The sequence below is a fragment of the Oryzomonas japonica genome (assembly GCF_008802365.1).
Lineage (GTDB): Bacteria > Desulfobacterota > Desulfuromonadia > Geobacterales > Pseudopelobacteraceae > Oryzomonas > Oryzomonas japonica.
The window spans coordinates 516881-573631 of the sequence record NZ_VZQZ01000001.1 but is presented as its reverse complement, the minus strand read 5'-3'; the positions used below and the strand labels follow the sequence as shown (position 1 = coordinate 573631).

Annotated in this window: 54 protein-coding genes, 2 tRNA genes and 1 riboswitch (2 of these 57 only partly in view); of the genes, 16 read left to right on the top strand and 40 right to left on the bottom strand. The window is 59.8% G+C overall.

Features of this window, described 5'->3' with window-relative positions:
* The 3 genes from F6V25_RS02585 to F6V25_RS02575 all read right to left on the bottom strand — a co-directional run.
* Positions 1 to 337, bottom strand: partial view of a hypothetical protein gene (locus F6V25_RS02585; RefSeq protein WP_149306903.1) — the 5' portion only. It extends 5 nt beyond the left edge of the window; only the first 337 of its 342 coding nucleotides appear in the window; its start codon is at positions 335 to 337; its stop codon lies off the left edge, out of view.
* A gap of 79 nt (positions 338 to 416) precedes the next feature.
* The gene (locus F6V25_RS02580; protein ID WP_149306904.1) at positions 417 to 1004 is read right to left on the bottom strand and encodes a GTP-binding protein; all 588 of its coding nucleotides are present in this window, start codon (positions 1002 to 1004) and stop codon (positions 417 to 419) included.
* A 20-nt stretch (positions 1005 to 1024) separates the two neighbouring features.
* Entirely contained in the window at positions 1025 to 1516 is a 492-nt protein-coding gene (locus tag F6V25_RS02575; protein ID WP_151126918.1) for a roadblock/LC7 domain-containing protein, read from the bottom strand.
* 243 nt (positions 1517 to 1759) lie between these two features.
* Here F6V25_RS02575 and F6V25_RS02570 point away from each other — a divergent pair, with 243 nt between their 5' ends.
* The 3 genes from F6V25_RS02570 to F6V25_RS02560 all read left to right on the top strand — a co-directional run bounded on the left by F6V25_RS02570 (position 1760) and on the right by F6V25_RS02560 (position 3113).
* On the top strand, positions 1760 to 2836 hold the full coding sequence (locus tag F6V25_RS02570; protein WP_151126916.1) for a radical SAM/SPASM domain-containing protein: 1077 nt from the start codon (positions 1760 to 1762) through the stop codon (positions 2834 to 2836).
* Positions 2837 to 2913: 77 nt separating this feature from the next.
* Positions 2914 to 2989, top strand: a tRNA-Phe gene (locus F6V25_RS02565).
* Between the two features lie 47 nt (positions 2990 to 3036).
* Positions 3037 to 3113: transfer RNA gene (locus F6V25_RS02560), tRNA-Arg, on the top strand.
* 134 nt (positions 3114 to 3247) lie between these two features.
* Here the strand turns inward: F6V25_RS02560 and F6V25_RS02555 are convergent.
* The 6 genes from F6V25_RS02555 to F6V25_RS02530 form a co-directional block, all read right to left on the bottom strand.
* Positions 3248 to 4456 (bottom strand): MFS transporter, encoded by a 1209-nt coding sequence (locus tag F6V25_RS02555; protein WP_151126914.1) that lies wholly within the window; start codon positions 4454 to 4456, stop codon positions 3248 to 3250.
* Between the two features lie 175 nt (positions 4457 to 4631).
* Positions 4632 to 5015 carry a hemerythrin domain-containing protein gene (locus F6V25_RS02550; protein ID WP_151126912.1) on the bottom strand — a complete coding sequence of 128 codons (384 nt, stop codon included), beginning with the start codon at positions 5013 to 5015 and terminating at the stop codon, positions 4632 to 4634.
* 272 nt (positions 5016 to 5287) lie between these two features.
* Positions 5288 to 6973 carry an FG-GAP repeat domain-containing protein gene (locus F6V25_RS02545; protein ID WP_151126909.1) on the bottom strand — a complete coding sequence of 562 codons (1686 nt, stop codon included), beginning with the start codon at positions 6971 to 6973 and terminating at the stop codon, positions 5288 to 5290.
* Positions 6974 to 7215: 242 nt separating this feature from the next.
* Positions 7216 to 8397 carry a hypothetical protein gene (locus tag F6V25_RS02540; protein ID WP_151126907.1) on the bottom strand — a complete coding sequence of 394 codons (1182 nt, stop codon included), beginning with the start codon at positions 8395 to 8397 and terminating at the stop codon, positions 7216 to 7218.
* A gap of 139 nt (positions 8398 to 8536) precedes the next feature.
* On the bottom strand, positions 8537 to 10075 hold the full coding sequence (locus F6V25_RS02535) for an FAD-dependent oxidoreductase (protein WP_151126905.1): 1539 nt from the start codon (positions 10073 to 10075) through the stop codon (positions 8537 to 8539).
* Between the two features lie 126 nt (positions 10076 to 10201).
* Positions 10202 to 10549, bottom strand: coding sequence for a cytochrome c3 family protein (locus tag F6V25_RS02530; protein ID WP_151126903.1), 348 nt, complete (start codon positions 10547 to 10549; stop codon positions 10202 to 10204).
* Positions 10550 to 10787: 238 nt separating this feature from the next.
* Between F6V25_RS02530 and F6V25_RS02525 the strand changes: the two genes are divergently transcribed.
* The 3 genes from F6V25_RS02525 (at position 10788) to F6V25_RS02515 (ending at position 14203) form a co-directional block, all read left to right on the top strand.
* Positions 10788 to 12413, top strand: a complete 1626-nt coding sequence (locus F6V25_RS02525; RefSeq protein ID WP_151126901.1) for a sigma-54-dependent Fis family transcriptional regulator — start codon at positions 10788 to 10790, stop codon at positions 12411 to 12413.
* Positions 12414 to 12515: 102 nt separating this feature from the next.
* Positions 12516 to 12591, top strand: a riboswitch (cyclic di-GMP riboswitch).
* Positions 12592 to 12667: 76 nt separating this feature from the next.
* Entirely contained in the window at positions 12668 to 13636 is a 969-nt protein-coding gene (locus tag F6V25_RS02520) for a DUF4382 domain-containing protein (RefSeq protein ID WP_151126899.1), read from the top strand.
* 117 nt (positions 13637 to 13753) lie between these two features.
* Positions 13754 to 14203, top strand: a complete 450-nt coding sequence (locus F6V25_RS02515) for a hypothetical protein (protein WP_151126897.1) — start codon at positions 13754 to 13756, stop codon at positions 14201 to 14203.
* A gap of 115 nt (positions 14204 to 14318) precedes the next feature.
* Here F6V25_RS02515 and F6V25_RS02510 read toward each other — a convergent pair whose 3' ends face one another.
* Positions 14319 to 14825: a type II secretion system protein gene (locus F6V25_RS02510; RefSeq protein ID WP_246166932.1), complete on the bottom strand. Its 507-nt coding sequence runs from the start codon at positions 14823 to 14825 to the stop codon at positions 14319 to 14321.
* A 61-nt stretch (positions 14826 to 14886) separates the two neighbouring features.
* Positions 14887 to 15813, bottom strand: a complete 927-nt coding sequence (locus F6V25_RS02505; protein ID WP_151126895.1) for a LysR substrate-binding domain-containing protein — start codon at positions 15811 to 15813, stop codon at positions 14887 to 14889.
* A 327-nt stretch (positions 15814 to 16140) separates the two neighbouring features.
* Between F6V25_RS02505 and pal the strand changes: the two genes are divergently transcribed.
* The 5 genes from pal to F6V25_RS02480 all read left to right on the top strand — a co-directional run bounded on the left by pal (position 16141) and on the right by F6V25_RS02480 (position 19794).
* A complete protein-coding gene (gene pal / locus F6V25_RS02500) occupies positions 16141 to 16728 on the top strand; it encodes a peptidoglycan-associated lipoprotein Pal (protein WP_151126893.1) in 588 nt (195 codons plus the stop codon).
* A gap of 45 nt (positions 16729 to 16773) precedes the next feature.
* Positions 16774 to 17385: a hypothetical protein gene (locus F6V25_RS02495; RefSeq protein ID WP_151126891.1), complete on the top strand. Its 612-nt coding sequence runs from the start codon at positions 16774 to 16776 to the stop codon at positions 17383 to 17385.
* A 261-nt stretch (positions 17386 to 17646) separates the two neighbouring features.
* Positions 17647 to 18402, top strand: coding sequence for a TSUP family transporter (locus tag F6V25_RS02490; RefSeq protein WP_151126889.1), 756 nt, complete (start codon positions 17647 to 17649; stop codon positions 18400 to 18402).
* A 5-nt stretch (positions 18403 to 18407) separates the two neighbouring features.
* Positions 18408 to 19418: a glycosyltransferase family 2 protein gene (locus F6V25_RS02485; RefSeq protein ID WP_246166931.1), complete on the top strand. Its 1011-nt coding sequence runs from the start codon at positions 18408 to 18410 to the stop codon at positions 19416 to 19418.
* Positions 19419 to 19491: 73 nt separating this feature from the next.
* Positions 19492 to 19794 (top strand): DUF2288 domain-containing protein, encoded by a 303-nt coding sequence (locus F6V25_RS02480; protein WP_151126887.1) that lies wholly within the window; start codon positions 19492 to 19494, stop codon positions 19792 to 19794.
* 232 nt (positions 19795 to 20026) lie between these two features.
* Here F6V25_RS02480 and F6V25_RS02475 read toward each other — a convergent pair whose 3' ends face one another.
* From F6V25_RS02475 to F6V25_RS02410, 14 genes are all read right to left on the bottom strand, one after another.
* Positions 20027 to 21484: an NADH-quinone oxidoreductase subunit N gene (locus tag F6V25_RS02475; RefSeq protein WP_151126885.1), complete on the bottom strand. Its 1458-nt coding sequence runs from the start codon at positions 21482 to 21484 to the stop codon at positions 20027 to 20029.
* Positions 21485 to 21517: 33 nt separating this feature from the next.
* Positions 21518 to 23137 carry an NADH-quinone oxidoreductase subunit M gene (locus tag F6V25_RS02470; protein ID WP_151126883.1) on the bottom strand — a complete coding sequence of 540 codons (1620 nt, stop codon included), beginning with the start codon at positions 23135 to 23137 and terminating at the stop codon, positions 21518 to 21520.
* A 37-nt stretch (positions 23138 to 23174) separates the two neighbouring features.
* On the bottom strand, positions 23175 to 25181 hold the full coding sequence (gene nuoL, locus F6V25_RS02465) for an NADH-quinone oxidoreductase subunit L (protein ID WP_151126881.1): 2007 nt from the start codon (positions 25179 to 25181) through the stop codon (positions 23175 to 23177).
* Between the two features lie 61 nt (positions 25182 to 25242).
* Complete coding sequence (gene nuoK / locus F6V25_RS02460; RefSeq protein WP_151126879.1) at positions 25243 to 25545, bottom strand: NADH-quinone oxidoreductase subunit NuoK; 303 nt, start codon at positions 25543 to 25545, stop codon at positions 25243 to 25245.
* A 15-nt stretch (positions 25546 to 25560) separates the two neighbouring features.
* The gene (locus tag F6V25_RS02455) at positions 25561 to 26064 is read right to left on the bottom strand and encodes an NADH-quinone oxidoreductase subunit J family protein (RefSeq protein WP_151126877.1); all 504 of its coding nucleotides are present in this window, start codon (positions 26062 to 26064) and stop codon (positions 25561 to 25563) included.
* Positions 26065 to 26075: 11 nt separating this feature from the next.
* Complete coding sequence (gene nuoI / locus F6V25_RS02450) at positions 26076 to 26480, bottom strand: NADH-quinone oxidoreductase subunit NuoI (protein WP_151126875.1); 405 nt, start codon at positions 26478 to 26480, stop codon at positions 26076 to 26078.
* Positions 26481 to 26523: 43 nt separating this feature from the next.
* The gene (gene nuoH / locus F6V25_RS02445) at positions 26524 to 27591 is read right to left on the bottom strand and encodes an NADH-quinone oxidoreductase subunit NuoH (protein ID WP_151126873.1); all 1068 of its coding nucleotides are present in this window, start codon (positions 27589 to 27591) and stop codon (positions 26524 to 26526) included.
* Between the two features lie 53 nt (positions 27592 to 27644).
* Positions 27645 to 30113 (bottom strand): molybdopterin-dependent oxidoreductase, encoded by a 2469-nt coding sequence (locus F6V25_RS02440; RefSeq protein ID WP_151126871.1) that lies wholly within the window; start codon positions 30111 to 30113, stop codon positions 27645 to 27647.
* 42 nt (positions 30114 to 30155) lie between these two features.
* A complete protein-coding gene (nuoF, locus tag F6V25_RS02435) occupies positions 30156 to 31931 on the bottom strand; it encodes an NADH-quinone oxidoreductase subunit NuoF (RefSeq protein ID WP_151126869.1) in 1776 nt (591 codons plus the stop codon).
* A 36-nt stretch (positions 31932 to 31967) separates the two neighbouring features.
* Entirely contained in the window at positions 31968 to 32480 is a 513-nt protein-coding gene (locus F6V25_RS02430) for an NADH-quinone oxidoreductase subunit NuoE family protein (RefSeq protein WP_149307297.1), read from the bottom strand.
* A 31-nt stretch (positions 32481 to 32511) separates the two neighbouring features.
* Positions 32512 to 33684, bottom strand: coding sequence for an NADH dehydrogenase (quinone) subunit D (gene nuoD, locus F6V25_RS02425; RefSeq protein WP_151126867.1), 1173 nt, complete (start codon positions 33682 to 33684; stop codon positions 32512 to 32514).
* Between the two features lie 49 nt (positions 33685 to 33733).
* The gene (locus F6V25_RS02420) at positions 33734 to 34222 is read right to left on the bottom strand and encodes an NADH-quinone oxidoreductase subunit C (RefSeq protein WP_151126865.1); all 489 of its coding nucleotides are present in this window, start codon (positions 34220 to 34222) and stop codon (positions 33734 to 33736) included.
* Between the two features lie 50 nt (positions 34223 to 34272).
* A complete protein-coding gene (locus F6V25_RS02415; protein WP_149307300.1) occupies positions 34273 to 34788 on the bottom strand; it encodes an NADH-quinone oxidoreductase subunit B in 516 nt (171 codons plus the stop codon).
* Positions 34779 to 35135, bottom strand: coding sequence for an NADH-quinone oxidoreductase subunit A (locus tag F6V25_RS02410; protein WP_149307301.1), 357 nt, complete (start codon positions 35133 to 35135; stop codon positions 34779 to 34781). Before F6V25_RS02410 ends, F6V25_RS02415 begins: the two co-directional genes overlap by 10 nt.
* A 250-nt stretch (positions 35136 to 35385) precedes the next feature.
* On the opposite strand from F6V25_RS02410, the gene hemL reads away from it, so the two are divergent.
* The 5 genes from hemL (at position 35386) to atpE (ending at position 38430) form a co-directional block, all read left to right on the top strand.
* Positions 35386 to 36672 (top strand): glutamate-1-semialdehyde 2,1-aminomutase, encoded by a 1287-nt coding sequence (gene hemL, locus F6V25_RS02405; RefSeq protein ID WP_151126863.1) that lies wholly within the window; start codon positions 35386 to 35388, stop codon positions 36670 to 36672.
* A 95-nt stretch (positions 36673 to 36767) separates the two neighbouring features.
* Positions 36768 to 37010, top strand: a complete 243-nt coding sequence (locus F6V25_RS02400) for an AtpZ/AtpI family protein (RefSeq protein WP_149307303.1) — start codon at positions 36768 to 36770, stop codon at positions 37008 to 37010.
* Positions 36985 to 37368 carry an ATP synthase subunit I gene (locus F6V25_RS02395; RefSeq protein WP_151126861.1) on the top strand — a complete coding sequence of 128 codons (384 nt, stop codon included), beginning with the start codon at positions 36985 to 36987 and terminating at the stop codon, positions 37366 to 37368. Before F6V25_RS02400 ends, F6V25_RS02395 begins: the two co-directional genes overlap by 26 nt.
* 4 nt (positions 37369 to 37372) lie before the next feature.
* Positions 37373 to 38062 carry a F0F1 ATP synthase subunit A gene (gene atpB / locus F6V25_RS02390; protein WP_149307305.1) on the top strand — a complete coding sequence of 230 codons (690 nt, stop codon included), beginning with the start codon at positions 37373 to 37375 and terminating at the stop codon, positions 38060 to 38062.
* Positions 38063 to 38154: 92 nt separating this feature from the next.
* On the top strand, positions 38155 to 38430 hold the full coding sequence (gene atpE, locus F6V25_RS02385) for an ATP synthase F0 subunit C (protein WP_149211401.1): 276 nt from the start codon (positions 38155 to 38157) through the stop codon (positions 38428 to 38430).
* 218 nt (positions 38431 to 38648) lie between these two features.
* Here the strand turns inward: atpE and F6V25_RS02380 are convergent, their stop codons facing one another.
* From F6V25_RS02380 to larC, 15 genes are all read right to left on the bottom strand, one after another.
* Entirely contained in the window at positions 38649 to 39428 is a 780-nt protein-coding gene (locus tag F6V25_RS02380; RefSeq protein WP_151126859.1) for a fibronectin type III domain-containing protein, read from the bottom strand.
* Positions 39429 to 40148 (bottom strand): hypothetical protein, encoded by a 720-nt coding sequence (locus F6V25_RS17355; RefSeq protein ID WP_151126857.1) that lies wholly within the window; start codon positions 40146 to 40148, stop codon positions 39429 to 39431.
* A gap of 10 nt (positions 40149 to 40158) precedes the next feature.
* A complete protein-coding gene (locus F6V25_RS02370; RefSeq protein WP_151126855.1) occupies positions 40159 to 41022 on the bottom strand; it encodes an ExeA family protein in 864 nt (287 codons plus the stop codon).
* Between the two features lie 6 nt (positions 41023 to 41028).
* Positions 41029 to 42405 carry an argininosuccinate lyase gene (argH, locus tag F6V25_RS02365; RefSeq protein ID WP_151126853.1) on the bottom strand — a complete coding sequence of 459 codons (1377 nt, stop codon included), beginning with the start codon at positions 42403 to 42405 and terminating at the stop codon, positions 41029 to 41031.
* Positions 42406 to 42609: 204 nt separating this feature from the next.
* The gene (locus F6V25_RS02360; protein ID WP_420849956.1) at positions 42610 to 43830 is read right to left on the bottom strand and encodes an argininosuccinate synthase; all 1221 of its coding nucleotides are present in this window, start codon (positions 43828 to 43830) and stop codon (positions 42610 to 42612) included.
* A 311-nt stretch (positions 43831 to 44141) separates the two neighbouring features.
* Positions 44142 to 45053 carry an ornithine carbamoyltransferase gene (gene argF, locus F6V25_RS02355; protein WP_151126849.1) on the bottom strand — a complete coding sequence of 304 codons (912 nt, stop codon included), beginning with the start codon at positions 45051 to 45053 and terminating at the stop codon, positions 44142 to 44144.
* A 12-nt stretch (positions 45054 to 45065) separates the two neighbouring features.
* A complete protein-coding gene (locus tag F6V25_RS02350; protein ID WP_151126847.1) occupies positions 45066 to 46262 on the bottom strand; it encodes an acetylornithine transaminase in 1197 nt (398 codons plus the stop codon).
* Positions 46263 to 46479: 217 nt separating this feature from the next.
* The gene (argB, locus tag F6V25_RS02345; protein WP_151127217.1) at positions 46480 to 47358 is read right to left on the bottom strand and encodes an acetylglutamate kinase; all 879 of its coding nucleotides are present in this window, start codon (positions 47356 to 47358) and stop codon (positions 46480 to 46482) included.
* A 238-nt stretch (positions 47359 to 47596) separates the two neighbouring features.
* Positions 47597 to 48697 (bottom strand): hybrid sensor histidine kinase/response regulator, encoded by a 1101-nt coding sequence (locus tag F6V25_RS02340; protein ID WP_151126845.1) that lies wholly within the window; start codon positions 48695 to 48697, stop codon positions 47597 to 47599.
* A gap of 38 nt (positions 48698 to 48735) precedes the next feature.
* Positions 48736 to 51381, bottom strand: coding sequence for an alanine--tRNA ligase (alaS, locus tag F6V25_RS02335; RefSeq protein ID WP_151126843.1), 2646 nt, complete (start codon positions 51379 to 51381; stop codon positions 48736 to 48738).
* A gap of 32 nt (positions 51382 to 51413) precedes the next feature.
* A complete protein-coding gene (locus F6V25_RS02330; protein WP_191966043.1) occupies positions 51414 to 51896 on the bottom strand; it encodes a regulatory protein RecX in 483 nt (160 codons plus the stop codon).
* Positions 51883 to 53037, bottom strand: a complete 1155-nt coding sequence (locus F6V25_RS02325; RefSeq protein ID WP_151126839.1) for a type IV pilus twitching motility protein PilT — start codon at positions 53035 to 53037, stop codon at positions 51883 to 51885. Before F6V25_RS02325 ends, F6V25_RS02330 begins: the two co-directional genes overlap by 14 nt.
* A gap of 97 nt (positions 53038 to 53134) precedes the next feature.
* On the bottom strand, positions 53135 to 54142 hold the full coding sequence (gene recA, locus F6V25_RS02320; protein ID WP_151126837.1) for a recombinase RecA: 1008 nt from the start codon (positions 54140 to 54142) through the stop codon (positions 53135 to 53137).
* Between the two features lie 211 nt (positions 54143 to 54353).
* On the bottom strand, positions 54354 to 55604 hold the full coding sequence (locus F6V25_RS02315) for a competence/damage-inducible protein A (RefSeq protein ID WP_151126835.1): 1251 nt from the start codon (positions 55602 to 55604) through the stop codon (positions 54354 to 54356).
* On the bottom strand, positions 55601 to 56751 hold the 3' portion of the coding sequence (larC, locus tag F6V25_RS02310; protein WP_151126833.1) for a nickel pincer cofactor biosynthesis protein LarC. The gene runs 37 nt beyond the window's last position; 1151 of the gene's 1188 nt are visible here — the last part of the coding sequence; its start codon lies off the right edge, out of view; it ends in the stop codon at positions 55601 to 55603. Before larC ends, F6V25_RS02315 begins: the two co-directional genes overlap by 4 nt.

Here is a 56751-nt window from a genome sequence, read left to right as displayed (position 1 = left end):
GGGTGTCGCTCTTATTCCAGCGGTCCTGCATCTTCTTGCGGTGGATGGCATTCTCGCCCTCCACCTCGTTGATGATCCGGTCCGCCTCCTCCGGGCTCAGCCCCACGCTCGGCCGTACTCCCATCCAATGGGTTACTTCTTCGGTAGGGTTATCAAGCGGGTAAGGAATCGGCGGGCCGGGCTTGTATTTGTCGTTGATGAATAAAGCGGCTTCATATTGCCCGTTCTGCATAACCAAGTAGACATCAGCAAAGTAGCCGGGGGTCTGGAGACGCTTGACGAGGATTGATTTGATGATGCTCATCCCCTTGGGTACGTCGATCAGCTCCGTTGACATATCTGAACCTCCACGATTACTCATTCAAAAACCCATAGAAACCATCCCATGGGCCCTGAATGATAGTGTCTCGCTAGTGTTACTTACCTTTTTTCAAGTCAATCAGGATCAACTTTGCCACCGCCTTGAGGGTCTCGAATACCCCCTCACCGGTTGTAGCGCACCCCGTGAATTCAGGGACATTCGTTGGATTGATTTCGCGACGCAACTCTTCAATACTCACGATATTGTCCAGATCGCGCTTATTGTACTGGACAACATAGGGGAGCTTATCAAGATCATACCCCTGTTCCTTGAGGTTGAACCGCAGGTTATCCAGGGATTCCACATTGGCATCCATGCGCTCTTCCTGTGAGTCGGCCACAAAGACAACGCCGTCGACCCCCTTCAGGATCAACTTGCGCGATGCATCATAGAAAACCTGCCCCGGAACGGTGTAAAGATGAAAACGGGTTTTAAAGCCCCGTATCTCACCCAGGGCCAACGGCAGAAAATCAAAGAAAAGCGTCCGCTCCGTCTCGGTTGCGAGGCTGATCATCTTGCCCTTGGCGTCCGGGGCGGTTTTTTGATAAATATACTGAAGATTCGTGGTCTTACCGCACAAGCCCGGACCGTAGTAGACGATCTTGCAATTAATCTCGCGGGAGGCGTAGTTGATAAAGGACATTGCTAGCTTACCTCAAAACGTTAGCTGAAAAGGCTATCAATATCATCATCAGTGATCTCGGCAAAGGGAAAATCAGAAACCCCGCGCTTTTCCTTATCTTCTGCTTTTTTGAGTAATTTTTCAAAAATGCCTGAGAGCTCTTCCGAAGACTTTTTCACCCGCAGCCGGACCAGCCCGAGGGATGAGCGGCTGTCGAACAACACGACCAGGATCACCCTGCCGCCGACGATCGATATGTGCAGATTATCCTTCTCGCCCTCATGGAAAAGGATCGAGAATTCCTTTTCACCGATCAGCTTGGCGAGGCCGCCCGTTGCAGCGATATTGCCGGCAGTAAGCGAGGCCAGCGATGTCGTATCAAAACGCTCGGTCTCACCCACACCGGAAATGAGCTGGCCGTTTTTGTCCACCAAAAAGATAACCTTGGCATTCGCCTCTTTCAGAAGTCTGCCGATAACCTCGTTGATCTCCTGAAACTCTTCGTCGTACATGACCATCTGCGGAGTGGACATGCCTCGCTCCTTGCATTTACCCGTAGAAATTCAGGTAGAATTGCACGTATCTGGTTAATAGGCTTTTGTATAACAGAATTGGTGGGCCCTTTCAAGTTTATTAAAAAACGGGGAGTACCCATATACGCCGCCTGGCAAACAAACGGCTCTCCAACAATTATCCTTGAGTTTACACGCCCATTCGCGGTAAAGTCTTGAATGGGCGTCACGAATGGGCGCCCTATTCTTTGAGACGGGAGCCTTATGCGCGAGGAATTTGTACCCAAATGGATCGCCTGGGAAACCACGCAGAAATGCAATCTGCGCTGCGTGCACTGCCGCTGCTCTTCGGACATGACCTCATCGGAAGGCGACTTCACGACGGATGAGGGGAAAAAACTGCTGTCCGAAATCGCCGCATTCTCCAAACCGGTCATAGTACTCTCCGGCGGCGAGCCGCTCTTGAGGCCGGATATCTTTGAACTCGCAGAGTTCGGGACATCCCTGGGCCTGCGCATGTGCATGGCCAGCAACGGCGCCCTGGTAACCGACGAGATTTGCCAGAAGATGAAAAAGGCCGACATAAAGATGGTGTCACTGTCCCTGGACGGATCAACGCCGGAAATTCACGACAACTTTCGCCAGTGCCCCGGTTCGTTCGAGGGGGTTATCCGCGCGGCCGAGATCTTCCGCCGCAACGGCCAGAAATTCCTGATCAACTCATCCTTTACCAAGCGCAATCAGCATGACATTGCCGATACGTTCAAGCTGGCCAAATCGTTGGGGGCAACCGCCTGGTACATGTTCATGATCGTCCCCACCGGCCGCGGCGAAGCGATTATGAACGAGTTGATCTCCAAGGAGGACTACGAGGAGATCCTTGACTGGCATTATCAGCAGGAAAAGAACGAAGACGACATCCTCATGCGGCCGACCTGCGCCCCCCATTACTACCGGATCGTTCCCCAGAAAGCCAAAGCGGAGGGGCTCAAGTTTGAACGGCGCTCCCTGACGTTTTCCACCGGCGGCGGCAAGGGGTGCATCGCCGCCCAGACCATCTGCCTGATCGACTGCTTCGGCAATGTCAAGCCCTGTTCCTACTTCCATCGTGTCGCCGGGAACGTCAAGCAGACCCCGTTCCGCGAGATCTGGGAGAATTCAGAAATTTTCCAGAATCTCCGCAACTTCAAAGCTTACAAGGGCAAGTGCGGGCAATGCGAATACATCAATGTCTGCGGCGGGTGCCGGGCCAGGGCGGATGCGGTGCACGGAGATTACATGGAGGAAGAGCCCTTCTGCAACTACGTTCCCATCCGGGTTCAGCGGGCCGAAGAGAAATAATGTGAGGCAGGCCCGACAAAGGGCAGTTTTTCATTGACAGTTCGAATCAAATCGGGGTATATAAAAAATCCTTTTTCGCCCAGGTAGCTCAGTCGGTAGAGCAGAGGACTGAAAATCCTCGTGTCGGCGGTTCGATTCCGTCCCTGGGCACCATTACTTTCCAGAGGGTACCGGCCCTTTTGTTTCAGGAAAATCAATTTGCGCTTGTAGCTCAGCTGGATAGAGCAACGGACTACGAATCCGTAGGTCGCAAGTTCGAATCTTGCCAGGCGCACCATAAATAAAGGGGTTAGCCCATCAGCTAGCCCCTTTTTTTTATTTTCTGGCGCAGACTTTGACGCAGATGTAGCCGAGCGACTGTTTTTTCGGCAAACGACCTTACATCCTCTTAAATCCCCCCCGGCGTGCTTGTCAAAATCGAACTTCTGTTTGTCCCATATCTTGTTTTGCATGCCCTCCCTCTGCTGAAATATGTTTAATAAACATCGCCACAGCGCCGAGCCCCATGATCCCTGCGGCGTAAAAGACGGCGGTCAGTCCGAGGGTATTCTGGAGTCCGGCACCAAGTAGCGGCCCAGAGACAAACCCCAGATTGAGCACGGCGTTGAAGGTTCCGATCGTCAGCCCCATGCCATGGCGGCTCCCCTCCTCCACCAACAGCGCCGTGCTGGCGGGTTGGGACAGGACGCTGAACAGGCCGATCCCCACCCCCAGAATGAGTATCTGGGAGAATCCAACCGCAACCGGTATCAGGAAGTAAAGCAGCGAGACGATGGTACCCCCCACCACCACCAGGGATTTGCGCGGGGCTCTGTCGGAAAGCATGCCCACAGGGCGCAGGAGCAGGGTCATCACCAGGCTTGTGGAGGCCATGACCAGGCCGGTCCGGGTGCCGTTCAGCCCCAGCCGGGTGGTGAGCATGATCGGCAGGAAGGCGCCCAGGAGGGAGATGCCGCAGGCCCGGCCGAAGATGAAGGCCAGAAGGCCCCGCAGGGTGCTGTGGCGGGTCACGTCCAGGATGTCCCGGAAGCGCCCCCTTTCGCCGGGCCCCGTTTGCCGCGGCGCGACCCTCTGGGCAGGGATGCAGACCAAGGCCACTGCCAGCGCCAGGATGCACAACAGGGCCAGGGTGGCGAAGATCCCCCTGAAGCCCCACAGGTCTTTCAGGATGCCGCCGATAACCGGTCCCACGCTCAAGGCGCCGTAGAAGGACATGTCAAAGGTCCCCATGACCGTGGCCCGCTTCCTGGCGGAGCTGCAATCGCTCACCAGGGAAACCACCACCGGCCGGAACATGGCGCAACCGATCCCCTGGAGCAGGCGCAGGACCGTGATCAGGGGCAGGCTGGTGGTGAAGAAATAGCAGACCGAGACGAACAGGTAGAGGCCGAGGCTTATTGCAGCGATCTTTCTGCGTCCGATCCGATCGGACCAGGCGCCCATGAAGGGGCTGAAGAGGACCTTGGAGAGGGAGTAGAATACCAGGGGCAGCCCCAGGAGGAGGCCCCTGGCCCCCAGGCTGAAGACGTACATGGAGAAGAAGGCGTCGGCGATGCCGAAACCCAGGGTAATGGCGAAGTTGATCAGGAACAGGCCCCGGAACAGGTTACGGGTCTTCATGGTCGTCGTTCCTTTTCTTGCAATGCGCTTTTTTATTCGTTCCTGTGGCGATATATGGGGCACGACTCGAAATCAGCGCCGCGCAAGGCTACTAATGAGCGTGCCATGGTCGTCACTCTTTCCGAAGCAGTCTAAAAAGTGGGGGGCTTACTCCCCACGACTAGCCGCCCGGGCACTACCCAGCCAGGAACACTTCGAAAGCCCGGTCATGGACATGGATGTGCTCCATCCAGAGCAGGCGCACCTTGCTCAACTCTTCGGGCGTTATCTCCTGCCCCTTGCTGATGCGGAAATGCAATTCGGCCGTCCTGGCGCAGATGAACTGGTGGTGGAGACCGTGCTGTACGGCTTGGGGAAAGCCCACCATCCTCATGTAACCATTCTCGCTATCGATATGCTCCATCATGGTGTCCAGCAGCCGGTCAACGTCCGCTCCAAGATCTTTATCCGGCTTATGCAAAAGCTGTTCAGACATGGCATCCAGTCGACCGACGATGTTCCGGTAGCGGCTGTCGCTGACGGTCATCCCCCTACTCGGCATGCGTGAATCATTGTTCATGGTCTTAAGCTGTCTCTTGAATCGATGGTTATTTTGAACTTCCATGCCACGTCCTCGTCTTACAGGTTTGCCAGCAGGTGGCCCCGTTTTCCCGTTTGGTCCTCATGGAGCGGCTGCTGGTCCCGGTGGCGGGATTTCCATGGGGGCTCCGTTCCACAATCTGCAGGCCAACCATCTTCCCGGTGGTGCCGGTTAACAGCCGAATCCGACGGGCGCCTGATTCCACCAGCCGATGCCGCGACCTTGGGCGCAGATCACCGCACATATCGGATTCAGGGGAGCTCGTATACGTGCAGTACCGCCCTGCGAGTCGAAAAAGGGCTGTAATCGGGAAAGGCAACAGCGGTCACAAGCGCCTTGACTCCCCGGTTATTCGCATCCGCCAGGCGAAAGTCGGCCACGTAGCTCTTTTCCTGCGTCGAGTGCCATGCCTCGCGCAGGGTCGAGCCGTCCCACGTCATGGCTTTCATCTCCGATTTCGAAAACACCCGCACGCGCGAGAGCAGGCTGAAACCGCTGTTGACCGGAACCAGGATTTCCCCGTTTTCATTCACCTCGATGCGGGCAGGGATGTATGAAATCCGGCTTTCTCCCCCACTCGATACCTCTTCGTTCATCTCCAGGTACGATTCACTCCCCCCCATCCTGTCGACGCTGCTTCCCACTATCCGGCCGTCCGGCGTGACGATATTCAGATAGCCGTCATCTCCGAGACAGGCGAACAGGTTCCGCCCTTTGGTGGGAAGGAGGGCAAAAGCGTACAGATTCGTTTTAGAGGGCACGTCCACCGTCGGGCCTTCAACGAGCTCGCCGCCGGCCAGTTTGACCCGGAAGATGGGGCCGGCGAATTCACGCCCCTGGAGCCCCATCTTCTGGGCAAGCAGGACAAGGCCCTCGCCCGGCATTGTCAAGCGGCGCAGGTGCCAGGGGATGTCTTTCCGGGTGATGCGGTACTGGCGGTCCTGCGATTCGATGATGACGCCCGACAGGTTCCCGGCGTTTGTGACGGCTGAAACGAAGAGTTGCGGCCGGCCGTTTCCCTTCAGGTCGACCCCATCGAGATGATAGGCCCTGATCGCGGCGCCGAGTGGGACCGTGGCCAGTTGTTGATAATCGTGACCGGTCAGGCGGTAGATTTCTATCCTGTCGCCGAAGGCCACCGCAATCTCCTGCTTGCCGTCCCCATCGAAATCTCCCGTTTCCACGCCGACCGGCATCCCCTTCATAGGCGGGCTGGTCCAGTAGGTTTTCGAGCCCGGGTCCGGTCCGCGGCTGATCATGGCGGTGTCCTGCGTCACCGATGTCGGCTCAATGGCCAAAGCCGGAGCGGTTCGGGCCTGGTACAGGTCGAAAACAGGATACCTATGGATAATTTCGAAATCGGACGAGCGTACATCCAACCCCAGGCTGGTAAGGACGAAGTAGAGGGCGGGAGGCCTTCCCGGAGGAAGAGCCGGGGTTGCAGGCCTGTTCTTCTGGGATGCCGCATAGCCTTGCCATGGGAGCTGGGGCAGAGCCGCGCGTAATTCCTTGAAGAGTTGTTCCCCGTGGCCGGTATAGTCCCAGAAATCAACATCGATATTCTGGAACCGGCGAATGACGTCTCCATTCCGGATGGCGGATACGGACCCGAGGGGGCGGCAATAGGAGTAGCCCCCCTTGATGCGGGTGACCTGCAAGATGCCTTTCACGGTATCCTGGGTTCCGAGCACCTCCCGCGTCACCGGGTGGACAATCTTTTCACCGGGGGTCACGACGCTGAAGATGTCGCCGACGGCAATCTGCTGCCGCGCATCCAGATCGATGATGAACTCGCTCCCGGCCGGCTGGACGACGTATCCCGAAACCGGCGCGAAATCACGAACCAGCGCCTCATTAACGGCCGCCGAAGCGTTCAGGACGGGAATCAGCAGGAACAAGGCGAGTACAAAGAAAGGTGCCCGTAGTGTCGGTAACATACCTGTTCTCCTTTTGGACAGCCGGGACGATGGTGGCTGTATGGTCTCTCTGCCGCATGGCGGACTGGATGCGGAACCGGGACCTGGACATGGCAGGCATCGGTCCATACAAGCGTTTGATGTCCAGATACTCGAACCGCAACGGGAGCTGACCCGCGAGCCCGGCTGCCCGTGAAAACGTGGGGGGGACTGCTCCCCCCCATAACATGAAGGAGGCCCTTGAGGCGAGCCTTGTGGTGGTGTTAAAAGGCCATTTCCCATTTGGCGCCGGCGACGAATGTTCTGGGTTCTTTTGCACCGGTCGTGCTGGTCATGTCATTCATGAAGTCTATTTCAGGCACGATCTTGAAATTCTTGCTGACTTGGTACTGGGCATTGACGAAGGTGGCCAGGCGCTCGTCGGCGTGGGTCTTGCGGTTGTCGTCCGCGACATAGGATGCGCCGGCATAGAGCTTGAGTTTGTCGTTCACGGTATAGCCGACCTGGCCCCAGCCACCGTAGCTGTAGGCGTTTGCTTTGTTGGTGACATCATAATATGCGCCGGTGCCGGCACCGTTGGGGTTGGCGCCGCTCGTGACATAGGCGCTGGCGGCAGTGCTCATCAGATCGCCCAGGTTGCGGCCGGTAAAAACGTTATAGGACAGCTCCACCGGCGCCAGATCGATCTTGCCGTGGAAAAAGACCAAGTAGGAGTGGATGTCCGTTTTGACAGGATTGGCCGTTGCCGTAGCGTATGTCTCCACGTTGTACATATTGTAGGCCACGCCGCCGCCATAGGTCCACCTGTCCAGCTTGCCCTCGTAACCGGTTACAATCTTTGGCATTATGGTGTTATAGTTGGTGTAAGCCGCGGTGGGATAGAGGTTCCCGGTTTGCGAGGCGGCGGCAGTGGCGTCGCTACTTGTGACGTTGCCGGTGTTGTTGGCCTGGGCGCCGACCCTCGGCTGCATGAGGGTAAAGTAGAAGCCGTTGTTCATGGTCAGCTTGATATTTGCATAACGGCCGTCCCACAGGGAGCCGTAAGCGTTGAAACCGCCGTCGCTGTCCCATACCTGCTGGGTGCGGTAGACATAGGGGCTGGGGGTCCTGCCGATGCGCAGCTTGCCGTTGCCGAAATTCCATTCGCCGAACAGCAGACGGAGTTCAAGGCCTTTCGAGTACGCCTTGGGGTTGTAGGCGCCGAGTTCCGCGACTGCGGAGAAGTCGCCTTCCTTGGCGCGCACGCCGACCAGACTGTCGCCCATCAGGTCAAGGCTGAAGTCGCTGTCGCTTCTTTTGGCACCCGCAGCATTGTAGTACTGGTTCTGTTGCCAGAAGGTCCCCAGCCTGATGGCGCCGTACCCGCTAAAGTCGATGGCCATGGCGGGAACCGCAAGCGCCACCGCCGCACCAAAAGCTACCACTCCGATCATACCTCTCTTCATTCTTGTCTCCTTATGCTCATTTTACCGATTGGCTGGCGCCAATTGGGTCTACACGAGTAATATGCACCACAAATAATCCATGCCGTCTGCTCAGACTCCCCTCTTCCCCCAGTGGGGAGGGGGAGCCGAAGCAGAGGTGTTATTTGGTGATACCTGCGTATTTCAGGGCATTTTCAGCAGCGATCCGGCCGGAATTGATGGCATAGCCGGCGGTACCGCCGCCGAGCAACAGGTCATAGCTGTCGCCGTACATACCGCCGGAATCGGTGCCGACGGCGTACAGGCCGGGGATGGGGACGCCCTTGGTGTTGACGGCTTCAGCCTCGGCCGTCACCTTGACGCCGCCCAGCGTACCAAGGTGGCGGGGCAGGAGTTTGGTTGCATAGAAGGGAGGAGTGGCGACCGGGCGGAGGAACTTGGCCTGCTTGTTGAATTCGGTATCCTCACGGGTTGCGGCGGCCTTGTTCATTTTCTCGACGCTGGCTTTCAAGACGGCCGCGTCCATGCCGAGCTGCTTGGCAAGGTCTTCGATGGTATTGGCCTTGAATACATTGCCCCGTTTGCGGGCCAGTTCCTTGTTGAAGGCATCTTCCCACTTGGTAAGCTTGGTCCCCTGGAGAACCCATTCGCCCAGGGGCATTTCAATGCCCTTTTCAACGGCAAACTTCCGCGTGGCATCGTCGTAGATGGCGTATGTCGTGCCGCCAACCCTGGTCAGCGCATTACCGGCATAGGGCCAGTATTCGATGCTGGATTCGTCGGTGTAGCGTTCGCCGCGTGGGGTCACCCAAAAATAGGGCTGAACAGCCAGGGCGATCATCTGGTCCGCCGGGTGGAAGCCGGCCAGTCCGGGGCGGTACGCCTGGACGGTGGACATGCCTTCGAGGGAGGCGCCAACCGCTTCGGACATCCTGATGCCGTCGCCGTCTTTGCCTATTTGACCAACCGGGATGACGTCAGGATAATCCTTCACATATTTTTTCATCATCTCCTTGTTGTTGGCAAAACCGCCGGTAGCGACCACAACTGCTTTGGCGTTGATTCTGATCTTTTCGCCGGATTTGTCCTTGGCTACGACGCCGACTACCTTGCCATTCTCGGTGATAAGCTCCGTGCCCGGGGTCTCAAGGAGGATTTTGCCGCCATGGTCGAGGACGTATTTGTTGAAGACGTTGATCATCCTCTGGCAATGGAAATCACGTGGATCTTTGACCAAGTCCGGGCCGGGGGCGATGACATGCCAGGTCAGAGGACCGCCAAAACCGCCAACCCCCACATACTCGATCTTGACACCCAGATCATCGAGCCAGTCGATGGTTTCGGCCGACTTGTCCACAAAGGCCTTGGCCAGCGCGCCGTTCGCCTTCCAGTGGCTGTAATTCATGATGAGTTTGAAGGCGAAGGATTTGGACACGTCAATGCCGATACGTTTCTGAATCTTGCTCTCTGCTGCGAAGACCCCTTCGCAGAAGCTACCGGTACCGCCGACCTTGGGCTGCTTCTCAAGGACAATGACCTTGGCCCCGCCCTGCAGCGCCTGGACGGCGGCGGCCAGGCCCGATGTGCCTGCCCCGATGATGGCAACATCGGTGTCCATGGTTTTTTCCGCCAGAGCCGGTACAGCCATGGCTGTCACCAGTGCCAACGCCAAGCCAATCTTTCCGAAAAATCCCTTCATTGCTTCCTCCTCGTGTGGTGTGGTATGCCCCTTAAGGGCACCCTGATCTCTTGTCTTCACCCCGAATCCGGCACCTGTCATCTCGAACACGATCAAATAATTTGGAATACGATAATTAATAGTTTATTATTTTAGTTTGAACTCAAACTCGCTATGGCACTCCAGGCATACGATCTCGCTCGGTTTGTGTATGCCGTGGCACTTGGTACAGGCGAGTTGTCCCAGGTGGGAATCGTGCGGATTGGCGTGCAAGGACTTGGTCAGGGCTGCAACCTTGCCATAATCGCCATGGCACTCCATGCAGGCATCCGGCGTCGCTGCCGAGACCGGCTTGTCCACCTTGTGACAATCGACGCATTTCAGCCCCTCCCTGGCATGCTTGCCGGAAAGTTCGTGCGCTTGCGCACCGGCCGACATGAGGATAACGCCCGCGATAAGCGCAGCAGCGCATGTTCCCAGTTTCAGTTTGTTCATCCCCTTCACCTCCTTTGTCTTAATGGCTCCCAACCGTTGCGGCGGTTGCGGGATGGTTATCCGCCGTACGCGTGCTCCAAGAGTTGGTTTCTGGTCGTCACACGGACGTAGCATCCGCCATGCCATTTGTTAGAAAAATGTAACAATATGTTATTATTGACTTTGTAAATGTATACATAGACAGGGATTTCTCGTTTTGATACAGGGTTTATCATTATGAAAAAACGTGGGGGGCGTCATGAAGATTGAGAGTCTGGACCTGCGTGAGCTGCTTTCGTTCGACCCCAAGGGTGGGGTGATACAGCTCATGGGACAAAGAGCGCTTCTGTTCGATGCTGCCGCCATGGGACTGCTCCGCAAGGAGCTGATCGATACCTTGGGAACGTTCGCCGCGCGGAGTATTCTCACCCGCTTCGGCTATGCCTACGGCTGGCGGGCTGCCGAGAACATCCAATCGACCTTCCCGGAGGTATGGCGGGATGCACGGGGAAAAGCGGGACCGAAGTTCCATTCATTGACAGGCCTGGTCAATGTCACGCTCAACATACGAACCAATGGGGAAGGCGACGAACCGCTGGTCGACTCGACATGGGATGACAGCTACGAAGCCGAGCAGCATCTTCTGCATATCGGGCGGGCGGAGGAACCGGTTTGCTGGACGCTGGTCGGCTACGCCAGCGGGTTTGTGTCCCATATAGAAGGCCGGGAGGTGTATTTCATCGAAGACCGGTGCTGCGGCAAGGGGGATGCCGCATGCCACGTTGTGGGGCGTTTCAAAGAAAAATGGGGGACGGAGATCGAACCCCATCTTCTCTATTATCGGATGGAATCCTCTTCGGCAATCTTGAAGGAGTTGAGCGACAAACTACGTTGTACGGAAAAACGACTGAAGAGGCGGCAAGAGCAGCTCGAGTTTCTCGAGGGCGTGGAAGACACCTCCCCGTTCATCATGGCCCGGAGCCAGGCGATGCGGGATGTGGTGGACATCGCCCGGCGTGTCGCCAAGGTCGACTCTTCGGTGCTCATAACCGGGGATAGCGGCGTCGGCAAGGAGCGCATGGCCCGTTTCATACATGACCAATCGGCGCGGGTATCCCGGCCATTTGTGGCCGTAAACTGCGGCGCGCTCACGGAAACGCTGCTGGAGAGCGAGCTGTTCGGCCATGCGAAGGGGGCATTTACCGGGGCGGACAAGGACCGTCTGGGGCTCTTCGAGGCGGCTACCGGCGGCACGCTGTTCCTGGATGAGATCGGCGAGGTGTCCCCGGCCATGCAGGTCAAGCTGCTGCGCGCCCTCCAGGAGCGGGAGGTGCGGCGGGTGGGCGAGAACAGGTCCCGCGCCATCGACGTGCGGGTCGTGGCCGCCACGAATCGCAACCTGACCGACGAGCTGAACGCCGGGCATTTTCGCCAGGATCTTTATTATCGCCTGAGAGTGATCGAGGTGCGGGTCCCCCCACTGCGCGAGCGCTCTGAAGACATCCTTCCCTTGGCGCGTTTTTACCTCAATAAGATCACTCGCAATCAAGGGTGCGACATAACCGGGTTCACTCCGAGCGCCGCCGCTCAGCTGCTCCGTTACGAATGGCCGGGCAATGTCCGGGAACTGCAGAACGCCGTCGAGTATGCCGTTGCCTTGTGCCAGGGCAATCAAATCGATATCGCCGACCTGCCATGCGAGTTGCGGGCCCTGTCATTGAAACCGGTGGTCTCGGGCTGCATTCGTCCTCTGGATGAAATAGAGCGCGACTATATCCTGGGGGTGCTGCACGCCGTTGGCGACAACAAGGCACGGGCCGCGGAGGAACTGAATATCGGCCTGGCCACGCTCTACCGGAAGCTCAAGGAGTACGAAACGAGGTAAACTGCCCGGTGCGGCTCCAGGGGCATCGACCTGTGAAGACAACGGGATGTATTTTTTTGACTTTCCAATTTCATCGTGTAAAGTTATTCTAAGATTCGAGATAGACGATAATACTCAACCATCCGCGAGGATGGGGCGGAAAGCCCAAGGGTCTTACTGAGACAGCCGGGTTGCCGAAATATCACACGATATTGGCAACCCGGCTTTTTTCGTATGGACTTTAGATGCCAAAAACAGTACGGAGGACTCAGCTCATGAATAAGAACTTCCTAACGTGCATTGTATCGTCGGTTCTTCTTGTGGCGGCTTTCCTGGGGCTTGGGCAGATGCAGGGATGCAGCGGAGACGGTTCCACATCCGCCAACACGGGAACGCTTCAGGTTGGGATCACGGACAGCCCCGCCTTCCCGAATTTAGACAGCGTCCACTTGACGATCGACAAGGTTGTGGTTGTCCCAATCGGCAAGGAAGGCCTGGCGGATAACGATCCCGGCCTGCCGGTAATCGCCACCTTCCCGGGAGGCATAGGCGTCGACATCCTCAATCTGCATTTCCTGCCGCAGATCCTGGGGACCACCGCAATCCCCGCCGGCAGCTACAGTCAGGTTCGCCTCATACTGGCGCCCAACAGCCCGACGCTCAACAACTATGTCACCCTGTCGGCCAACCCCGCCCAGAAGCTTCCCCTGACCACACCGAGCGCCCAGGAGAGCGGGCTTAAGATCAAGGGCAACTTCACGGTAACGGCAGGGGCCTTGAATACCATCGTCCTCGACTTCAACCCGAATGAAGCTATTGTCTTTGCGGGAAATTCCGGTAATATCAACCTCAAACCGACCGGCGTCCGCATCATCCAGGTTTTCAACGCCCTGACCAATGCCGGTTCACTATCGGGAACGATCCGTTCGCCGCAGTTCACTCCGTGGTCGAGCGCCACTGTTACGGTTGTGCCCCGCACCCCCGCCGGTGGCGCGGTCACCTCCGGGGTCGTCTTCAGCAACTTCAGCAGTCCGAGCGTCTGGAAGTCAAACTTCAGCGCGTTTGTGCCGCCGAACAACAGCGCCGTCATGCTCTCGGCGCACTACCGGGTGTTTGTGCGAGCGTTCAGGGACACGCTGTCGACGGTCCCCACGTTCAACCTCTACTCCTCGCCGCTCCTGACGGTGACCGGGGGGGCTGATACGGCTGTCCCGCCAAACGGCCTCGTCCAGCTAGGGCCGTAGTGCAGAAAATTCGTTCCTTGAAAGGGGGCCTGCCAGAAGGGGGCCCCCTTTCAAGGGGCAAAGATTCTATTTTATCCAGACCATCTCACTTCTAATCAACCGGGGAAGGAATTCACAATGAAAATGATTTATCTTGCAGCAGTGGCAGTTCTTTTCGCATTCAGCCCAGCTAGTGCATCAGGGGGCCTCGAAGGTTTTCTTTCCAACCTCAATATCCAAGCAAGGGCCGATATGAATGGTTTTACTGCCAGGCTTAGCACCCAGTTTGGCATTCCCGGGGCCCAGGTCAGTGCCGTAATCAGCACGGTCAAGGAGCCAGCCGATGCCTTCATGGTCTATCAGCTCGGTCAAATGACCCGGCAGGCTCCTGATGCAGTCGTTCGCACCTATCAGAAAAATCGAGGCAAAGGGTGGGGAGTTATTGCCAAAGAAATGGGAATCAAACCGGGTTCACGAGAATTCCATGCCCTTAAGCGGGGCGATTTTTCCCTTACCGGCAATCCTGAAGGAGGGGGGAGTGATGGGCCCGGCAAAGGGAAAGGAAGAGGGAAAGGACACAATAAATAGCGCCTGGCAAGGTATCGGCATGAAACATAAACAAGGGGGGTGCGGCATACGCCGCCCCCCCTCCGGTTATCTTCATATCATGGTAATGCCGGCATTACCCCCGGCGAGCGCCCGCTCACGGAGACTGGGGAGTGACCGTTGCCAGGTTCGCCCCCGGATCGGGCCCGAACACGAAACGCCATTCGCTGTACTTCTTTTTGTCGGTAAAGGTGTCGAGGCCGGAGTATTCCGAGAACGAGGTTTTGAGCGGGACATCGTTACTGGTGCTGGCCACTCCGATAATCCCCTTCACGCCGGTCGTGTCTCTAATGAGCGTCCACTCCTTGCCGGTCATGGGGTCTTTGTAGAGCCGCCGCAGATATTTCTTCTTCTCCAGGGAAGTGGGGTCCAGCAACAGGTCTTTCAAGTCATTGAGCGGAGTAGGAGCTCTTATAGACTTTGCATTCCAGGCCGCAATGGCGCTCCTGATCTGGAGGCCGCGGAAGAGCAGTTCCTGTTCCCGCTCGCGCTTCATGATCGTTTTCCACGGCTGCCCGGTAAGGCCGAGCATAATCCCCATGATGACCACGATCATCAGCGCGGCCAGGAAGGTAAAACCGTTTTGGTTGAGCATCTTTTTCATGGAAAAACAATACCACAAAGAGCCATTTGTTTGCAAAACGTTAACCACGCTTCCCGTTCCGCTATCCGGGGGGGCCGGTAGCGATCCCTGCGGAATCGGCACCATCCCACGTCCCCTCCGCCACATCGAGAAATGCGGATAGCAGCGGCGTGCGGAAACTTTCACGGCGCCTGATGAGCGCCAGGGAGCGCGTGAGCGCCAACGGGCTCGCAATCGGAACGAGCCAGCCATGCTCGAGTTCGCGATGGACGGCCAGGCGCGAAAGGCAGCTTACCCCAAGTCCGGAGGCAACGCCGTTCTTGATCGCCTCGGTATGGCCGAGTTCCAACGCTATGGAATAGTGAATCCCAAGGTTATCCATTGCTGTTTCAAAAACTTCACGGGTTCCCGAGCCCCGTTCCCGCATGACCCAGGGCGCCGAAGCCAGCATCTCCGCCGTAGCCTTGCGCTCCCCGCCCCAGGCATGCTCCGGCCCGGCCACCACCACCAACTCATCGTCGCGCCAATGGGTGGCGATCATCCCGCGGCTGTGGCACGGACCTTCGATAAAGGCGATATCCAACCGTCCCTCCTCCATCCAGGTCACCACCTGTTGGGTGTTCCCCACCCGCAGCTGAACCCTGGTTTTGGGGTACATCCGGGCAAAAGAGCCCAGGAGCGCCGGGAGCAGGTAGTTGCCGATGGTTGTACTCCCCCCCACCAGCAACTCGCCGGTAAGTTCCCCGCCATTTCTCTGGAGCAGTTGTTCCATCCGCCGGACCGCCTGGAGAATCCCACTGGCCTCCGCAAGCAGCAAACGCCCGCGGTCATTCAGGATCAACCTCCGGCCGGAGCGTTCAAAGAGTGGAGCACCGGTGAACTGCTCGAGCTGCGACACGGCCATACTGATGGCCGATTGGGTCAACAGAAGCTCTTCCCCTGCCCTGGTGACATGCCCGGTCTGGGCGACCTTCTCGAATATTTCCAGTTGTCGAAACGATATGGCCATGGAATCAATAAGAACTATTTATTATTTTACAACATTCATTCATTTCTATTTATATCATTCGCAAAATCGAATGGCAACAGATGAAGCCCACGGAAAGAAGGGGGCACGGTGCCCCGCGATTCTTCCGGGCCGGATCGATTGCATCGTTTTCCGAAACGATTGTTTTGCCGACAACCACCAACCGACAAAAGGCTCCTGCGACGCTCCCCGCCCGTCAAACGGTACACATTTCTTTAAATATCTGATTGACTTATTTGTTTGTATGCAAATATAATCAGTTAAAATAATGTGTACAAGAAACATTCACCATTCCAAAAGGAGAAGACAATGAAACCCGTTGTAGGAACTACAATGATGGCCTGTTGTGTGTCTGTGTTCATGATCGCTGGTTGCGCAAACAAAGAGGTCGTAAAGAGCGATGAGCCTGTCGTTCAGAAGACCGAGGCAGCCAAACCGGCAGCCCCGGCAGCGGCAAAGGCGAACGCATCCGGCGCAGCCCAGAACCAGGCGGCGCAAAAGGCGACTGACCAGGCCAAGCAGAACGCAGGCCAGTCCGCGAAGTCAACGGCGCAACAGAACAGCTTCGAGACGATTTACTTCAATTTCGACCAGTCCGACCTCAGCCAGGCGGCCCGCGACGTCCTGAGCAAAAATGCCGCTACCATGCTGAAAGCCCAACCCAATGCAAAGATCAAGATTGAAGGAAATTGCGATGACCGCGGCTCTGCGGAATACAATCTGGCCCTGGGTGAGCGGCGCGCCAATTCGGCCCTGAAATACCTGGAGACCATGGGTGTGCCTGCGGACAGGCTTTCGGTCGTGAGCTACGGCAAGGAACGTCCGGCAGTGGCTGGACATGACGAGGCTGCCTGGGCAAAAAACCGTCGTGACGATTTTGTCATAGCAACCCCCTGACAACCGGCGCCCGGGGGTCACACTCCGGGCGCTATGAGGGACCTTATGAACAAGGTACTGTCAAAATTTGTAGTGTCCGGCTTGGCGACGGCACTCGTGCTGACCGGCTGCATGCCGACCGCGCACAAGGTCGATGTACTGTATAACCCGTTGGCGGTGTATCGCGGCGGCAGCGGGCAGGTGACCCTGGTCGCGGAGACCGCGCACCAGGAGCAGCAGGCTTCCAATCCCGCAATTCGCTGGGTATTGGGCCAGATAAAGGATAGCGACGGCGCCGTACGGGGCGATGTGATCAGCGATTATTCGCCCCAAAGCGTGATCGCCGACGCCATGAAACGGGAACTTTCCGCAGCAGGTTACCGGGTGGACCAGACGGAATCGCGGAAAGACGGTCAGGGCAGGGTTATCGTCCTGACCGCCGTCACCGTGGCCCTGAATGAGGTTGTCTCCCTGGCCAAGCTCGAATCGTCGTGTAACCTGGTGGTGAAGGTGGAACTGTGGAATAACGGGCAGGTCATCAAGCGTTCCGAGTATCACTCCAAGCTGTCCGATGTAGCCATAAAGGACCGGGACGTGCTACCGCAACAACTGTTTCAAGGGGCGCTCGGTGAGGTAATGCAGCAAGCGGTCCCCGACATCATCCGGCAGTTCAACTAGCGCTGCCCTCCAATACTTTTTTTGTCATTCCTTATCGGCGCGCCCCACGGTGCGCCGATCTTTTTTTCCGCCAACAACAAACCAAACCGTTACAGCACGCCAACCTCCCTCAGTCGGGCAGAATAGCTTGACAATCGACGCGGAATCGCGAGAATGGTTCCGTGCGGCTTCGCACCCCGGCGAAGCCTGCCCACCCTGCCGAAAGCGGCAAAGCCGGCTCCCGCCGGCCGCCATCACTTCGAGAATCAGAGACGATACCCTATGCCTGCGTTACTCCTTTTGCCCCTCCTCTTCCTCACCGGCCTTGTCGCCGGGCTGGTGGACTCCATTGCCGGCGGCGGCGGACTGATCACGATTCCGGTGCTGCTGGGCGTCGGCCTGCCGCCCCAGGTCGCACTCGGCACCAACAAGCTCCAGGCGAGCTTTGGCTCGGGCAGCGCCATGCTGACCTTTGTCCGTTCGGGAACCGTGCGCTTGAACGATTGCTGGAGCGGGATCGCCTATACCGCCATAGGAGCCGCACTCGGCACCATTACGGTACAGATGCTCGATCCCGCGCTCCTGCGCCACGTCATCCCCTGGCTGCTGGTCGCCATTGTGCTCTACACCCTGCTGACCCCCCGCCTGGGGTATGAAGAGATCCGCCCCCGCGTGAAACCGGGCCCCTTCTTTTTTGCGGCCGGCCTGGTCCTGGGCTTTTACGACGGTTTTCTGGGGCCGGGCACCGGATCGTTCTGGGTGATGGCGCTCATGCTCGGCCTGGGGTTCACCATGACCCGGGCAACAGGCTATACCAAGGTGATGAATTTCACCAGCAATGTGGCTTCGCTGGTCCTGTTCATCTGCGGCGGTTCCGTGCTCTGGCGGGAAGGTTTGATCATGGGGATCGGCCAATTCGTCGGAGCCCGTATCGGCGCCCGCATGGTGGTGCGCAAGGGGACGCGCTTCATCCGCCCGGTCTTCGTCACCATGGTCCTGATCATCACGGCCAAGCTCATCTGGCAGAACGTTCGTTGACCCCCGTGAGCCGACCACCCCGCGTTTCCATCCTCATGCCGGTGCGCAACGAGGCCCGGTACCTGCCGGCCGCCCTCGACTCGCTGTTCCGGCAGACCCTGCCCGATTGGGAGCTGGTCGTCATCGACGACGGCTCGACCGACGCAACCCCCGCCCTCCTCGCTGCCGCCGCCCTCCGTGACCCGCGCGTACGTGCACAACGATGCGAGGGTGGCGGCCTGGTCGCGGCGCTCAACGAGGGGTTGGCCGCCTGCCGCGCCCCCCTTATTGCCCGCATGGACGGGGACGATATTACCCACCCCAGCCGTCTGGAGTTGCAGGCAAACCTGCTGGATGCCGAGCCGCGGATCGGGCTTGTGGCCTGCGCCTTCCGCCACTTCCCCCGCCCTGCCCTCAAGCAGGGCATGCTGGCCTATGAGGCATGGCAGAACGGGCTCCGCGACCACGAGATCATCATGCGCGACCTGTTCGTGGAGTCCCCCTTTGTACACCCCAGCGTCATGATGCGCCACGACCTGTTGGTCGGTGTGGGCGGGTATCGCGACTGCGGCTGGCCCGAGGACTACGATCTCTGGCTGCGCATGGCCGCTGCCGGCGTCCGTTTTGCACGCCTGGAACAGCCGCTCTTCTTCTGGCGCGACCACCCCGAGCGGGCGACCCGCATCAAGGCAGAGTATGCCGCGACCGCCTTCCGCGCCTGCAAACTCCATCACCTTCTGCCCGGCTTTCTGGCTGGCCAGAAAAGCGTCGTCATGGCGGGTGCAGGCCTGGAAGGGCGTGCCTGGCAGCGTTTGCTGGCGGCGGAGGGTATCGGGGTATCCCGCTGGCTCGATGTTGATCCCCGCAAGATAGGACGCCAGTTACACGGTGCGCCGGTCATCCATCCGCACCAGTTGTGCCTGTCCGGAGAGAAGATGCTGGTCGCCATCGGCGTTCGCGGCGCCCGCGAGGAGTTCAGGCGCCTGGTTCACCCCGTGGGACTGCGGGAAGGGCTCGACTTTATCTGCGTAGCCTGATACAAGTAAATCATCACTGAAGCACGACACATCTCTTACCGTGCACGAAATGGTGCGGGGGAAAGGGCATCCAATGGTACTGAGCAAAGAGGAACTGGCGCTTTCCATCGACGAGGCGGAATGGGACTGGCTGCGCGCCCACCTGGAGCGCGGCGGCATCATCCTCGTCAACGACAACATCGATCTGGCCGATGCCGCCTTGCGGGTGGCCGACGACGATACGGAGATCATTGCCGACTGGATCAGCACCGGCATGATCGGCAAGCCGTCCGAGTCCCAGATTCAGGCCTGGGACAGCAATCGCCACAAGAAGTTTTCCATGCTGATCGTCAACCCCTACGTCCTTATTCAGGAGAAGACCCCCACCTTCCACTGATGCCACGTTTCATTTTCTGAATCCGTGACGCAGGAGCGGCGGTACGGGCGGCATGCCGGATGGGCCGTATCCCCTCCCGTCGCGATGCAGACACGACCCGTAACCGGGACGGAGACATGGCAAGCGAGAGTAGCCGTGAAGGCGACACGAATTCAGATTTTTGCAACAACAGGAAAAGGGCGGTCCCGCAATGCGGGACCGCCCTTTTCCTGTTCGTGACTGCGACCGGCAATCAGATCAGTTTTACCGCCTGCTCGGCGAACTGGAGGATGACCGACGGCACGATGCCGGGGATCAGCGTGCCAGCCACGGAGATGAGCAGGGAGAGGGCGATGGGAGGGGTGATCCGGGTCCACTCGAAATCCTCGGTCGGCTCCTTCATATACATGTAGACCATCACGCGCAGATAGTAATACACCGAGGCGGCGCTGTTGAGAACGCCGATCACGGCCAGCCAGATGTACCCTTTCTGGACGGCGCTGGAGAACAGGTAGAACTTCCCGATGAAACCGGCCGTGGGGGGGATGCCGGCCAGGGAGAACAGGAACACGGACATGGCCACCGCCAGGGCGGGCTGTTTGAAGCCGAGGCCGGCAAAATCCATGACCGTACCGTTGGCTTCGCCCTTTTTGCCGATCAGGATGATCACGGCAAAGGCACCGATGTTCATGAAGGTGTAGGAGAGCATGTAGAACAGGATACCCGCGGCGCCGGTGCCGTTTCCGGCGGCGAAACCGACCAGGGCATAGCCGGCATGGGCGATGGACGAATAGGCCAGCATGCGTTTGATGTTGTCTTGGCGCAAGGCGGTGATGTTGCCGACCGTCATGGTCAATACGGCCAGCACCCACAAAAGTTGGCTCCATTCGACCTGCAGGGTGGGCAGGGCCACCAGGAAGATCCGCAGGAGGGCTGCGAAGCCGGCGGCCTTGGGTCCGGCCGACATGAAGGCGGTCATGGGGGTCGGAGCCCCCTCGTAGACATCAGGGGTCCACATGTGGAACGGCGCAGCCGCCACCTTGAAGGCGAAACCGGTCAGCATCAGCAGCATGCCGGCCACCAGCATGATATTGGCGGAAGGCACCGTCATCTGCCCGACGATGGCGGCGATCTTGGCAATACGGGTCGTGCCGGTGGCACCGTAGGTCAGGGCCATGCCGTAGAGCAGAAACCCGGTGGAGAAGGAGCCCAGCAGGAAGTACTTGAGCCCGGCTTCGTTGGATTTCAGGTTGGCGCGGTTGAAGCCGGCCAGGACATACAGGGCTACCGACATGACCTCCAGCCCCAGGAAGATGGTCATCAGGTCGGTTCCTGCGGCCATGAGCATCATCCCCACCACGGTGAACAGAATCAGGGGGTAGAGCTCTCCATGGTTGCATCCTTCCCGCTCCATGTACTGGTCGGAGATCAGGATCGCCAAACCGGCCGAAAGCAGGAAAATTATTTTGAAGAAGGTGGCGAAGTTATCCTGGACAACCGACCCGCTGAAACTCTCAACCGGCGCGCCCCAACCGGCGCCCACCAGAACCCCTGCCGCCACGACGCCGACGAAACTGATGTACCCCAGGTAGGACTTCTGGCCGCTGGGAATGAAAACGTTGATCAAAAGCAGGGCCATGGCAAGCACGGAGAGGAATATCTCCGGCAGGATTGGGGTCATGTTGACGGCTGGAATAGTAATCATGTCCATCTAAGAAATCCTCCGGTCGGTTGACTCGTTTTGTTACTTGACTTCATTCGGATCGGCAACAGCCGGTGTAGCCTGTTCAACTGCCGGTACAGCCATACCGGGTATCGCCGGATGCCCGGCGGGCAGTCCCTGCATCTGCATGGCCGGCATCTGCCGGGCCGACATCCCGAGAGGCTTGGTTTGGGCAACCAGCTTCTGGACGGCCGGGTCCATCTTCTCGATGAACGGGTTGGGGTAGACGCCCATGATGAAGATCAGGGCGAGCAGCGGCAGCATGATGGCGATCTCACGGGCGTTCAGGTCGGAAAGCGTCTGGTTTTTGGGGTTGTCCAACTCGCCGAACATGACCCGCTGGAACATCCAGAGCATGTAGACGGCCGAGAGGATCACGCCGCTGGAAGCGACCACCGCCCACCAGCGCAAACTGCTCTCAAAGGAACCCAGGAGTATCAGGAACTCTCCCACGAACCCGTTGGTGCCGGGCAGGCCGATGGAGGAGAGGGTCACGATCATGAAGATGGTGGCAAAGATCGGCATCTGCTTGGAGAGGCCGCCGAAATCGGTGATCAGGCGGGTATGCCGGCGTTCGTAAATGAAGCCGACGATAAGGAACAGCGCGCCGGTGGAGACGCCGTGGTTGAGCATCTGCAGCATGCCGCCGGTGATGCCCTGGGTGTTGAAGGCGAAGACCCCCAGCATGACGAAGCCCAGGTGGGCCACCGAGGAGTAGGCCACCAGTTTTTTCACGTCCTCCTGCACCATGGCCACCAGTGCGGCGTAGATGATGCCGATCACCGCCAGGGTGGCGATCAACGGCGTGAACCGGTGGGCGGCATCGGGGAACAGCGGCAGGGCGAAGCGGACGTAGCCGTAGGTACCCATCTTCAGCAGGATGGCGGCCAGGATCACGGAACCGGCCGTGGGGGCCTCGGTATGGGCATCCGGCAACCAGGTATGCAGCGGGAACATGGGGACCTTGATGGCAAAGGCCAGGGCGAAGGCCAAAAACAGCCAGGTCTGGGTTGCCGGGTCAAGCCGCAGATCGAAGAACTGCAGCAGGCCGAAGTTGCTGAAGCCGGCATCCAATCCTTTGAAGTAGAGGAAGATCAGGGCCACCAGCATGAGCAGCGAGCCGACCATGGTGTAGATGAAGAACTTGACGGCCGCGTAAATTTTGTTCTTGCCGCCCCATATACCGATGATGAAGTACATCGGGATCAGCATGACCTCCCAGAAGATATAGAACAGGAACAGGTCCAGGGAGATGAAGGCGCCCAGCATGCCGGTTTCCAGGAGCAGCAGACAGATCATGTACTCTTTGACCTTCTCCTCAACGGCGGTCCAGGTGGAGAGCACGGCCAGCGGCATGATGAAGGTGGTCAGGATGACGAGCCACAGGCTGATGCCGTCGATACCCACATTGTAGCGCATGACGAATGGGCCGGCGGCAATCCAGGGTACGTTCTCCAAAAACTGGAACTCGGCATTGGTCTGGAAGCCGGTCAGGATCGGCAACGACACCAGGAAGGTCACCACGGTCACCGCCAGGGCGACGCCCCGCAGCACCCCCTTGCTGTCCTTGGGGATGAACAGCAGCAGCAAGACACCCAGTATCGGCAGGAATGTCGTCAAGCTCAGTAGGTGGTTACTCATGAATTCATGCTCCTTTATGCAAATTGCAAAGTGACGATTACTTGAAGACGTAGTAGCCGAGAATCACCACCACACCGAAGGCCATGGACCAGGCGTAGTTGTAGATGTAGCCGGACTGCATGTAGCGGAACACACCGCTGAAGGCCATCACCACATTGGCGACGCCGTTGACGACCCCATCAACCACCACCACGTCGAACCCTTTCCAGAGGAAGCGGCCCAGCGCCTTGCAGGGGTTGACGAACAGGTAGTCGTACAGTTCGTCGATGTACCACTTGTTGTAGACGGCGCGGTGCAGCGCCGGGAACGTGGCCACGAACCGTTTGGGCAGCTCCGTGTTCTTGACGTACATGGTGAACGCGATAGTGATGCCCACGAGGGCGACCAGGACCGACAACCCCATCAGGCCCCACTCCAGGGTGGCGCTATGCTCGGCGGCATGGGCCGCATGCTGCGCCATGTATTCTTCCGAATACTTGAACACCGGCTCCAGGTAGTGCTCGAAATAGTTGGGGATACCGCCGAACAGTTCGCCAATCACCTTGGGCAGGCCGATGTAACCGCCCACCACCGACAGGGCGGCCAGCACGATCAGGGGGATGACGATCACCATGGGGGACTCGTGCAGGTGGTCCTTGGCCTTGGGGGTGATGCGGCATTCGCCGAAGAAGGTCATGAACACCAGGCGGAACATGTAGAAAGCGGTCAGGCCGGCGGCCAGAGCACCCATGCCCCAGAGCAGGTAGTTCAAATCGCCGTGGTGCGGGTTGGAGAAGGCCTGCCAGAGGATCTCGTCCTTGGAGAAGAAGCCGGAGAAGCCCGGTATCCCGGCAATGGCGATGGTGGCCAGCAGGAACGTCAGGAAGGTCAGGGGCATCTTGGATCGCAACCCGCCCATATTGCGCATGTCCTGGGCGTCGTCATGGGAGTGGACGTGGTGCAGGGCATGGTGCATGGAGTGGATCACCGCGCCGGAACCGAGGAACAGGCAGGCCTTGAAGAAGGCGTGGGTCATGAGGTGGAAGATACCGGCGGCAAAGGCTCCGGTCCCCATGGCCAGGAACATGTACCCGAGCTGGGAGACGGTGGAGTAGGCCAGCACGCGCTTGATATCGTTCTGGGCCGTGCCGATGGTGGCGGCGAACAGGGCCGTACATCCACCGACCACGGCGACGACCATCAGGGTTTCAGGCGAACGGATGAACAGGTAGTTCATGCGGCCGATCATGTAGACACCGGCAGTGACCATGGTGGCGGCATGGATCAGGGCTGAAACCGGGGTCGGGCCTTCCATGGCGTCCGGCAGCCAGGTGTAGAGCGGGATCTGGGCCGACTTGCCGGTCGCCCCCAGGAAGAAGCAGAGGGTGATCGCGGTGACGATGCCGCCGGTGGGCAGGAGATGGGAGTTGGCGGCCAGGTCGGTGAACTTGATGGTCCAGACGTTGTGGGCCTGTCCCATGTACCAGTAGAGGGTGAAGGTGCCCAGCAGAAACCCGAAGTCGCCGACGCGGTTCATGACAAAGGCCTTCTTGCCGGCGTCGCCGGCCGACTTCTTGTGGAAGTAGTAGCCGATCAGCAGGTAGGAGCAGAGGCCGACACCCTCCCACCCGACGAACATCAGGAGCAGGTTGTTGCCCAGCACCAGGAGGAGCATGGAGAACATGAACAGGTTCAGGTAGGAGAAGAAGCGGTAGAACCCTTCCTCACCGTGCATGTAACCTATGGAGTAGACATGGATCAGGAAGCCGACGCCGGTGACGATCATGATCATCACGCAGGAGAGCGGATCGATCAGGAAGGCGATGTCGGCGTTGAAGCTGCCCGAGGTGATCCAGGTGAACACCTTGACATTGGCCACCCGTTCCTCACCCGGCAAGGAAAGGAGAGCAAGTATGGTCTTGCAGGAAACTAAGAACGAACAGAGTACGGCAAGTGCGCCGATACCGCCGATGACGGTCTCGTTCTTGATCTTTTTCCCCAATAGGCCGTTGATCAGGAAGCCGATGAAGGGGAAGAGCGGGATCAGCCATACGTTGTCAAACATGTAAGACTCCTTTTATGCAATCGTTAAACGTTGTCTACTTTCCGGTTGATGCGACGACCTGCTACCACTTCATGATATTGATGTCTTCCACGTCGATGGATTCCTTGTTGTTGTAGAAGGCGATCATCAGGGCCAGGCCGACGGCAGCCTCGGCGGCGGCGACGGTCATGACGAAGAACACGAAGATTTGGCCGTCCAGGTTGCCCAAGTGACGGGAGAGCGCCACGAAGGTCAGGTTGACCGCATTGAGCATCAGTTCGATGCACATGAAGATGACGATGGCATTCTTGCGGGTCAGCACGCCGATGGTCCCGATGGAGAAGAGGATGGCGCTCACGATGAGATAGCTGTTCAGGTTTTCCATTGTATATGCCCTCTGTTAGAGTTTTTTCTTTGCCAGGATGACCGCACCGATGATGGCCACCAGGAGCAGTATCGAGGTGATCTCGAAGGGGAGCAGGAAGGTGGTGAACATCTCGCGGCCGATCAGCTCGGTGTGCCCCTGCTGCCGGATCATCTCGCCGGTCAGCGGCCCGTTGGGCATGGCGACGCGGCTCCTCATGATGATGAAGGCGGTGTTGACCAGGGTAAAGAAACCGATAATGGACCCCAGCACGACCTTGTGGGAGTGCCTCTTGGTTGCATCAACCCTGATGTTGAGCAGCATGATGGTGAACACGATCAGGACCATGATGGCACCGGCATACACCATGACCTGCACGGCTGCCATGAAGGGAGCATCCAGCATGACGTAATAGGTTGCCAGGCAGAAGAAGGTCATTACCAGCGCCAGGGCGCTGTTGATCGGGTTCTTGCAGGTGACCACCAGAAGCGCCGACACGATGGCCACCAGCGTAATGATGAGGAAGAAAAGGGTTTCCATGCACTGCTCCTTTATTTCTTTTCTAAGAGGCGTTCCTTGTCATAGACAAAGTCCGAGCGGTGGTAGTTGGCCAGTTCGAACTCTCCGGTCATCCTGACGGCGTCCACCGGACAGGCCTCCACGCAGTAGCCGCAGAAGATGCATCGCAGCATGTCGATCTCATACCTGGCCGCATATTTGTCGTGGTTGGCGTCCTCGCCCGCCTCTACCGTGATGCACTTGGCCGGGCAGACCGTGGGGCAGAGGTAGCAGGCCACGCACTTTGCCTTGTCATGGGAGACATTAAGGGCGTGCAGCCCCCGGAAACGCTGGGCGACCTTGGGGCGCTCGGTCGGGTACTGCAGGGTGACCGGCTTCTTGAAGAGGTGTTCCAGGGTGATCCTCAGACCATTTATGATCGGCGTAATCGGATTCATGATTCCATCCTTGTTCTTGGAATTACGTGGTGTCGTATGCTTCTTAGTTAATGAAGTAGCCGATGATGCCGGTGGCTACGATGTTCAGCAGGGAGAGCGGCAACAGGACCTTCCACCCCAGGTGCATGAGCTGGTCGTAGCGGTAGCGGGGCAGCGTGGCGCGAATCCACATGCAGACGAACATCAGGAAATAGACCTTGGCCACGAAATAGACCGGCCCGAGCAGGGGTATGGCAATGGCCATCGGGCCATTCCAGCCGCCCAGGAAGAGGGTGGTGGTCAGGGCGCAGACCGTCACCATGTTGGCGTATTCAGCCATGAAGAACATGGCGTATTTCATGCTGGAGTACTCGGTGCAGAAGCCGGATACCAGCTCGGTCTCGGCCTCGGGGAGGTCGAAGGGGGTGCGGTTGATCTCGGCCAGGGAGCAGATGAAGAACATGATCGCCGCCAACGGCTGTTTGAAGGCGAACCAATTGAACCCGTTGTAGGCGGACTGCTGGGCGACGATCTCGTTGAGAGACAGGGTGCCGGAGAGCATGAACACCGATACGATGGCCAGGCCGGCCGAAAGCTCGTAGGAGATCATCTGGGCCGAGGCGCGCAGGCCGCCCAAAAGGGAGTACTTGCTGTTGGATGCCCAGCCGGCCAGGACAATGCCGTACACCCCCAGGGAGGACATGGCCAGGATGTACAGGACGCCGACGTTGATGTCGAAGACCCGGCCGGCGGCCGTGTCGAAGTAGCTGGCGATCTGCAGCGGAATCTTGTAGCCAGCCACCTCGATGACGCCGCCGAAGGGGATGACCGCGAAGGTGATAAAGGCCGGGATGAGGGCGACCAGCGGCGCAAGAAGGTAAGCGAACGTGCTCGCCTGGGAGGGGATGATCTCTTCCTTGAAGAAGAGCTTGACCCCGTCGGCGATCGGTTGCAGCAGGCCGTGCCAGCCGGTGCGCATCGGTCCCAGGCGTACCTGCATGTGGCCGATGATCTTGCGCTCGGCGTAGGTGGCGTAGGCCACGGTCAGGAGCACGAAGACAAATGCCACAAGGACCTTGGCGACCATGGCGATGTAGTACATCATCGGCAGTCCTAAAATCTCGATTCCCATCTGTCCCTCTTTTCTTGCGAGTATGAAATAAGTCCGAGAACGTTGGTGTCAGGCTACTTGGTCACGGTCACCCAGGTGACCGGAGCGCCGCTCCAGACCTGGTTGATGGCCGCCGCGCCGAAGTGGTACGGGCTGAACAGCACCCCTTCGGGCATGCGCGGGGTGATCCTGGCTTTCAGCTTGGTCGAGCCGATCGCGGAGGCCACGTTCAGCAGGTCGTTTTCCTTGATCTGCAGCTTGGCGGCGTCAGTGCGGGAGAGTTCCAGGTACCCTTCCGGGCAGACATGCATGGGGCCTTCGCCGAACTGGGACAGGGTGCCGTTGTGGTACAGGGCGCTGCCGGTAACCAGGGCCAGCTTGCCCGCCGCCGGTTCGACAGCGACCGTCTTGGGCACAACGAATGCGGCCGTGACGGCAACCGGCGCAAAGGCGCCCGTCTCTCCCAGGGAAGCGTAGGACATGCCGGCATATCCCGGGGCAGAGGCCGCAATCTCGCCGAACACTGTCGCCGGCGTGGCGGGGGCTTGTCCGCCCAGCTTGGCGATCAGCTGCCCAAAGATCTCGAAATCGGTGCGGCTTTGGCCGATATTCCTGATGGCCGGCTTGATGTGCTGGACACGGCGGTCGACGCTGGTGAAGGTCCCTTCCTTTTCGGCAAAGGAACAGGCCGGCAGCACCACATCGGCCATGGCCGCAGTCTCGGTCATGAACAGGTCGGAAACCACCAGGAACTCGACCTTGTCCAGGGCGGCCGAGATGGCGGCCCGGTTCGGGTAGGAAACCACCGGATTCTCGCCGGCGACGAACAGGGTCTTGATGGCGCCGCTGGCGCAGCCGTCCATGATCTGCCCAGCATTCAGGCCGCTGGTGGCATAGAAACCCATGTCCACGGCGCCCTGGCTGTTGTTCTTCTCGGCCATGCAGAGGACGCCGCTTCCCTCCGTACCGAGCTTGCCGGTCAGGAGGGCCAGGTTGGCCACGGCGCTGGCCAGGTCGGCGTTGTGGCCGGGGTAGGCGTTGCCGATGGGGAACAGGATCAGTGCCTTCTCGGCCTTGGCGTAGTCGTTGGCAAGCCGCTTGATGGCGCTGGCCGCAAGGCCGCTCTGCCCGGCGACCGCCTCGGGGGTGAAACCGGCCAGGGCCTTTTCCAGGTCGGCGTAACCAGGGATCGCAGCGGCTGTGCCGGCGGCCAGTTTGTCGTCCAGGATCGTCTTGGCCAGGGCGTTGATGACGGCGATCTCGCTACCGGGGGTATGCACCAGGGTCTGGGCGTCGGGCAGCTTGGAGAGCTTGCCCCGCTTGTCGGAGAGGATGTTCAGCTTGACGCCCTTATTCTTGACCGCCATGTTGATCTCGAAGCCGATCACCGGGTGGGTCTCGTAGCTATCGGTCTTGATGACCAGGAGCAGGTCGCTCTTCTGGATATCCAAGATGGTCGCCGGTGAGGCCGCGGCCCCGAAGCTTTTGGCGAAGCCCTCGGTCAGGGCGGCATGGGCGTAACCGGCCGAATGGTCGTAATTGGCCGAACCGGCGGTCTCCATCAGCCGCTTGAACAGCACCAGCTCCTCGTTGGTCAGGCGCGGTGTGGCCAGGGCGGCAGCCGATGAGCCGGCGCCCTTCAGACGGGCGGCGACCAGTTCGAGGGCCTCGTCCCACGTCGCCTCCGTCAGGGAGCCGTTCTTGCGCACCAGCGGGGTGTTCAGGCGCTTGTCCGAGTTGATGAACTGGTAGCCGAAGCGGCCGCGGCAGCAGAGTTGGCCGTTATGAAACCCCTGGTTCTCGTCGTAGACCGTGGTCAGGACCTTGTTGTCCTTGACCCCCAGGGTCAGGTTGCAGCCGGTGCCGCAGTACCCGCACACGGACTTTTGATTGGTGAGGGCCCAGAAGCGCGCCTTGAACTTGAAGGGGCGGGCCAGGAGGGAGCCGACCGGGCAGACGGAGACGCAGGAGCCGCAGAACTCGCAGTTGAGCGAGCCTTCGAACTCGCAGCCGATCTTGGTTTCGATACCGCGGCTGATAAAGGTCAGGGCACCGAAGGAGACGATCTCGTCGCAGATGCGGGCGCACTTGCCGCACAACACGCAGCGGTTCATATCACGTTCGATCAGCGGGTTGCTGTAGTCGATCTCGTGATGGAACTTTTCGTCGCTGAAGCGGTTGGCGTTCACCTTGTATTCGTAGGTCAGATTCTGCAGATCGCAGTCCCCGCCCTTGTCGCAGACCGGGCAGTCGATGGGGTGGTTGAGCAGCAGGAGTTCCAGCACCATCTTGCGGGCCTTGATGATGTCCGGGGTCGAGGTGCGGATGATCATGCCCTCGGTGATCGGCGTGGTGCAGGCCGGAACCTGCCGCCCCCTCATCTGTTCCACTTCCACCAGGCACATGCGGCAGGCGCCGAAGGGTTTCAGCTTCTTGTCGTGGCACAGGATCGGGATCTTGATCCCGTTGATCTTGGCGGCATCGTAAATGGTGGAGTTCTTGGGAGCCGTAACCTGCTTGTCATCTATCGTCAGATTTACCATCTCAACCTCTATCAGTGAGTTTGACTCTGTAAGAAACCGGTTCTATTCGATCGCCATGAAGCGGCAGGCGTCATAACAGGACTTGCACTTGGTGCATTTTTCCTGGTCCAGGAAGGCGACCTGGCCCTTTTCCCAGACGATGGCATCCACCGGGCAGGCCTTCTTGCAGGCCCCGCACTTGACGCACTTGTCTTCCACGACCTGCCAGAGGAGCAACTCCTTGCAGCAGTTGGAGGGGCACCGCTTGTCGTTGATGTGCGCCTCGTACTCGTGGCGGAAATAGTTGATGGTGGAGAGGATCGGGTTGGGAGCCGTCTGGCCGAGGCCGCACAGAGAGGCCTTCTTGATGGCAACCCCCAGATCCAGAAGGGTATCCAGGTCGGACGGTTCGCCGCGCCCCTCGGTGATGCGTTCCAGGATGTCCAGCATGACCTTCAGGCCGATGCGGCAGGGGACGCATTTGCCGCAGGATTCCATCCTGGTGAAGGAGAGGAAGAAGCGGGCGACGTCCACCATGCAGGTGGTCTCGTCCATGACGACCAGACCGCCGGAGCCCATCATGGCGCCGGCCTTGATCAGGGAGTCGTAGTCGACCGGGGTGTCCAGGATCTCGCCGGGAATACAGCCGCCCGAGGGGCCGCCGGCCTGCACGGCCTTGAACTTGCGATTATTGAGGATGCCGCCGCACACGTCGTAGAGAACCGAACGGACGGTCATACCGGCCGGAACCTCTACCAGGCCGGTGTGCTTGACCTTGCCGGTAACGGCGAAGATCTTGGTCCCCTTGGTGGTCTCGGTGCCGAGGGAGGCGTACCAGGCAGAGCCCTTGTTGATGATATGCCGGACGTTGGCGAAGGTCTCCACGTTGTTGATGTTGGTCGGCTTGCCCCACAGACCGCGCACGGCGGGGAACGGCGGACGGGGGCGGCTCATGCCGCGCTGCCCTTCGATGGAGGCCATCAGGGCGGTTTCTTCACCGCACACAAAGGCGCCGGCGCCCATCTTGATGCGCATGTCGAAGTTGAGGCCCCACCCTTTGATGTTCTGCCCCAGGTATCCCTTTTCGTAGCAGTCGTCGATGGCGCGCTGGAGGCGCTGCACCGCCAGGGGGTACTCGGCGCGGACATACACATAGCCGAAGTCGCAGCCGATGGCATAGGCGGCGATCATCATCCCTTCGATGATGCAGTAGGGGTCGCCTTCCAGCAGCGAACGGTCCATGAAGGCGCCGGGGTCACCCTCGTCGGCATTGCAGATCAGGTATTTGTGCTCGCCCGGGGAGGCCTTGCAGAAGGACCACTTCATGCCGGTGGGGAAACCGCCGCCCCCACGACCGCGCAGGCCGGACTTCTTGACCTCTTCGATGACCTCTTCCGGCTTCATGGTCGTGATGCATTTTTCTATGGCCTTGAATCCGTCTTCCCCGAGAAATGCGTCCAGCGACTCGGGGTTTATCTGGCCGCAGCCGGACATGACGACCCGCATCTGGGCATCGACAAACGTGTTGTAGTACGGTTTCGCCTTCCGTTTTTCCAGGACCGTCTTGCCGACGATATGCTCGTTGACGAGCTGTTCGACCTCTTCAGGCTGAACGAAGTCGTAGGTGACCCGGCCCTGCTCTTCGGTAATGATGTCTACCAGGACGTCGTTGGCGCACAGCCCGCGGCAACCGGTGTGGATGACCTCACAACGCTTGCCCACCACCGCGTCAACGCCCTTTTCCTGGAGCACCCGGCGAAATTCCGCCTCAACCTTTTTCGCACCGGCCGAAATTCCGCCGGTCCCTTGACATATCAGAATTTTTATTGCTTCGCCCATAACGCTTTGTCCCCTGCTGGAATGGTTGAGTCGGTTCTATTTCATCGGCCGCTGGTTATATTCGGCAATTATCTCGTCAACCTTCTGGACCGTCATCTTGCCGAAGGTGTCATCGTTGACCATGGCCAAGGGCGCCATGCCGCAGGCGCCCAGGCAGGCGACCTTTTCAAAGGTGTAGCGCAGGTCCGGCGTGGTCTCGGCGTGGCCGATGTGCAGTTTATCGAAGAAGGTTTCAACGATACGCGGAGCGCCCGAGACGTGGCAGGCGGTCCCGACGCAGACCCGGATGATGAACCGGCCGCGGGGTTTCAGATGAAACTGGGCGTAAAAGGTGAGAACGCCGTAGATCTGGCTGGGGTAGACGTTCAACCGCTCGGCGACATAGTCGGCAACCTTGCGGGGCACATACCCGTATGCATCCTGGACCCCTTGAAGGACCGGCATCAGGTTGCCCGGCAGATCGATGTATTTATCGATAACCTTATCGGCTATGGAGAGGTCTACTTCCGGTTCCTGTTCTTCTGCCTGTTGCGCAACTGCTTCACTCATTCGCGCCGTCTCCTTTGAATCGTTACGGGAGTTATCTGTCTATTTCGCCAAGAACGACGTCCAACGTTCCGATTACAGCCACCAAGTCGGCAATCATGGCCCCCTTGGCCATCTTCTCGATGGCCTGGAGGTTGACGAATGAGGGCGGCCGGATTCTCATGCGGTAGGGTTTGGAACTGCCGTCGCTGACGATGTAGAAACCCAACTCGCCCTTGGGGTTTTCAACCCCCTGGTAGACTTCGCCTTCCGGTACGGGATAGCCTTCGGAGGCGATCTTGAAGTGGTGGATCAGACCTTCTATGGAGTTGTAGACGTTTTCCTTGGGGGGATAACAGACCTGGGGGCAATCGGCCAGCACCGGGCCCGGTTTGAGCCGGTCGAGGGCCTGGTTGATGATCTTACAGGCCTCGCGCATCTCCACCAGGCGCACCTTGTAGCGGTCAAAGGTATCACACTTCTCCCCCACCGGGATTTGGAACTGGTAGTTCTCGTACCCGGAATAGGGATTGTCGCGGCGCAGGTCCAAGTCCACACCGGAACCGCGCAGGGCCGGGCCGGTAATGCCCATGTCGATGGCGTCCTCGGCCGAGATGACGCCGTTGCCGACCGTACGCTTGAGCCAGATCGGGTTAGTGGTCAGGAGCCCCTCGTACTGGTCCAGATTAGCCGGCATGGCAGCGATGAAATCGCGCACCTTCTTCTCGAATTCGGGCGGCACATCCTGTGAGAGGCCGCCGGCGCGGAAGAAATTGGAGGTCATGCGGGCACCGGAGATCAGTTCATAGGTTTCCATGATGACCTCGCGCTCGCGGAAGGCATAGAGGAAGACCGTCATGGCGCCGATATCGAGGGCATGTGTGGCAAGCCATACCAGGTGGGACTCGAGGCGCGTCAACTCGGCCATGATGATGCGGATGGTCTGGGCCCGCTCCGGAACCTGGATGTCCAGCAGCTTCTCAACCGTCAGGATATACCCCAGATTGTTGTGCATGGGGGCCAGGTAGTCGAGACGGTCGGTCAGCGGCAGGACCTGGTGGTAGGTGCGGTGCTCGGAGAGCTTCTCCACCCCGCGGTGCAGGTAGCCGATGTCCGGGGTGATCTTGGTGATCACCTCGCCGTCCAGTTCGAGAACGAGCCTGAGAACCCCGTGGGTGCTGGGGTGCTGCGGCCCCATATTCAGCGTCATCTTTTCCGTAGTAGCCATATATCGCCTCTTCTATGATCGTAGATACGAAGTACGTTGGTGCGGGAACTTACGACAGGCGGCCTTTATAGGGTTCCCGGTCCGGCCCCTGAAGCGGGTAGTCCTTGCGCAACGGATAACCTTCCCAGTCGGGCGTCATCAGGATGCGGCGCAGGTCGGGGTGGTTGTCGAACGTGATGCCGAACAGGTCGTAGACCTCGCGCTCCAGCCAGTTGGCGGTAGCCCAGACCTGGGTCGCGCTCTCGATATGGCACTCCGCCTCGGAAACGGCCGTCTTGATGCGCAGCCGATCCTTGTTGGGAATGGAGTACAGCAGGTAGACCATCATGAAGCGCTCTTCCTTCTTGCCCAGATAGTCAATCGCGGTCACGTCGGTGAGCAGATTGTACTGAAGGGCCTGCTTCAGAAAGGCAAGAACAGCCAGAAGGTCTTCCTTTTTGATCGTTACCGTCACTTCGCCGCGAAACTCGACGACCTCGATGATGGAAGAGGCGAATTTCTCTTTCAACTTGACTACTGCGCGATTGTTCTCTGCCATGGCATTCAACCCTTTGTCTGGGATTTGATATATTCAGTGTACCCGGTGACTTACGCTGCAGCCGACTCGATCCTGTTACCCAGACCGATGGCGGAGCCAAACGAGTTCTTGTCATGCATGATCTTATCCTGTAGTTTCATAAGACCGTACAGGAGCGCCTCGGGGCGCGGCGGGCAGCCAGGGATGTAGACATCCACCGGCAGCGCCTCATCGATCCCCTGCACAACGCTGTAGGTATCGAAGATTCCGCCTGAACAGGCGCAGGCACCCATGGCGATGACCCATTTCGGCTCGGGCATCTGCTCATAGACAGTCTTGATGACCGGCAGCATCTTCTTGGTGACCGTGCCGGCGATGATGATGCAGTCGGACTGCCGGGGGGAGGCGCGGAAGATGATGCCGAAACGGTCGAGGTCGTAATGGGAAGCGCCGGCGGCCATCATCTCGATGGCGCAGCATGCCAGGCCGAAGGTCATGGGCCAGATGGACGACTTCCTCGACCAGTTGACGAGCGCATCCAGGGACGTGGTTATGATGTTGTCGCCAAGCGGATTGTCTACTCCCATTCCAGTGCTCCTTTTTTCCAGACGTAAATGTAACCGACAAAGAGAATGACGATAAAGGTCCCCATCTCGACCAGGCCGAACACGCCAAGCTTCTTATAGAGAATCGCCCAGGGATAGAGGAACACAGCCTCGATGTCGAACAGGATGAACAGCATGGCGATCAGGTAGAACTTGATCGAGAAACGTTCCCGGGCCGTTCCGACCGGCGTGCAGCCGCTCTCGTACGGAGCCAGCTTGACGGGGGAAGGCTTCTTCTGGCCGATGAGCGAGGACAGGACGATGGAAACCAGCCCGAACAACACGGCGACTATGACCAGGAGAAGTATGGGGAGATATGCACCAAGCATCGGAAACCCTCCTAATTACTTGCGGTATACTGTATACAAAACGTTGTCAAAATAGGTTATTTGATTTTCTTTGTCAAGCAGATTTTTCCCCCTTTCTCAGGCCGCGCAAAATACCCCGTCATTATCCCCAACATACTAAAATCAAAATAAAAAATCTTCTTTGCGATTGACAAAATCGAGGATGGTGTGCTATTCAAAACACCCCATTGGCAAGCTCATTTCAAAATAAAGTATGAGGGGTCCTTCCACCATGAACCACACCCGTTCCAGCGCTCTCTTCCAGCAGGCCAAAGCAGCAATCCCCGGCGGTGTCAACAGCCCGGTCAGGGCGTTCAAGTCCGTGGGAGCAGACCCCCTTTTCATCAAAAAGGCGGCCGGGAGCGCCATCTACGATGAAGACGGCAATGCCTTTGTGGACTACGTCGGTTCCTGGGGGCCCATGATCGTGGGGCACTGCCACCCGCAGGTGATCGAGGCGGTCAAGAGGACCATGGACAACGGCGCCAGCTTTGGCGCGCCGACGGAACAGGAGACCATCCTGGCCAGCATGGTGATCGAGGCCGTCCCCTCCATAGAGATGGTGCGCATGGTCAGCTCCGGGACGGAGGCCACCATGAGCGCCATCCGCCTGGCCCGCGGCTACACCGGGCGGGACAATATCCTCAAATTTTCCGGCTGCTATCACGGCCACGCAGACTCCCTGCTGGTCAAGGCCGGCTCCGGCGCGGCCACCTTCGGCGTGCCCGATTCGCCCGGCGTGCCTGCCGATTTTGCCAAACACACCCTGACGGCGGAATACAACTCCCTCGACTCGGTCAGAAAACTGGTGGCCGAAAACAAGGGCACCATCGCCTGTATCATCGTGGAGCCGGTGGCCGGCAACATGGGGACCATCCCCCCCCGGGAGGGTTTCCTGGAAGGGCTGCGCGAGATCTGCACCAACGAGGGGATCATCCTGATCTTCGACGAGGTCATGTCCGGTTTCCGGGTGGCCTACGGCGGCGCCCAGTCCCTGTTCGGCGTCACCCCCGACATGACCACCCTGGGCAAGATCATCGGTGGCGGCCTGCCGGTGGGCGCCTTTGGCGGCAAGCGCGAAATAATGGAAAAACTTTCTCCGTCCGGCGGCATCTACCAGGCCGGCACCCTCTCCGGCAACCCGTTGGCCATGTCGGCCGGCATCGCGACCCTTACGCTGCTCAAACAGCCCGGCTTCTATGAAAAGCTGGAAGAGAAGAGCCGCCAGGTGGCGGAGGGCATCGCCGCGGCCGCCAAGGCAGCCGGCTACCCGATCTATTCCACCCGGGTCGGCAGCATGTTCTGCGCCTTCTTCAGCAAGAACGAAGTCCACGATTGGCCGACCGCCTCCGCCTGCGACACCAAGGCGTTCGCCACATACTTCCTGGCCATGCTGGATGAAGGGATCTACCTGGCGCCGTCCCAGTTCGAGACCGCATTCGTGTCGGCCGCCCACAGCGCTGCCGATATCGAAAAAACCATCGCCGCCGCGGCTAAATGCTTCCGGCTCATCGCCTAGGTCAAACGTTATTCTGTTATTTTGTTTGACATTACGAGCGCTGCCATGCTAAGGAATATCGATTTTGGTATCAACTTCGGGCGGGGGTTCTGACTATGGATCGTGACAAACGCGATCTGCTCAAGAGCCTGTCCATGGTGTCCAGCATGGGCATCTCGGTCGTCCTGGCAATAGGGATCGGCGTCTGGTCCGGCCTGGCGCTCGACCGGTGGCTTGGCACCAAGCCGTGGTTCTTTTATATCTTTTTATTTATCGGGATTGCGGCCGGTTTCAAGAATATTTACGTGATAGCCGGCAGGGAGATCCGCAGAGATGATGACAGCGATCAACGAAGATAACCTCTTCGCCGTCATCATCAAAGGGAGCCTGGCCCTGCTGGCGGTTCTGAGCATCGGAGGATTCGCCCTCTTTTCGGCCAAGGCCGGGATGGGCATCCTGGCAGGCGGCATCATTGCCATTTGTAATTTTGCCTGGCTGCGCAACGTGCTCCAGCGCATCCTCGGCCTGATGCCGGCCAAACCGAATCTGTACGCCCAAATCCGGTTCGTGGGCCGTATCACCGTCACCGGTCTGGTACTGTATGTCATCATCACTTCGGGATGGTTCTCGCTGGCAGGGCTGCTGGTGGGATTGTCCGTTATCGTTGCCAACATAATTGCACTTTCATTATATAGTGCCTTGCGCACGGGAGGTTAGCTCCATGGTTCACCCTTTACTGTTTCTCGAGTTTTTCCGCAACCTGCTGGCGCCGCTGCATCTCAACGAGGCCAGTGCCGATGCCATCGCCTACACCTGGCTGATCATCGTTCTGCTGCTGGTGCTTTCCGTACTGGCCACGTCGGCGCTCAAGGCGATCCCCGGCGGCCTGCAGAACTTCATGGAAGTGGTTGTCGGCGGCATTGAAAACATGATCGTCGAAACCATGGGCGAACATGGCCGTCCCTACTTCCCGCTGATAGCCACCCTGGCGATCTTTATCCTGGTCTCCAACCTGACCGGCCTGATCCCGGGTTTCTTCCCCCCCACCGCCAACATCAACACCACGGCCGCCTGCGCCGTGATCGTCTTCCTCTCGACCCATGTGGTCGGGATCAAGCACCACGGCCTGCACTACCTGAAACACTTCATGGGCCCCATCGCCTGGCTGGCCCCGGTCATGTTCTTCATCGAGGTCATAGGCCACTTGAGCCGCCCGGTTTCCCTCACCCTGCGTCTCTTCGGCAACATGAACGGCCATGAACTGGTCCTGATGATCTTCTTCGGGCTGGCCCCCTTCCTGGTGCCGCTGCCGATGATGCTCATGGGCGTGCTGGTCTCCTTCATCCAGGCCTTTGTCTTCATGCTCCTGGCCATGATCTACATCCAGGGATCGCTGGAAGAGGCACACTAAGCGTTTTCCGGACGCAACAAGGCGTCCCCAAGCAAGTTTACGCATCCTATACTGTTTAGGATAACTACCATACGAAGAGAGGAGAAGTAACGATGAGCTTTTTCACAATGTGCGTTCTGGCAGCAGGTATCGGCATGGCACTGGGCACCCTGGGTACCGGCATCGGTCAGGGTCTGGCAGTTAAAAGCGCCGTAGAAGGCGTTTCCCGTAACCCCGGCGCTTCCGGCAAGATCCTGACCACCATGATGATCGGTCTGGCCATGATCGAGTCCCTGGCCATCTACGCCCTGGTTGTCTGCCTGATCATCCTGTTCGCCAACCCCTACAAAGAGATCGCAACCAAACTGGCCGAAACCGTCGCCAAGTAATTCCTTCCGGCAGCGGCAAAGAACATGCAAACAGAAAAGGGCATCCAACCGGATGCCCTTTTCTGTTTCTCTCACCTTTCAATCTTGCTCTTATCAGGTTGTCCCAAAATAGTCAGATCGTCGCAAGCCCTGCGAAGGCACCCGAAGGGTGAGGCCAAAGGCCTCAGTCACAAAAGGGCATTCGAGGACGAAGGCCTGATGGCTTCAACAACCTGCTATTATTCCTCCTCCTTCAAAGCCCCTTCCGCCTCGTTGGAGGCGCCGCTCTCAGCGACCCCACCCCACGGCATACGCACCACCGTCCTGGCCACATAGCGGTAGACCGTCTTGCGCTCCAGCCCCGAATCGGTGTACGTGGTGCCCGTAAGCGGTTCCTTGTTCAGCGGGAGATAGGGCATGGGCTCGTTCTTGGCGGTACGGTAGAGGTTATACCCCACAATGGAGCCTTCCTCGGGCGGAATGGCCACGAATTCCAGCTTGATCTCCGTGGGCGCCGGCAAAACCTGAAGCACCGGAGGAAGCGGCTGCAACGTGACCCGAACGCGTACCGGCGCCGAGCTTGCCCCCACGGAGTTGTCCCGGGCAAAGGGGACGACGTAGTAGCTGTAGGCGGTATTCCTGCGCGTCTCGCCGTCCAGGAGCACCACCTTGTTGCCGTAGATCTGGGTGGCATCGGGCAGATCGAGATAGAGCTTGCGAAACAGCCGGAAATCATCGGTGCAGGCGGGACAATCGGGTTGTTGCAGCGACGATTCCACCCGTTTGAAGACGCTTACGCCGGCCAGATCCCGCAACGAACGCCCGGCCATGTCCTTATTTGGCAACTCAAAGGCGATCTTGACGCTGGCGCCGCTCTGGTTTGCCGTCAAGGCGGTCACAGCGGCCGGAACCAGCATGTCGGGATAGAGCAGCGGTCCCTTCTTCCCGCACCCGGAAAGCAGCGAAAACAGTATGAAAAGCAACAGAAAGCGCATGCCCACGCGAACCTCGATACCCATCTATTTCGGCGCCGCCGGCAAACCGGTGGCAACCAGATACACTTCGAAGGTGCCAGTAGCTGAACTGAAACGGACCTTGTTCTGGAAGATCTCCACAATCCTGGCGCCGGAGACCGTATTGCCCTCTCGCAGGAGGAAGCCATTCACCACCGCCCGGGACGCACCGCGACGTTCCTGCCAGGCGATGCCCGACACCTTGATATCGGCGGGAGCGGCGACAAGGGCAGTGGCAGTGGGCCGGGCAGGCTCAGCGGGGGCGTTTTCCTCGGCTGCCGGTGCAACAGGTCGTGCCGGCCGGGCAACCGGAGGGTGCCGGGGCACGGGCGGTTTCTTGACGGCTTTCGGCACCCGTGCCGGAGGTGGCGCGGCTTTCTGCGGAGCAACCACCGCAGGCGGTCGGGGCGGCGGCTCGGGCATCGCCGGTTTGGCGGGAAGCATCGGTGGTGCCGGCGCAGGGGTCACCGATGGCGGGGGCATCACCATTGGAGAAGCGGTATGCCTTTTCCCCTTGCCCCCATGCAGGAACAGGAAGGTCGCGCCGAAGGTTATGAGCGATGCCAGCAGCACCAGCCCCAGGACAATGGGCCAGTTCCTGCGTTCCTTTTGGGGGGCCGGACCGTTTTTGAACAGCTCCCCGGCAATGTTGATCATGCCGCTGCCGCGGGCCTTCCGTTCCTTCTCGCTCTCCAGTTTTTTCAAGGCATCGAGGATATAACTCATAGATTTCTATTCACTTTCCCGAGAAGAATAGTCCGGTGATTCGTTCCCACAATCCCCTGCGGGGGGCCACGGCCCCTGCTTCGGCTATGACCCGGGCGGCGATGTCCGGCGTTACCGTCAGGCTTTCCCGCGTCCAGGCCAGGAGCAGCGATTGTTCGCAGGCAACGTTGATAAGGCGGGGGATGCCGCCCGAAAAGCGGTAGATCTGTTTCACCGCACCAGGGGAGAACAGGCGGGGGATGCGGCTTCCGGAGATCTTCACGCGATGGCTGATATACTCCTTCGTGTCGTCCAGCCCCATGGGCGACAGCCTGCAGCGGACCGTGATGCGCTGGTTGAGCTGCCGCAGGTCGTGGCGGTTGAAGACGTCGTCGAGCTCGGGCTGCCCGGCCAGGATGATCTGGATCAGCTTGTCCCGCTCCGTCTCCAGGTTGGAGATGAGGCGCACCTGCTCCAGGACCTCCGGTGCCAGGTTCTGGGCCTCATCGACGACCAGCACCAGGGTGCGGCCGGCGGCATTCTGCTCCAAAAGGTAACGGTTGAGGGCCTCCAGGTAGGCAAAACTGTTCTTCTCGGCGGTCTCGATGCCGAAATCGCGGCAGATGCTGGCCAGAAGCTGTTCACCCGACAGGCAGGGGTTGAAGATCAGGGCGCTCTTGTACTTTTCCGGGTCCAGTTGCGACAACAGGGTACGCAGCACCGTGGTCTTGCCGGTTCCCACCTCGCCGGTCATGGCGATGAAACCGGCATGGCTGTCGATGCCGTACAAAAGGTGGGCAAACGCTTCCCGATGGTTGCCGCTCAGGTAGATAAAGTGGGGATTGGGCGTGATCGTAAACGGCTTTTCGGTGAATCCGAAAAAATCACAATACATCGGACGCTACTTTCCCTCTCGCGCGGCGCGAATTTCGCTCTCAACCCGCGCCCTGGCGGTGCCGCCGGGGACATTACGGGCATTGACGCTGGCCTCGACGGTTATGGCCGCGAAGATATCGTTGTCGATCTTGGCCGAAAACAGTTGCCACTCGGCCAGGGAGAGATCGGTGATGTCCATTTCGTTCTCCACGCAGTAGGCAACCGCCTTCCCCACCACCTCATGGGCGTCGCGGAAGGGAAGCCCCTTGCGCACCAGGTAGTCGGCCACATCGGTGGCGGTGGAAAAACCGTAACCGGCGGCACGGCGCATGGTCTCCCCGTTGACCCGCATCTCCCTGATCATGTCGGCAAAGATCTTGAGGCTCCCCTTGACCGTGTCGATGGTGTCGAAAAGCGGCTCCTTGTCCTCCTGCATGTCCTTGTTGTAGGCCAGCGGCAAAGACTTCATCACCGTCAGGAGCGCCATCAGGTTGCCGTAGACCCTGCCGGTCTTGCCCCGCACCAGTTCGGGCACGTCAGGGTTCTTTTTCTGGGGCATGATGGACGAACCGGTGCAGAAGCCGTCCGACAGTTCGATGAACCTGAACTCGCTGGTGGACCAGAGGATCAACTCCTCGGAAAAGCGGGACAGGTGCATCATGATGATCGATGACGCAGCCAGGAACTCCAGGGCAAAATCCCGGTCCGAGACCGAGTCCAGGGAGTTGCGGGTAATGGCGGGGAAGTTCAGTTGCTCGGCCACGTACTCCCGGTCGATGGGAAAGGTCGTACCGGCCAGGGCGCCGGCTCCCAGGGGGAGGACATTGACCCGTTTCAGGCAATCCTCCATGCGCCCCTTGTCCCGCGTAAGCATCTCCACATAGGCCATCAGGTGATGGCTGAACAGGATCGGCTGGGCGGTCTGCAGATGGGTGAAGCCGGGCATGATCACATCCAGGTTCGCCTCGGCCTGCCCAAGCAGGGCGTCGATCAGCAGATCCAGATAGGTGGCGATATCCACGATCTCGTCCCGCAGGTAGAGGCGGATATCCAGGGCCACCTGATCGTTGCGCGAGCGGCCGGTATGCAGGCGTTTGCCCGCCTCGCCGATCTTGGCGGAGAGCCTGGCCTCGATATTCATGTGGATATCTTCCAGGGCGATGGAGAAGTCGAACTCGCCGGCCTCGATCTGCTGCAGGATCTGTTGCAGGCCGTGGACGATCTGCTCCACATCCTCCATGGGGATGATCCCCTGTTTGCCCAGCATGCGGGCGTGGGCGATAGAGCCCCGGATATCCTGATGATAGAGGCGCTTGTCGAACTGGATCGAGGCGGTGAACTCCTCGACGAACTTATCGGTGGGCTGGGTGAAGCGGCCGCCCCACAGCTTGTCTTTGGACATGGTATCTCGGTTCCTCGTGTTTGGGAGTAAAGTTGATGTCGGGCGATACTATACGTGAAAAATGGATAAATTCAAAGCGGAGACGTACGGCTTTTTCTTCCTGGCGATAAAGCTTCCGGCAAGGGAAGGGGATCGGATACAGCAAAGGGGCATAACATAGTCATGCCCCTCCGTGTTCAACAGACAGCCTGTACCGGAAAAACCCTACTTCTTCCGGTTAGCCTGCATCAACGAGCGGATCCGCAGCCTGAGGGAATTGATCTTGATGAAGCCCTCGGCGTCGGCCTGGTTGTAGACCTGGTCCTTCTCGAAGGTGGCGAAATCCAGATTGAAGAGCGAGTCGGTGTCGGACTTGCGCCCCACGGTGCGGCAGAGCCCCTTGTACAGCTTGACGCGGGCCACGCCGTTGACGCACTTCTGGGAATCGTCGATCAGGGTCTGGAGCATCTGGCGCTCGGGGGAGAACCAGTAGCCGCCGTAGACCTGCCGGGCGTACTCGGGGATGAGGCTGTCGCGGATACGCAGGACTTCGCGGTCCATGGTGATCTGCTCAACCGCCGAGTGGGCTTCGCGCAGGATGGTGCCGCCGGGGGTCTCGTACACGCCCCGGGACTTCATGCCCACCGAGCGGTTTTCCAGCAGGTCCACCCGGCCGATGCCGTGCTGGCCCCCCAGGAAGTTGAGGTGGGCCAGCAACTGGGCCGGCGTCATCTGCTCGCCGTCCACGGCCACGGCGTTGCCGTTCTTGAACTCGATCTCTACGTACTGCGGCTTGTTGGGGGCCTTTTCCGGCGACGTGGTCAATACGTACATCTCTTCGGGCGCCTCGGCCCAGGTGTCCTCCAGGATGCCCCCCTCGAAGGAGATGTGGAGCATGTTGCGGTCCGAGGACCAGGGGCGCTTCTTGGTGACCGGGATCGGGATGCCGTTCTTCTTGGCGTACTCGATGAGGGCCTGGCGGCTGTTCAGGTCCCATTCGCGCCAGGGGGCCACGACCTTGATGGCCGGGTTGAAGTGGTAGTAGGCCAGTTCGAAACGGACCTGGTCGTTCCCCTTGCCGGTGGCGCCGTGGGAGACGGCGTCGCATTTCTCCTTGGCGGCGATCTCCATCTGGCGCTTGGCGATCAGCGGCCGGGCGATGGAGGTCCCCAGCAGGTAATGCCCCTCGTAGATGGCGCTGGCGCGGAACATGGGGAACACGAAATCCCGCACGAACTCTTCCCGCAGGTCGTCGATGTAGACCTTGTCGGCGCCGGTGGCCAGGGCCTTCTCGCGGATCGGCGCCAGTTCGTCCCCCTGCCCCAGATCGGCGGAAAAGGCGACGACCTTGCAGCCGTACTCGTTTTTGAGCCATTTGAGGATGATGGAGGTATCCAGGCCGCCCGAGTAGGCCAGGACGATCTTCTTGATTTCCTGTTTCTGAATTTTTGCCATGTGCTTCTCCTTTAACGGATTAGTATGAATATCCCAAAAAACGTCGCTGTTTCGTCAGGCCAGGGTGCCAAGGAAAATCAGTGCAGGCGTGGCAACACCACCTCGCACAAGGGGTTCCCGCAGGGCAACGCCGAGATGGCGGAAAAGCGGTGTTTCTACCCCACGGATGAATTGCCCAAAGAAGCGTCGATTTTTCGTCAGGTCAAGGCGCCCAAGGGAATCCGCGGAGGCGTGGCAGCGCCACGTCGCACAAGGAATTCCCGCAGGGCAACGCAGAGATGGCGGAAAAGCGGCGCTTCTATCTATCCCATGAGTGTGGCCATGATCGCCTTCTGCACATGCAGCCGGTTCTCGGCCTCGTCCCAGACCACCGAGTTTTTCCCTTCGATGACCGAGTCGGCGATCTCCTCGCCGCGGTGGGCGGGGAGGCAGTGCAGGACGATGGCGTCCGGCTTGGCCAGGGCCAGCAGGGCGTCATCCAGACAGTAGCCGGCAAAGGCCCGTTCCCGCTCCTTCTGCTCAGACTCCTGCCCCATGCTGGCCCACACATCGGTGTTAAGCACGTGGGCATCCTTGACCGCCGCCTTCGGATCGTCCGTCACGGTGATCCTGCCCGGGGCCTTGGCATCGGCCCAGGCCAGCACCGCCTGGTCCGGCCGGTAACCGGCCGGGCAGGCCAGGGCCAGGTCGAAGCCGAAGATAGCCGCCGCCTCGATCCAGGTGTTGGCCATGTTGTTGCCGTCCCCCACCCAGGCAAACTTCAGCCCCTCGTAGGTGCGCTTGTGTTCCAGGACCGTCAGCAGGTCGGCCATGATCTGACAGGGATGGAACAGGTCGGTCAGGCCGTTGATAACCGGCACGGAGGCGTAGCGGGCGAATTCGTCCACGATCTCCTGGCCGAAGGTCCTGATCATCACGCCGTCGCAGTAGCGGGACATGACCCGGGCCGTATCCCTGATCGGCTCGCCGCGCCCGATCTGGGAATCCCGGTTGGAAATGAAGAGGCCGTGCCCCCCCAGTTGAAACATCCCCACCTCGAAGGAGATGCGGGTCCGGGTGGAGGACTTCTCGAAGATCATGGCCAGGGCCTTGCCGTCCAGAAGCCGGTGGGGGACGCCCTGTTTCTGCTTCTCCTTCAGCTCCCGCGCCAGGGTCAGCATGCCGTCGAGTTCTGTTTTGTCGTAATCGTGCAACGCCAGAAAGTGCCGCGCCATTCTCTCCTCCGTTTATGCCCCGACCTCGGCCAGAATGCCGTCGAGGATCGCTATCATTTGTGTTATTTCCTGTTTGGTGACCACCAAGGGCGGCACGAAACGCAGCACCGTGTCATGGGTCACGTTGAGCAGCAGGCCGCGGCTGTGCCCCTTCTTGACGATCTCGGCACCGGGGATCGTCAGGCTCATGCCGATCATCAGGCCGATGCCGCGCACCTCCTTGACAAAGGGGTACTTCTTTCCCAAGGCTTTCAACTCGCCCAGCAGGTACTCGCCGATCTCCTCGGTGTGGTTGAGAATCCCCTCTTCCAGGATGGTGTGCACCGTGGCGATGGCCGCCGCGCAGACCAGCGGATTGCCGCCGAAGGTGGAGCCGTGGGTGCCGGGCACAAAGGCGGCGGCAAACTCGTCCCGGGCCAGCATGGTGCCGATGGGCGCACCGCCGGCCAGGGCCTTGGCCAGGGTCATGATGTCGGGAAGCACGTCGAAGTGCTCGTAGGCGAAGAGCTTGCCGGTACGCCCCATGCCCACCTGTACCTCGTCGAAGATCAGGATCAGGCCGTGCTGGTCGCAGATGCGGCGCACCTCTCGGAAGTAATCGGGTGACGGCACATTGACGCCCCCTTCCCCCTGGATCGGTTCCAGCATAACGGCGCAGGTGTTGGGCGTGACAGCCGCCTCCAGTGCGGTGACATCGTCGAAGGGGACATGTTTGAAGCCGTGCAGCAGCGGATCGAAGAAACGCTGCACCTTCTCCTGGCCGGTGGCGGAAACGGTCGCCATGGTGCGGCCGTGGAACGACTCGGCGGCGGTAATGATCTCGTAGCGTTCGGGGCCGAACTTGTCGCGGCTGTACTTGCGTGCCAGCTTGATGGCCGCCTCGTTGGCCTCAGCCCCGGAGTTGCAGAAAAAGGCCTTGTCGGCAAAGGAATGGCTGCACAACAACTCGGCCAGTTCGATCTGTTGCGGGATCTGGTAATAGTTGGAGCAGTGGATCAGTTCGGCGGCCTGTTTTTGCAGGGCAGCGACGACCGCGGGATGGCAGTGCCCCAGGTTGTTGACCGCGACTCCGCCGAGGAAATCAAGGTATTCCTTGCCGTCGGCATCCCACAGGCGGCACCCCTGCCCCTTGACCGGCACGATGGGGTAGCGTCCGTAGGTCCTCATGATGTATTTGTCCGACTTTTCTATCCATTGTTGTGTGTTCATTGCGTTTCCAATCTATGAAAAGCGTTTATTTGACCCTTCGCCTGAATTCGTGACGCCGGAATGCCATAGTGCCCGGAGGAGCCGGGGCCCGCACGCCGCCCTGTCGCACCAGATCACTCACGTGCTGGCACCCCGCCTGATCGTCGCAAACTCTTCAAACGCAAAGGCAGAGGCCTTCCGGACCAGCGGAGGCATGGAGGCGTCACGGATTCAGGTTTCATTTCACGATCTCCGTGCCGATGCCGCCATCGGTAAATATCTCCAGCAACACGGCGTGCTCCACCCGGCCATCGATGATATGGGCCTTTTTGACCCCTTCGTTCAGGGCGTCGGCGCAGCAGACCACCTTGGGGATCATGCCGCCGGTAATGGCCTCTTCCTCGATCAGGCGGTGCATGTCGGCCACGGCGATGCTGCCCAGAAGCGTGCCGTTCTTGTCCTTGACCCCCTCGATATCGGTCAACAAGATCAGTTTCTCGGCGTTCAAGGCGGCCGCCACCCGGCCGGCCACCAGGTCGGCGTTGATGTTGTAGCTCTCCCCTTCCGGTCCGACCCCCACCGGGGCGATCACCGGCAGGTACTTCCCGCTCTCCAGGGTCCTGATCAGGTCGGTGTTGACCTTGACCACATCCCCCACATAGCCGATGTCCACCAACTCGCGGGAGCCATCCTCCGCCTTGGCCTCCAGAAGCAGCTTCTTGGACAAAAGCAGGGTGCCGTCCTTGCCGGAAAGCCCGACGGCCCGGCCGCCGTGATGGTTCAGGTAGCCGACGACCTCCTTGTTCACCTGGCCCACCAGCACCATCTCCACCACCGACATGGTTTCTGCGTCGGTGACCCGCATGCCGCGAACAAACTCGGACTCGATCCCGTAGCGCTTGAGGGTCTGGTTGATCTGCGGGCCTCCGCCGTGCACGATGACCGCGTTGATCCCCAGGGACTTGAGCATGATCACATCCAGGGCGAACGAGGCCTTTAGCCTTTCGTCCGCCATGGCATGACCGCCGTATTTAATGACAAAGGTCTTTCCCGAAAAACGCCTGATGTACGGCAGCGCCTCCATCAGCGTATTGGCCTTCCCTATCAGGTGTTCCATCATCATAGAGCCGTACCTTGATCCCCTAAAAATAAAACTGCCGACCGGAAAGGTGGCAGTTTACCGTAAAGCGGGCAAAATCTCAAACAGGTTGTTGAAAAACGTCATGAGGAAGGCCGGATGCCAGGCGCCCGGAACGGAGCAGCCGAGGCATAACAGCCAGTTATGCCTCGGCTGCGAGTACCGCGCAACGCCGCAGACGGCTCTCCGCAATAGTTTTTCAACAGCCTGCAAAAGGTTATTGCAGCGGCAACGTCACCGTGACCGTACTTCCCCGCTGGGGCTCGCTGTCGATCGTAATGGAGCCGCCATGCTGGTGCACAAACTCGCGGGCGTAGAACAGCCCCAGACCGAAGCCCCGCACCTGACCGGCATTATCCGGGTCGGCTTGATAGAACTTCTCGAACACCTTGGACAACTCCTCCCGGGGGATACCGATGCCGGTATCGGAGACAACCACGTGCACGGCGTCTCCGGTGGTGCGCAACGTGACGGACACATGCCCGGTTTCGCCGGAAAACTTGTAGGCGTTTTCAATGACCTGCTGAAAGACGAAGGTAATCTTCCCCCGGTCAAGCCGCAGTACGGGCAGCGGCGATGGGTTGAACTCGGTTTCGATCCCCTCTTTGCGTTGCGATCCCCCTATGACCTCCACCAGAATGCTGTTCAGGTCGCACGGTTCCAGATTCAGCCCCTCACGCCCCTCCATGACCCTGCTGAAGGAGAGCAAGTCCGACACCAGACGCCCCAGATAGTCGGCCTCGTTATTGACCAGCTTGATATTCTGGCGAAAGTTCTGGTCGTTCTGATCGTAGATGCCCTTTTCCACATTCTGCAGAAAGAGCGAGATCGCGGTAATCGGGGTGCGCAGTTTGTGGGAAATCAGCGAGAGAAAGTTGCTTTTGAAGCGATCAAGCCGTTTGAGGCTGGCCAACTCCTCCCTGAGCCGCTTTCTGGCCAGGGACTTTTCTACGGCGGTCCGGAGCTGCAACAGGTTGAGGGGCTTGTTGATGAAATCGTCCGCTCCCTCCCTGAGGGCATTGAGAATGATCTCCTTCTGGGAAAAACCGGTCATGACGACCACGACCGCGTTGGGGTCCAGTGTCTTCACCTGGCTGAGCAGATCGATACCCGACCCACCCGGCATCATCACATCGGTCAGGATCAGGTCGCAATGTTCCTTCTGGTAGATTTGCAGCGCCTCTGCGCAACTGCCGGCCTGAAGGACATGATACTCCTTGAGGACCTTTTCGCACAACTCGCGGATAACCCGTTCATCATCCACGATAAGGACCGTTTCCGGCCGGTCCGACGACGGGGAGTCCTCGTTATGCAACATTTGCAAAGTCATTCCGCGACCTGTTCATCCTGTTCAGATTATGACCCCACCAGCTCCGACAGCATCTGTGCGGCGGCAGACAAGGCTTCTTCGAGCTTTTCGGGCTGGGACCCGCCGGCCTGGGCCAACTCGGGTTTGCCCCCCCCGCTGCCTCCGATGAGAGGCGCCAAACGCTTAATTATATCACCGGCCTTTACGGTGGCAATCAGGCCTTTGGTAACCGCCACCAGCAGGTTGGCCTTGCCCCCGATGGCGGCGCCCAGAACCACGACCCCCTCGCCAATACGGTCTTTCAGCGTATCGGAGAGATCGCGCAGCGCCTTGACATCCTCCACCGCCACCTTGACGGCCAGAAGCTTCATGCCGTGCACCTCTACGACCTGAGCGAGCAGATCGCCCGAGGCGGCGGCGTTGAGCTTGCCCTGCAGGGCCTCGATCTCCCGCTGGAACTCCTTCTGGCGGGCGAGGAGCCGCTCAAGCCGTTCCAGAGGGTTGCCCCCCTCGGCCTTGAGCAGCGCGGCCATGGCCCGCTGTTCATCCTCCATCTGCCGGACAAAGGCAAGGGCTCCGGTGCCGGTCAGGGCTTCGATGCGGCGCACCCCGGCGGCGATGCCGGTCTCGGCGACGACCTTGAACAATCCGATATCCCCGGCAGCGCGCACATGGGTGCCGCCACACAGCTCCATACTGACGTCGCCGACCTTGACCACACGCACCGTGTCGCCGTACTTCTCGTCGAAGAGCGCCGTAGCTCCGGCCTCGATGGCTTCCGCTATCTGCATCTGGTTCGTGACCACCTGATCGTTGCCCATGATGTAGGCGTTGACCAGGTCCTCGACCCGGCAGATCTCGTCGGCGGTCATGGCCGAGAAATGGGTGAAGTCGAAGCGCAGGCGATCGGCGGAGACCAGCGACCCGGCCTGTTTGACATGATCGCCCAGGACCTGGCGCAGTGCCGACTGGAGCAGGTGGGTGGCGGTATGGTTGCGGGCCGTGGCGTTCCGGGTGGCCTGGGCCACCTTCAGGTCCGCGGCGTCCCCCTTTTTGAGCGCCCCTTCCTTCACCACGCCATGGTGCACGATCAGATCGGGGTAGGGACGGCTGGTGGCGCATACCTCCAGATGGGCATTGCCGGTGGAGATGATCCCCACATCACCCTTCTGCCCCCCGGAGTCGCCGTAGAAGGGGGTCGTTTCCGTGATCACCCCGACCGAGTCGCCGGCGACCGCGGAGTCTACCTCGACCCCATCCCTGACGATGGCCACCACCGGTCCGTAGACCGACATCTCGTCGTATCCCACGAAGGTGCTGCGCACCCCGCAGTTATGAAGTTCCTTGAACACCTGGGCGATCCCCTCTTCTCCCGACCCTTTCCAGTGTTCCCGGGCCTGTTCCCGCTGTGTCCCCATGCAGGTCTCGAAGCCGGCCTCGTCGATGGTAAAACCCTCGCTCTCCACGATGTCCGCGGTCAGGTCGGTGGGGAAGCCATAGGTATCGTACAGTTTGAAGAGCGTGTCGCCCGGGATGACATTCTTCCCGGCGGCGCGCAGGGAGGCGACCTCATCGTTCAGGATGGCCAGGCCGCGGTCGAGGGTTTCCGCGAAGCGTTGTTCCTCGGCCAGGACGACCTTTTTGATGTAGGCCTCCCGCTCCAGCAGTTCCGGGTAGGCGTCACCCATCATGTCGCGGACCGCATCCACCGTATGGTAGAGCATCGGCTCGGCAAAGCCTAACATCTTGGCATGGCGTGCGGCACGGCGCATGATACGGCGCAGCACGTAGCCACGCCCTTCGTTGCTCGGCAAGGCCCCGTCGCAGATCAGGAAGGTTGTGGCCCGCGAATGATCGGCGATGACCCGCATGGAGACATCGTCCCTCTCGTTGGCCCCGTATTTTTTCCCCGAGAGCCGCTCCACGTGTCTGATGATGCCCTGCATCAGGTCGGTGTCATAGTTGGTGATGACCCCCTGCATAACCGCCGAAATACGCTCCAGCCCCATCCCCGTATCCACCGAGGGCCTGGGCAACGGCGTCAGAACGCCGTCGCTCGACCGGTCGAACTGCATGAAGACGTTGTTCCAGATCTCCATGTAGCGATCGCAGTCGCAGCCAACGGTGCACTCCGGGCTGCCGCACCCCGCCTCGGGTCCCTGGTCGTAGAAGATCTCCGAGCAGGGGCCGCAGGGACCGGTGTCCCCCATGGACCAGAAGTTGTCCTTCTCGCCGAAACGGAAGATCCGCTCCCGGGGAATCCCCTCCTGGAGATGCCAGATATCGGCTGCTTCGTCATCCTCTTTGTACACGGACACATACAGGCGGTTCTTGTCCAGCCCCAGATCCCTGGTCAGAAACTCCCAGGCATAGGCGATGGCCTCCTTCTTGAAGTAATCGCCAAAGGAAAAATTGCCCAGCATCTCGAAGAAGGTATGGTGGCGGGCCGTGCGCCCGACATTTTCCAGGTCGTTGTGTTTGCCGCCGGCGCGCACGCATTTCTGCGAGCTGCACGCCCGGGTGTACTCCCGCTTTTCCATCCCGAGGAAGCAGTCCTTGAACTGGTTCATCCCCGCGTTGGTAAACATCAGGGTCGGGTCGTTCTTGGGGATGATGCCCGAACTGGGCACCACCGTATGCCCCCGTTCGGCAAAAAACTTCAGAAAACGTGCGCGAATCTCATTCCCTGTCATCGGTCTCCTCATACACAGCACTCATGGTAATTTTAGTAAATTTCTTCAACCTTCAAAATCTTCATGATCGCCCCGAGCCCGAAACCGCGGCGCTGCAGGAAGGCGATTACCCGGCGTTTTTCACGGTCGTCGGCCGCGGCAAAGGAGAAACCGGGATACCGGCGCTCCATCACGCTCCGCAGGTCGTCCTGTTCGTCGCGTTCCTGGCGCAGACGCCCCAGGGTCTCCTCGACCAGTTCGGCCGGAACCCCGTGGCGGCGCATCTCCAGGCGCAGGCGCGGGCCGAAAAAACGGCCGCCGTTCACGGCCATCTCAGCGAAACGCTCGGCAAAACGGCGATCGCTGAGCCACCCCTGGCCCTCCAGACGGGCCACAGCCTCCTCAATCGCCGCTTCGTCAAATCCCCGCCGGGCCAATCTCTCCCGCATCTTCGCTGAAGTATAATCCCGTGGGGCAAGCAGCTTCAGCGCGTCCTGAAAGGCCCGTTCCGGGGACGACGGTTCAGAATTTTTCAATGTCGAGCTGCCGGGGCTCGCCGGCCTCTTCCTCCTGGGATTCGAAGCTTTCCCAGGATGCATCCGAGGTCGAGGAGATGCCGGATATCTTGAGGGCGAAATCGTCCGGGTTCGTGCTCTGGCGCAGGGCCTCGTCGTAGCTGATCAGGTTGGAGGTGTACAGTTTCATCAACGACTGGTCGAAGGTCTGCATGCCGTAGGTTACAAACCCCTGGGAGATGGCATCGTGGAGCTGTTTGGTCTTTTCCTTGTCGTCGATGTACTCCTTGACCCTGGCCGTACCGAGCATGACCTCCACTGCCGGGACGCGCCCCTTGCCGTCGGCCCGCGGCACCAGCCGTTGGGAGACGACCCCCTTGATGATCCCGGACAACTGGATACGCACCTGGCGCTGGTGGTACGGGGGAAAAACGCCGATGATACGGTTGATGGTCTCGGCCGCATCCATGGTGTGCAGGGTGGACATGACCAAGTGGCCGGTCTCGGCGGCGGTCATGGCGGTTTCGATGGTCTCGTAATCGCGCATCTCGCCCACCAGGATAACGTCCGGGTCCTGGCGCAGGGCGCCCTTGAGCGCCGCGGAGAAGCTCGGCGTGTCGGTGCCGACTTCCCGCTGGCTGATGATGCTCTTATTATCCCGGTGGAGAAACTCCACCGGGTCTTCGATGGTGATGATGTTGGCGGTGCGGTTCTGGTTGATGAAATCGATCATGGCCGCCAGGGTGCTCGACTTACCGGAACCGGTGGTGCCGGTTACCAGGATCAGGCCGCGCTCCTCCTGGCAGATCTTCTTCAGGACCGGTGGCAGGTTCAGGCCATCCAGCGACGGTATGGTGAAGGAGATGGTACGGAAGACCATGGCCACCGTGCCGCGCTGGCGGTAGGCGCTGACCCTGAAGCGTCCCAGCCCCGGCACGGCATAGGCCAGGTCCACCTCCGAATTTTCCTCGAACAGGCGCCGCTGACGGTCGTTCATCATGGCCTGGCACATATCCACGACCAGATCCGGCGAGAGGCGCTGGGTGTTGGGAATGGGGTGCAGTCGCCCATCGATGCGCACGATGGGAGGAAGGCCGGTTTTGATATGAATATCCGAGCCCTTGGCCTTGACGGCGATAGTCAGAATTTCGTCCAGATCCATGCGTGTCTCCCCAATTCAGATCTGCCGTGCCGGCGTGGATTCAAGATGATGAGCAGCAGGCGAAGCCAGCTATCTCAGCACTCGAATGCCGACCAAATCAGGCGGCCTCTACAGGCGCCGGCCCCTTGACCAGTGTCAGCAGCTTCCCTTCGATCTCGGCCAGGGTTTCAGGGTGTTCGGTCAGCCAGGTGCGGGAATTCTCCCGGCCCTGGGCGATCCGCTCCTTGCCGTACGAGAACCAGGCGCCGCTCTTTTCGATGATCCCTTTGTCCACCGCCAGGTCCAGCACGTCGCCGGTGCGGGAGATTCCTTCGCCGTAGAGGATGTCGAATTCGACCTCCTTGAAGGGGGGGGCGACCTTGTTCTTGACCACCTTGACGCGGGTGCGGGAGCCGATCACCTGGTCCCCCTGCTTGAGGGTGGCGATCTTGCGGATATCCATGCGCACCGAGGCGTAGAATTTGAGAGCATTTCCACCGGTCGTCGTTTCGGGGTTGCCGAACATGACGCCGATCTTCATGCGGATTTGGTTGATGAAGATGACGCAGCAGTTGGATTTGCTGATGATGCCGGTCAGCTTGCGCAAGGCCTGGGACATGAGGCGCGCCTGGAGCCCCACATGGGAATCGCCCATCTCACCCTCGATCTCGGCCTTGGGAACCAGGGCCGCCACCGAGTCGATCACCAGCACGTCGATGGCGCCGCTGCGCACCAGGGTCTCGGTGATTTCCAACGCCTGCTCGCCGGTGTCCGGCTGCGATACCAGAAGATCGTCGGTCTTGACCCCCAGTTTGCGGGCATAGCCGATGTCCAGGGCGTGCTCGGCATCCACAAAAGCCGCGATACCGCCGGTTTTCTGGGCTTCCGCCACGATATGCAGCGCCAGGGTGGTCTTGCCGGACGATTCCGGGCCGTAGATCTCCACCACCCGGCCACGGGGCACCCCGCCGACCCCCAAGGCCATGTCCAGGGAGATGGCGCCGGTCGAGATCGCCTCCACGCCCGGCAACGCCTCGTCATTGCCCAAACGCATGATGGCGCCCTTGCCGAACTGCTTCTCGATCTGGCTCAGGGCCAGTTCAATCGCCTTGTTTTTTTCCTGCATGGTTGTATGTCTCCTGAAAGTGGGATGAACGTGGATGAATGGGGGGTGTTACGGTAGCATATCCGGCGGTTTTCCCGCAAGGTTTTATACCGATTTCAAATCAAGGATGAAATCAAGGCGGCGAGGCTTGTGGCGACGAAGGCGTACAAAGTAGTACGTTGAGGAGCCGAAAACGAGCCAACGAAGATAGCGCCTTGATTTGGAATTGGTATTATACGGGAAACGGACTGCCGTCCGCCAGATAGCGCCTCACCCAGTCCAGGGCCGTCCAGGCGGTCAAGGTGCGCACATCCCCCCGGTTGCCGCCGAACCGGAACCCCTTGGTCCAGCAGCCGTCCGGCGTTGCCAGGGAGATAAAGACCGTCCCTACCGGTTTGTCCGCCGTGCCGCCGTCCGGCCCGGCAATGCCGGTCACGGCCAACCCCACAGCGCTTTCCGCCGCCGAGCGCACCCCGGTGGCCATGGCAACGGCGCACTCGGCGCTGACCGCTCCACGGGTATCCAGGACCTCCTGCGGCACCCCCAACAGGCGCTGTTTGGCGGCATTGCTGTAGGTCACCGCCCCCTCCAGAAAAAAAGCGGAACTGCCGGGCACATCGGTAAGCCGTTTGGCGATCAGGCCGCCGGTGCACGACTCGGCCAGGGCCAGGGTCAGACCGCGCCGGCCGAAGAGCCCGGCCACGACCTGCTCCATGGTCTCATGCCCTTCGGAAAAGATCGCTGACCCCAGCCGTTCCCGTACCAGATCCACCGCATCCTGGAGACGGGTTCGGGCCGCGGTTTCCGTATCCCCATCGGCCCGCACGGTTACGCGTATCCAGGGAAAGGTGACGCAAATACTCATCTGCACGGCATGGTTGCCGGAGAAGGCCCCCTTCAGCAGCCCGTCCACCTCCGGCTCGGAAAGGCCATAGACGTTCTGGAACGAAGAAAGAATCACCTTTTTGTGCATCACCCGTTCGCAGAGAAACGGCAGGACGGTATCGCTCAGCATCGGCTCCATCTCCGAGGGAACGCCGGGGAGAAAAAAGAAAAAACACCCGCCGTGGATGAAATGGAAACCGCAGGCGGTCCCGGTCGGATTGGGGATGATCGTCGCCTTGGTGGGGATCATGGCCTGCCGGTCGGAGGCATGGCCGCCGCCCAGCTTGGCCGTAAAGCTGCGGATATGCTCCTTCAACTCCTCGTTGACCACCAGGCGCCTGCCGGTGGCGTGGGCTGCCGCCAGGGCCGTCACGTCGTCCACCGTGGGCCCCAGGCCGCCGGTAACGATGACGGCGTCGCTCTTCAGGGCAAGTTCATTCAGGGCCTCGCCGATATCAGGCTCCGAATCCCCCACAACCATATGGCGCAGCACGCGAAGGCCGCATCCCAGCAGGAGTTCGGCGATGCGGCCGGCATTGGTGTCGGTCACCTCGCCGCTGATCAACTCACTGCCGATGCTCAGGGTGGAAACCCTCATGACGCCTCCCCTCCGGCCTGCCGCCACGCCACCACCTGCTCCATGACCTCGCGGCAGGGGATGCCCCGTTCCCGGGCGATGCGGCGGCAGTCCTCGTATTCCGGGGCGGCCCGCAACAACAGGCCGCCATCGGAGACCAGCTTGAAGCGCACGGGGCCCAAAGGGGTCTGCAGTTCCTCAACCCGCCGCTCCAGGACGATGCGGCCGGCAGGATAATGGCGCAGGCCGATGGCCGTGGTCTCGGCCAGCACCAGCCGCGCCAGGTTTTCCAACTCTTCCGGCCGGCAGAGGAAGGAGAGTTGCGTTGCCGGCCGGTTCTTCTTCATCTGCACCGGCGTAAAGAACACATCCAGCGCCCCCTCCTCGAAAAGCCGCTCCATCACGTACCCCAGGACCTCGGGTGTGGAATCGTCGATGTTGGTCTCGGCCACCACAACCGCATCGCCGCTTCCCCGTTTCTCTTCAGCCGTGCCGAGAAAGGCCCGCAGGATGTTGGGGCAATCGCTGAAATCCTTGCCGCCGGCGCCGCTGCCGATCCGTTCCAGGCGCATGGCCGGCCTCTGCCCCGTCCCTGCGGCCAGGGCGGCGATGATGGCCGCGCCGGTGGGGGTGACCCGCTCGCCGTCGCCGCATGCGCCATGCACGGCCAGGCCGTGCAGCAACTCCGCCGTGGCCGGGGCCGGCACCGGCAGCCGGCCGTGGGCGGTCTCCACGAAACCGCCCCCCAGGGGCAACGCCGCGGCAGAGACCTCCGTAACGCCCAGGTAATCCAGACAGATGGCCGTGCCGACGATATCGACGATGGAGTCCACCGCCCCCACCTCGTGGAAATGGACTTCCTCCAGCGGTACGCCGTGCACCGTGGCCTCGGCCTCGGCCAACCGCCGGAAGATGCGCCGCGCCCGTTCCTTGACCGAATCGGTCAGGGAGCTTGCGGCAATCATTGCGTCGATGCCGCCGTAGTGGCGGTGGGTGTGGTGGTCGTGCACGGCCACGTCGAACTTGAGGGCCGGAATGTGGCGCCGTTCGGTACGGCTTGTGGAGAGGGCGTAGGAGTCGGGGGGGAGGGGGAGTTTTGCCAACCCTGCTTGCAGGTGTTCCAGCGGCACCCCCAAATCCAGGAGCGCCCCCACGGTCATGTCGCCGG

Bases quoted from the DNA above. Each gene is read 5' to 3' on its own strand.
- F6V25_RS02580 (WP_149306904.1), bottom strand. From the start codon at position 1,004: ATGTCCTTTATCAACTACGCCTCCCGCGAGATTAATTGCAAGATCGTC.
- F6V25_RS02575 (WP_151126918.1), bottom strand. From the start codon at position 1,516: ATGTCCACTCCGCAGATGGTCATGTACGACGAAGAGTTTCAGGAGATC.
- F6V25_RS02570 (WP_151126916.1), top strand. From the start codon at position 1,760: ATGCGCGAGGAATTTGTACCCAAATGGATCGCCTGGGAAACCACGCAG.
- F6V25_RS02555 (WP_151126914.1), bottom strand. From the start codon at position 4,456: ATGAAGACCCGTAACCTGTTCCGGGGCCTGTTCCTGATCAACTTCGCC.
- F6V25_RS02550 (WP_151126912.1), bottom strand. From the start codon at position 5,015: ATGAACAATGATTCACGCATGCCGAGTAGGGGGATGACCGTCAGCGAC.
- F6V25_RS02545 (WP_151126909.1), bottom strand. From the start codon at position 6,973: ATGTTACCGACACTACGGGCACCTTTCTTTGTACTCGCCTTGTTCCTG.
- F6V25_RS02540 (WP_151126907.1), bottom strand. From the start codon at position 8,397: ATGAAGAGAGGTATGATCGGAGTGGTAGCTTTTGGTGCGGCGGTGGCG.
- F6V25_RS02535 (WP_151126905.1), bottom strand. From the start codon at position 10,075: ATGAAGGGATTTTTCGGAAAGATTGGCTTGGCGTTGGCACTGGTGACA.
- F6V25_RS02530 (WP_151126903.1), bottom strand. From the start codon at position 10,549: ATGAACAAACTGAAACTGGGAACATGCGCTGCTGCGCTTATCGCGGGC.
- F6V25_RS02525 (WP_151126901.1), top strand. From the start codon at position 10,788: ATGAAGATTGAGAGTCTGGACCTGCGTGAGCTGCTTTCGTTCGACCCC.
- F6V25_RS02520 (WP_151126899.1), top strand. From the start codon at position 12,668: ATGAATAAGAACTTCCTAACGTGCATTGTATCGTCGGTTCTTCTTGTG.
- F6V25_RS02515 (WP_151126897.1), top strand. From the start codon at position 13,754: ATGAAAATGATTTATCTTGCAGCAGTGGCAGTTCTTTTCGCATTCAGC.
- F6V25_RS02510 (WP_246166932.1), bottom strand. From the start codon at position 14,825: ATGAAAAAGATGCTCAACCAAAACGGTTTTACCTTCCTGGCCGCGCTG.
- F6V25_RS02505 (WP_151126895.1), bottom strand. From the start codon at position 15,813: ATGGCCATATCGTTTCGACAACTGGAAATATTCGAGAAGGTCGCCCAG.
- pal (WP_151126893.1), top strand. From the start codon at position 16,141: ATGAAACCCGTTGTAGGAACTACAATGATGGCCTGTTGTGTGTCTGTG.
- F6V25_RS02495 (WP_151126891.1), top strand. From the start codon at position 16,774: ATGAACAAGGTACTGTCAAAATTTGTAGTGTCCGGCTTGGCGACGGCA.
- F6V25_RS02490 (WP_151126889.1), top strand. From the start codon at position 17,647: ATGCCTGCGTTACTCCTTTTGCCCCTCCTCTTCCTCACCGGCCTTGTC.
- F6V25_RS02480 (WP_151126887.1), top strand. From the start codon at position 19,492: ATGGTACTGAGCAAAGAGGAACTGGCGCTTTCCATCGACGAGGCGGAA.
- F6V25_RS02475 (WP_151126885.1), bottom strand. From the start codon at position 21,484: ATGGACATGATTACTATTCCAGCCGTCAACATGACCCCAATCCTGCCG.
- F6V25_RS02470 (WP_151126883.1), bottom strand. From the start codon at position 23,137: ATGAGTAACCACCTACTGAGCTTGACGACATTCCTGCCGATACTGGGT.
- nuoL (WP_151126881.1), bottom strand. From the start codon at position 25,181: ATGTTTGACAACGTATGGCTGATCCCGCTCTTCCCCTTCATCGGCTTC.
- nuoK (WP_151126879.1), bottom strand. From the start codon at position 25,545: ATGGAAAACCTGAACAGCTATCTCATCGTGAGCGCCATCCTCTTCTCC.
- F6V25_RS02455 (WP_151126877.1), bottom strand. From the start codon at position 26,064: ATGGAAACCCTTTTCTTCCTCATCATTACGCTGGTGGCCATCGTGTCG.
- nuoI (WP_151126875.1), bottom strand. From the start codon at position 26,480: ATGAATCCGATTACGCCGATCATAAATGGTCTGAGGATCACCCTGGAA.
- nuoH (WP_151126873.1), bottom strand. From the start codon at position 27,591: ATGGGAATCGAGATTTTAGGACTGCCGATGATGTACTACATCGCCATG.
- F6V25_RS02440 (WP_151126871.1), bottom strand. From the start codon at position 30,113: ATGGTAAATCTGACGATAGATGACAAGCAGGTTACGGCTCCCAAGAAC.
- nuoF (WP_151126869.1), bottom strand. From the start codon at position 31,931: ATGGGCGAAGCAATAAAAATTCTGATATGTCAAGGGACCGGCGGAATT.
- F6V25_RS02430 (WP_149307297.1), bottom strand. From the start codon at position 32,480: ATGAGTGAAGCAGTTGCGCAACAGGCAGAAGAACAGGAACCGGAAGTA.
- nuoD (WP_151126867.1), bottom strand. From the start codon at position 33,684: ATGGCTACTACGGAAAAGATGACGCTGAATATGGGGCCGCAGCACCCC.
- F6V25_RS02420 (WP_151126865.1), bottom strand. From the start codon at position 34,222: ATGGCAGAGAACAATCGCGCAGTAGTCAAGTTGAAAGAGAAATTCGCC.
- F6V25_RS02415 (WP_149307300.1), bottom strand. From the start codon at position 34,788: ATGGGAGTAGACAATCCGCTTGGCGACAACATCATAACCACGTCCCTG.
- F6V25_RS02410 (WP_149307301.1), bottom strand. From the start codon at position 35,135: ATGCTTGGTGCATATCTCCCCATACTTCTCCTGGTCATAGTCGCCGTG.
- hemL (WP_151126863.1), top strand. From the start codon at position 35,386: ATGAACCACACCCGTTCCAGCGCTCTCTTCCAGCAGGCCAAAGCAGCA.
- F6V25_RS02400 (WP_149307303.1), top strand. From the start codon at position 36,768: ATGGATCGTGACAAACGCGATCTGCTCAAGAGCCTGTCCATGGTGTCC.
- F6V25_RS02395 (WP_151126861.1), top strand. From the start codon at position 36,985: ATGATGACAGCGATCAACGAAGATAACCTCTTCGCCGTCATCATCAAA.
- atpB (WP_149307305.1), top strand. From the start codon at position 37,373: ATGGTTCACCCTTTACTGTTTCTCGAGTTTTTCCGCAACCTGCTGGCG.
- atpE (WP_149211401.1), top strand. From the start codon at position 38,155: ATGAGCTTTTTCACAATGTGCGTTCTGGCAGCAGGTATCGGCATGGCA.
- F6V25_RS02380 (WP_151126859.1), bottom strand. From the start codon at position 39,428: ATGGGTATCGAGGTTCGCGTGGGCATGCGCTTTCTGTTGCTTTTCATA.
- F6V25_RS17355 (WP_151126857.1), bottom strand. From the start codon at position 40,148: ATGAGTTATATCCTCGATGCCTTGAAAAAACTGGAGAGCGAGAAGGAA.
- F6V25_RS02370 (WP_151126855.1), bottom strand. From the start codon at position 41,022: ATGTATTGTGATTTTTTCGGATTCACCGAAAAGCCGTTTACGATCACG.
- argH (WP_151126853.1), bottom strand. From the start codon at position 42,405: ATGTCCAAAGACAAGCTGTGGGGCGGCCGCTTCACCCAGCCCACCGAT.
- argF (WP_151126849.1), bottom strand. From the start codon at position 45,053: ATGGCGCGGCACTTTCTGGCGTTGCACGATTACGACAAAACAGAACTC.
- F6V25_RS02350 (WP_151126847.1), bottom strand. From the start codon at position 46,262: ATGAACACACAACAATGGATAGAAAAGTCGGACAAATACATCATGAGG.
- argB (WP_151127217.1), bottom strand. From the start codon at position 47,358: ATGGAACACCTGATAGGGAAGGCCAATACGCTGATGGAGGCGCTGCCG.
- F6V25_RS02340 (WP_151126845.1), bottom strand. From the start codon at position 48,697: ATGTTGCATAACGAGGACTCCCCGTCGTCGGACCGGCCGGAAACGGTC.
- alaS (WP_151126843.1), bottom strand. From the start codon at position 51,381: ATGACAGGGAATGAGATTCGCGCACGTTTTCTGAAGTTTTTTGCCGAA.
- F6V25_RS02325 (WP_151126839.1), bottom strand. From the start codon at position 53,037: ATGGATCTGGACGAAATTCTGACTATCGCCGTCAAGGCCAAGGGCTCG.
- recA (WP_151126837.1), bottom strand. From the start codon at position 54,142: ATGCAGGAAAAAAACAAGGCGATTGAACTGGCCCTGAGCCAGATCGAG.
- F6V25_RS02315 (WP_151126835.1), bottom strand. From the start codon at position 55,604: ATGAGGGTTTCCACCCTGAGCATCGGCAGTGAGTTGATCAGCGGCGAG.